The following is a 57671-nucleotide window of genomic DNA, read 5'->3' on the forward strand; positions in this document are numbered from 1 at the left end:
TAACCGCTTTCATCAGGCCTATATTACCTTCTTGAATAAGGTCAGCTTGTGGTAAGCCGTATCCCGAGTAGCCTTTAGCAATATGCGCTACAAAGCGTAAATGCGACATAATGAGTTGCTTGGCAGCACTAAGATCGCCTTCTTCCTGAAGTTTTTTAGCAAGTTCTTGCTCTTGTTCAACTTTAAGCATAGGAATAGTGCTTACCGCTTGAAGGTAACCGTCCATGCTTGCGCTTTGTTGTCCGACTGTAAGTGCCATTGCGTATAAATCTTTACTCATTTTTCACCTCGGTGATAAACATTTGAAACTATCTTAGCACTCTTTCTTTAAGAGTGCTAACCCCAATTTAAAACTTTTTTAAAGTATAAATCAAGCAGTTTTTAGTATGTGTTTAGTCTACTACAAGCGACTGAATAAGTGATGAATTGAGGGGCTGCAGCAGGTTAACCTCGCTGCATCACCTTATTTACAACTCATTACTTCATGGGAGGATAGTACATAAATATGACAGTTTTAATAACAGGAGGTACAACCCAGTTCGGTACGATACGCATATCAAGCTGGGTTGGTTCACTTATAGTTTGCAGGATTTTTTATACTTTATCGGGTTCTATTTCTTTAATATATCGATTTACAGAAAGGTACGAGCCTACAAATCCTAAGCTTGTTGCAAGTAACACTAAAAAGCCGAGCTCATTAAGCGATAATCCAATTAACGAAAAGCTTGTTTGATACACCCCCGCTACACTGCTCACAGCGCTTGAAAGCCACCACATCATTAGTCCTACACATATAAAGGCAAATAAACCACCTATTACACCATACCAAATACCGGTCCACAAAAATGGGGCATGTATAAAGGTGTTAGTTGCGCCGACTAGCTTCATTACTTGTATTTCTTCTTTTTTATCCATGATCGACAAACGGATGGTGTTACCAATAATAAGCGTCACTGAGGTAAGCAGTAATAATGCGATGGTTATTACACTTTCTTTCAGTAAATCTAGTAATGCATTTAAACGCTCTAGCCACGCTATATCGAGCTTACCAAAATCAACTTCACGTTCACTTTCTAATTTAGTTAGCAGTACTTTAGCGGCATTTGGGTGTCTGTGACGTTTTGTAGGAGTAACAAGTACCACATCAGGTAATGGGTTTTTATCTAAGTACTCTAAAGCTTGCCCAAAGCCAGATACGTCTTTAAATTCTGTTAGTGCTTTTTGCTTTGATATAAATTCAACGCTTTCCACTTCTGGATAAAGTGCTAAACGCTTTACTAATGTTTGCGTTTCTTGCTCGTTCATACTTTCTTTTACAAACAACGATATTTCACTCGCTTCTTCAAAACCACTACTTACTTGCTGTACGTTCTTAACAACGAGATAAAGTGTTGCAGGTAACGTTAGGCTCAAACCAAGTACAGCAATAGTCATCATAGATGCAAGCGGCGTACGCCACATTTCACCTAAGCTATGAACACCTTGGCGAAAAATATTAATAATGAAAAAGTAACCGCCAGCTAATACTGATTTTTTTTGCTTGTCGTTACTATTTTGACGACTTTTAAAAAGTAAACTCATAGTGCTCCCTCAGCGAGCGGATCTTGAAGCATGCGGCCATCTTTTAAGGTTAGACTGCGGTACTTCATACGTGCAACCAAACCTAAGTCATGCGTCGCTATAAGAACAGTGGTGCCGTGTTTATTAAAGTCCTCAAACAGCTTTAGGATTTCCATTGAAAGCTCAGGGTCTAGGTTACCTGTAGGCTCATCGGCTAACAGAATTGGCGGGGAGTTTACAATTGCTCTGGCAATACCAACACGTTGCTGCTCGCCTCCAGAGAGCATAGACGGATGACATTTTATTTTGTCTATCAGGCCTACTTTATCAAGCGCACCATGAACACGTTTAGCTATTTGCTTATGGTGAGTACCCTCAATAATAAGAGGCAGTGCCACGTTATCAAAAATGGTATAGCGCTCTAGTAAACGGTGGTTTTGAAAAATAATACCTATATCACGGCGAGCATAAGGAATTTGACGCGAGTTTACTTTATTTAAATCAACACCGTTGATAAATACACTGCCTGCCGATGGGCGTTCCATTAAGCTAATTAACTTAAGCAACGTACTTTTACCCGCACCACTGTGGCCGGTTAAAAAGGCAAGTTCACCCGGTTTAACATGAAAATTAACTTTTTCGAGGGCGCGGTGCCCTCCAGGATAAGTCTTACTTACTTGCTGAAAATTTATCATCTTTTTATTATGCCAATTCAATTAGTTTACTAATAAAATTGGTATTCCTCGCAATTAAAAAGGGAGCAAGCTCCCTCTTTTGGTAAATTAAACGTCGTCCTCATCTTGGCTAAATAACGCATCAATAAAGTCATCGCTTTTAAAAGCGCGTAAATCATCAATACCTTCACCAACACCAATGTAACGAATTGGAATATTAAACTTATCTGCAACCGCAAAAATAACACCACCCTTTGCAGTCCCATCAAGTTTTGAAAGCGTAATACCAGTTAAGCCAACGCATTGATTAAATAAGTTCACTTGGCTAATTGCATTTTGACCTGTGCCAGCATCAATGGTTAGCATCACTTCGTGCGGCGCATCAGGATCAATTTTTTTCATAACACGAGCTATTTTTTCAAGCTCTTGCATTAAGTTATCTTTATTTTGCAAGCGACCCGCTGTATCTGCAATTAACACATCTATATTACGTGCTTTTGCAGCTTGGAATGCATCAAAAACAACCGATGCACTATCTGCTCCCGTATGCTGTGCAATAACAGGAATGCTGTTACGTTCACCCCAAACCTGAAGTTGCTCAACAGCAGCCGCTCTAAACGTATCGCCAGCAGCCAGCATAACCGACTTACCTTCGCTTTGAAATTGCTTAGCCATCTTACCAATAGTCGTTGTTTTACCAACGCCATTTACGCCCACCATTAAAATAACAAATGGCTTTTTATCTTTGGTAATTACTAAAGGCTGTTCAGCCGTTTTTAGCATCGCCGCCATTTCTTGTTTCATTAACTCATAAAGCGCATCACCATCTTTTAACTGCTTACGGTTTGCAGCATCAGTTAAGCTATCAATCAACTTCATGGTGGTATCAACGCCTAAATCGGCGGTGAGCAGCTGTGTTTCAAGATCTTCAAATAATTCGTCATCTATTTTTTTACCACTAAAAATAGATGCAAACCCAGAACCTATATTAACGCGAGTTTTTAACAAGCCCTTTTTAAGACGAGAGAAAAACCCTTCTTTTTTCGGCTTTTCTGCTTTTTTAGCTTCTTCAATTGCAAGTTCTTCTGCAATGCGTTCTTGCTCTAAACGCTCATTTTCTGCTTTTTCAGCAGTAATGCGCTCTTGCTCTAAACGCTCGTTTTCTGCTTTTTCCGCTGCAATGCGCTCTTGCTCTAAACGTTCGCTTTCTGCTTTTTTAGCAGCAATGCGCTCTTGCTCTAAAAACTCGTTTTCTGCTTTTTCAGCCGCAATACGTTCTTGTTCTAAACGTTCATTTTCAACTTTCTCAGCCGCAATGCGCTCTTGCTCTAAACGTTCATTTTCTGCTTTTTCAGCCGCAATGCGTTCTTGATCTAAACGCTCGTTCTGAGCTTTTTCAGCAGTAATGCGTTCTTGCTCTAAGCGCTCGTTTTCTGCTTTTTCAGCTGCAATGCGTTCTTGCTCTAAACGCATTTGCATTTCTTGTTCTGCTAAACGTTTTGCTTGATCTTGTCTTTGTGCTTCAGCATCTGCTTGTTCTTTTGCTAATAACTCAGCATTCGCTTGCTCTATTGCAAGCTTTTCAGCCTTTACAGCTTCATCCTTTTTTTCAAGGCGTATTTGCTCTAGTCGCTCAGCCTCTACTTTTTCTGTAGCCAATCGCTCTTGCTCTAATTGCATCTGCGTTTCTTGATCGGCTAAACGTTGTGCATATTCGTGTCTTTGCGCTTCTGCATCAGCTTGTTGTTTTGCAAGTAATTCAGCATTAGCCTGCTCAATGGCAATCTTTTCTGCGTTTTCAGCACGCTCTTGCTCTAAACGTTTTGCTTCAATTTGTTCAGAAGCAATACGCTCCTGCTCTAAGCGCTCTGTTTCGGCCTCTGCTTTTAAACGTTCAGCTTCAGCTTGCTCCTGTGCTAGCGTTTCTTGCTCTAAACGTTTAGCTTCAATTTGTTCAGCAGCAATACGTTCCTGCTCTAAGCGCTCTGTTTCGGCTTCTGCTTTTAAACGTTCAGCTTGCTCCTGTGCTAGCTTTTCTTGCTCTAAACGTTTGGCTTCAATTTGTTCAGCAGCAATATGCTCCTGCTCTAAGCGCTCTGCTTCGGCTTCTGCTTGTAAGCGTTCAGTTTCAGCCTGCTGCGCAAGTTTTTCTTGCTCTAGCTTCTGCGCTTCTTCTTGCGCTAATGCTTGTTGTTTATCAGCGGCTGCTTTTTGCTCTGCTTCTTTTTTATCTGACTTGCCAAAACCGAGCCACGACATGAATTTACTTTTTTTTGTCATACTTGCTAATAACCACTTATAAAAATCTGATAAACTAAAATTTGAAATAGCTTGGCAATGCCCAGCAATAGTTGCTAATAAATACAACCATTCAAAACGTAAGTGTTCAATAGTAACACTTTTAATACGGTTGAAAAATGAAGCTACACGTAATCACCCATAATATTATCTGAGCTAGATACCATATACCATTTTTTAGTGAGCTAAATGAGAAAAAAAACAACGCAAAATAAAGCTACTAACAAGCCCAGTGATGGCTTTATTAGAGTGATTAGTGGCCAATTTCGAGGCCGAAAACTCCCTGTTAAAAATATAGAAGGCTTAAGACCTACTACCGATCGAATTAAAGAAACTGTATTTAATTGGCTAATGCAAGATACGCGTGACACAAATGTACTTGATTGTTTTGCAGGTTCTGGTGGGTTAGGATTTGAAGCGCTATCTCGATTTGCAAAAAACGCCACATTTATCGAGCTCGACTCGTCAGCTGCCAAGCAATTAGAACAAAACATTAGCACTTTAAAGCTCGACAACGCATACGTTAAACATACTAATTCACTCTCCTTTTTAGAGCAAAAAAACACAAACGAAGCGTTTAATCTTGTATTTGTTGACCCACCATTTCGTAAAGATTTAGCGCAAACAACCTGCGATTTATTAGAAAAAAACCAATGGTTAAGCGATGATGCATTAATTTATGTTGAAGTAGAAACAGAGTTAACCACCTTCAAGAACCCGAGCAACTGGTTGTTAATTAAAGAAAAAAAGGCAGGCCAAGTGTTTTGCAAACTCTACCAGCGCCAAGCAAATTAATACTGTTTTACATGATGCGTTTCTGTTAATATTGTCCTTTACATGTGGTGTTGCTTCGGATTACAATACCGCACCATTTTTGAACCACTTGATCAATGTTTGATCAACTTGAGCAACGCTCATAATTTAGGTAGGTGAATTTTTAATGCCAGTAATTAAAGTAAGAGAGAACGAACCGTTTGACGTAGCACTTCGTCGCTTCAAGCGTTCATGTGAAAAAGCAGGAATCCTTTCAGAAGTTCGTCGTCGCGAGCACTATGAAAAACCAACAGCTGAGCGTAAGCGTAAAAAAGCTGCTGCAGTAAAACGTCACATGAAAAAACTTTCTCGTGATAACGCACGTCGCGTTAAATTATACTAATATATTAGGTCTTGTATAAATGAGCCTTTTAATAACGCTAAAAGATGCGCAAAAAGATGCGATGAGAGCTAAAGACAAACAACGTCTTAACCCTATTCGTATGGTACTTGCTGCAATCAAGCAACGTGAAATTGACGAGCGCATAGAACTAGACGACGCAGGTATTACCTCCGTTATAGTGAAGCTTGTTAAACAACGTCGTGACTCTTACACTCAGTACAAAGATGCTGGGCGTGATGATTTAGCTGATATTGAAGCCAATGAAATAGTAGCACTTGAAACTTTCTTACCTCAAAAATTGAGTGAAGAAGAAATCATTGCTCTCATTGATGCGGCTATTGCTGATACTAACGCAGCAGGTATGCAAGACATGGGTAAAGTAATGGGTATAATCAAAAGCAAAGCCGAAGGTCGTGCCGATATGGGCAAAATCTCTGGTTTAATTAAGCAACGATTAACTGCCTAATACTCCCACATACATTTAAGTATGATTGAAGTGAACCGAGCCTTGCGCTCGGTTTCTTTGTTTTTAACTTTAATAAAAAGTACACCTACTAGGTTACTTTAAAATGAAATTTTTTATAGCTTCCCTATTTATTTTGTTATCATTTTGGTAAGTTAAAGCACGCTATACTTTGCATCAAGCTAGTATAAAAAAGTAAATTTCATATTCGTTATTCTTCTTATTATTTCAGGACTGTATTTTACTAATGGCTGGAAAGATCCCACGTAACTTTATAGACGATTTACTTGCCAGAACCGATATTGTCGACCTGATAGACTCAAAAGTAGGTCTAAAAAAAGCAGGTAAGGATTATCAAGCTTGTTGCCCATTCCATAACGAAAAATCGCCCTCATTTACCGTATCGCAAGACAAACAGTTCTATCATTGCTTTGGTTGTGGCGCTAATGGTAATGCTATTTCGTTTGTAATGGAGTATGAAAAGCTTGAGTTTGTAGATGCTATTGAAGAAATAGCAAGCATGCTTAACTTAGAAGTACCTCGAGAACAAGGCACAAACTCAGCACCAGAACGTACTGCTGCGCAAAAGCGCTCTGATTACGATTTAATGCTTCATACTGCGCGCTTTTATCAGCACCAATTAAAACACCACAGTAATTCTGCCGCCGTTATTGAATATGTAAAAGGCCGTGGTTTAAGTGGTGAGACAGTTAAAAAGTTTATGATTGGCTACGCTCCCAGCGAATGGGATGGATTATGTCTTCAGCTTGGCCGTAATAAAGAACAAAAAGAGCAATTAGTTGAATTAAAGCTAGCTTCAGAAAAAACACCAGGCAGACAATTTGATTTTTTCCGCGACCGATTAATGTTTCCTATTCGCGATAAACGCGGACGCGTTATTGCATTTGGTGGGCGTGTAATGCAAGCCGACCAAGGGCCAAAATATTTAAACTCGCCAGAGACCCGAATTTTTCATAAAGGCTTTGAGCTTTACGGGCTTTATGAAGCAAAGCAAGCCCATAAAAAACTTGAGCATGTAATGGTTGTGGAAGGTTACATGGATGTTGTTGCCTTAGCCGAGCAAGGGATTGAATATGCCGTTGCATCACTAGGTACCGCAACAACAAGCGAGCACATGCATACGCTGTTTAGAACAACAGATAAAGTAATCTGTTGTTACGATGGCGACAGAGCTGGCCGTGATGCAGCTTGGAGGGCGCTTGAAAACGCACTTCCTTATTTAAATGACGGTAAAGCACTGCAATTTACTTTTTTACCCGATGGCGAAGACCCTGACTCTCTTGTACAAAAAGAAGGTAAGGAGCAATTCGAATTGCGCCTAAGCCAAGCAGATGACTTTACCAAAGTATTGTTTAATAAATTAAGCCAAGAAGTTGATTTAACACTCGACTCAGGAAAAGCTAAATTACTCAGTGCAGCACTTCCACTCATTGAAAAAATCCCAAGTGAATTTTATCAAGAAAACATTCTTGAACAGTTAGGGCGTTTAATCGGAAGAACACGTGAGCAATTAAATAACCGTTTAAAAACGCCTAAGCAACAGCATTCGATTGAACGTAAGTTTAAAATAACACCAATGCGTCAAGCGATTGGTATTTTAATTCAACATCCTAACTTAGCTAAAAATGTGCCATATTTACCTGAACTCGCACAAATGAATATTGCTGGTATAGGGCTATTATTACGCTTACAAGAGCAAGCTTTAGAAAAAGAAAGCATTACCACAGCGCAACTACTCGAATTTTTTAGAGGAACTGAAGATTACGAGCCCTTAATCAAGCTTGCAACGTGGCAACACGACATAAATGAAGAGCGTTTAGAGACGGTTTTTAAAAATACTTTCAAGTTTATTGAAGATCAGTGTTTAAATTATCGACTCGAGACCCTATTAATAAAGGACAAGACACAAGGCCTTAGTAGCGACGAAAGACTTGAGTGTCATTTGTTAATGACAGCGTTAAAAGCCACTAACAGCTAGTCAAAATTGATTTAAACTGTTATACTGTGCTATTCACTGCGTCACATTATTCTAGTTGGCTTTAATGCAAACTACATGATGGCGCCTGTTGTATCAACTTATCAGAGTGGAAGAAACAATCTCTATGGATCCAACTCCTCAGTCACAATTAAAACTTCTGATTCAAAAAGGTAAAGAGCAAGGCTACTTAACTTTTGCAGAAGTAAATGATCACCTTCCACAAGACATTATAGACTCAGATCAAGTAGAAGATATCATAAGCATGATTAATGATATGGGTATCAAGGTTAGCGAAAACGCGCCTGATGCTGATGAATTAATGATGCAAGAAACAACGACAGACGAAGACGCAGCTGAAGCTGCCGCTGCAGCCCTTGCGACTGTAGAAAAAGAAATCGGCCGTACAACGGATCCGGTTCGCATGTACATGCGTGAAATGGGTACTGTTGAACTTCTTACACGTGAAGGCGAAATTGTAATCGCTAAACGTATCGAAGAAGGCATTAACCAAGTACAGATTTCTGTTGCAGAGTACCCTGAAGCAATCACTTACCTGCTAGAGCAGTGGGATAAGTTTGAAGCTGAAGAAATGCGTTTAAGCGATATCATCGTTGGATTTATCGATCCTAATGAAGATACAGCGCCAATTTCAGCAACTAATATCGGTTCAGAATTAAGTGCTAAGCAACTTGATGACGATAAAGATGACAAAGATGATGCTGATAGCGATGACGAAGATGAAGAAGAAGTAGACACAGGGCCAGATCCTGAAGAAGCGCGCATTCATTTTGAAAATTTACGTGATTTATACAATAAAGCACGTGATACGTTTGAAGCTAAAGGTCGTTCGCATCCTGAATCACAAGCCGCCATTTTTGAAATTGGTGAGCTTTTCAGAACCTTTAAATTAATACCTAAACAGTTTGACCGCATGGTAAATAACATGCGTGAAATGATGGATCGTGTTCGCGTTCAAGAACGTCTAATCATGAAACAAGCTGTACAAATTGCTAAATTACCGAAGAAAACATTCGTTAAGCATTTTGCTAATAACGAAACTGACGCTTCGTGGGTAGATTTAGAAATTTCAGGTAACGAAAAATACTCAGCTAAACTTGAAGAAGTTAAGCCAGAAATCATTCGTAGCATTAATAAACTATCTGTTATTGAACAAACAACAGGTTTAAGCATTGAGCGTATTAAAGACATTAACCGTCGAATGAGCATTGGTGAAGCGAAAGCACGCCGTGCGAAAAAAGAAATGGTTGAAGCTAACTTACGTCTTGTAATCTCAATTGCTAAAAAATATACAAACCGTGGCTTACAATTCTTGGATTTAATTCAAGAAGGTAACATTGGTCTGATGAAAGCAGTTGATAAGTTTGAATATCGCCGTGGTTATAAGTTCTCTACTTATGCTACGTGGTGGATACGTCAAGCAATCACTCGCTCTATTGCTGACCAAGCAAGAACAATCCGTATTCCAGTACATATGATTGAAACGATTAATAAACTTAACCGTATTTCTCGTCAAATGTTACAAGAAATGGGTCGTGAGCCAAATCCAGAAGAATTAGCAGAACGCATGATGATGCCTGAGGATAAAATCCGTAAGGTACTTAAGATTGCTAAAGAGCCAATTTCAATGGAAACACCAATCGGTGATGATGAAGATTCTCACTTAGGTGACTTTATCGAAGATACAACTATTGATTCGCCAATCGATTCGGCAACAATGGAGTCTCTTCGTGGCGCAACTAACGATGTACTTGCAGGCCTAACAGCCCGTGAAGCTAAAGTACTACGTATGCGTTTTGGTATTGATATGAATACCGACCACACCTTAGAAGAAGTAGGTAAACAGTTTGACGTAACACGTGAACGTATTCGTCAAATAGAAGCGAAAGCGCTGCGTAAATTACGCCACCCTTCTCGCTCAGATTTACTGAAAAGCTTTTTAGACGCTAAATAATTTAGCGCTACTATATAAACTAAAAAGGCCGCTATAGCGGCCTTTTTTCTATTTGAAGGAAATAATCATGGCTTGGATCCAAATTCGTATTAACGCCAATGCTGCAACAGCAGATGCAGTAAGTGACCTATTAATGGAAGCGGGTAGTGCTTCAGTAACCTTTATTGACGCAAAAGACACCCCTATTTACGAACCCAAAATTGGCACCGTTGTATTTTGGGCTGATACAACAGTAATTGGCTTGTTTGAAGCTAATCACGATATGAATGAAGTCGTTGCGTTATTGAAACGCCATGATGAACTAAAAGACAATTTAGTATACAAAATAGAGCAGCTTGAGGATAAAGACTGGGAACGTGAATGGATGGATAACTTCCACCCTATTCAATTTGGTGAAAGGCTATGGATTTGTCCAAGCTGGCGCGACATTCCAGATCCTGATGCAGTAAATGTACTGCTTGACCCTGGCCTTGCTTTTGGTACAGGCACACATGCAACAACGGCCTTATGTCTTAAGTGGTTAGAAAGCCAAGATCTAACAGGTAAAACGGTTGTTGATTTTGGTTGTGGCTCAGGCATTTTAGGTATTGCAGCTATAAAACTAGGCGCAGAGCGCATGATTGGGATTGATATTGATCCTCAAGCGCTTGAGGCAAGCCTCGATAATGCTAACCGCAATGGCGTTGCAGACAAACTTGAAGTATACCTTCCAGAAAACCAACCTGAGTTTACCGCCGACATAGTAGTGGCAAATATATTAGCCCAGCCACTTCGCGAATTGCACAGTGTAATTTTAGGTTTATTAAAGCCTGGTGGAAAAATTGCCATGTCGGGTATTTTAGAAGAACAAGCACAATCAGTTGCTGATATTTATGCACCGTTTATTGAACTAGATGACATCGCCGTTGAAGGTGATTGGACTCGAGTAAGTGGCACTAAAAAAGCGTAATAAACTGCATAACCAAATTTAGAGCATTAACTCAAAACCTGCATGTAAAGCCTGTATTTAACAGGCTTTACTATTTTTTTACATATTAAAAGTTTTCTGATTATTGTGTAAAAAATAAAACTTGTATAAATTTCAAACAAATCAACCTACTTGTCATGTGGTTATCAAATGTCAATACGAAAAGGGCAAAAAAAAGTTACTTTTGTTCAATTTATAGCCTTTGATTTTTGTGAAAAAAACCGTAAACTTAGCGCCCCTTGAAAAGAGGCCTATTGAATATAGTGCGTATCGGTAAATACCAACTTGAGAATAATGTAATTGTCGCGCCAATGGCTGGCATTACAGACAGACCATTTAGACAACTTTGCCGTCGTTTAGGCGCAGGGCTAGCTGTTTCTGAAATGCTATCGTCTAATCCTAAGGTTTGGAAAACGGAAAAGTCGATGAATCGTATGGATCACAGCGGTGAGTCGGGTATACGCGCTGTGCAAATTGCAGGAGCAGATCCTGAGCTTATGGCGCAGGCCGCACAATTCAATGTTGCTAACGGTGCACAGATCATAGATATCAATATGGGGTGCCCAGCAAAAAAAGTGAACAAGAAACTCGCAGGCTCTGCCTTATTACAGTTTCCTGAACTTGTGGAAGAGATTATTGATGCAGTCGTTAATGCTGTTGATATACCTGTGACACTTAAAATCCGTACAGGATGGGATCCGGATAACCGTAATGGTGTAGAGATTGCGAGAATAGCTGAACGTTATGGCATTGCATCACTTGCTGTACATGGGCGTACGCGCGCATGTATGTACAAAGGTGATGCTGAGTACGCCACGATTAGGGATATAAAACGTTCAGTGTCGATTCCTGTTGTTGCCAATGGTGATATTACATCACCAGAAAAAGCAAAACAGGTTTTAGACTATACGGGTGCAGATGCCATTATGATTGGCCGAGCCGCCCAAGGTCGCCCTTGGATATTTAGGGAGATAGACCACTATTTGCGAACTGGGGAACACTTACAGCCGCCTGCTATTGCAGAGGTGCGCAGTATTTTAATGGAGCATTTAACAAACCTCCATCTGTTTTACGGTGAGCCAATGGGAGCGCGAATTGCTCGCAAACATGTATCTTGGTATTTGCAAACCCATGACAGTGATGGTCAGTTTAGGCGAGTATTTAATGCGCTCGACAACCCACAAGCACAGGTCGTCGCATTAGAGCAATACTTTAAAACACTAGCAGCTAACTAAGAAAGAAAGAGACTTAATAATGTTCGAACAAAACGTGACTTCTCCATTTATCACTAACCCTCATGTTCAGTCACACGAGAAACCGCAGCCATTGCGTGATGCAGTAAAAAAAGCTGTTCACCACTATTTAAAGCAGCTTAACGGTCAAGATGTGCAAGACGTTTACGACCTTGTTCTTTCAGAGCTAGAAGCGCCATTACTTGAAGAAGTAATGACATATACACGTGGTAACCAAACTCGTGCAGCAATTTTACTAGGTATCAACCGTGGTACTTTACGTAAAAAGCTTAAAAAATACGGCATGAACTAATATGCTGGCTGTGATTTATCACAGCTAATTATTAAAAAAGCACCCTAGGGTGCTTTTTTTATGCCCGTAGTTTAATAGCCGAGTTGCAAAATGCTCACCCTCATCGGCGCTTTATAAGTCGTTTTTTGAGTTGTAATCAGTTAAAATGCCCGCTTCTAAGCTAGCTCATTAACTGAGGAAATCAAACTACAATGGATACTCATCGTCCCATTCGTCGCGCACTATTAAGTGTGTCTGATAAAACCGGTATTGTTGAATTTGCCCGCGCACTAGAAGCGCAAGGCGTTGATATATTATCAACTGGCGGTACATGTAAACTACTTGCTGATAACGGCATAAAAGTGACTGAAGTATCAGATCACACAGGCCACCCTGAAATCATGGATGGTCGCGTAAAAACTCTTCACCCAAAAATTCACGGCGGCATATTAGCCCGTCGCGGACAAGATGAAAGCGTAATGGCAGATAACAACATTTCTGCTATCGACATAGTTGTAGTTAACTTATACCCCTTTGCGAATACAGTCGCTCAAGAAAACTGCAGCCTTGAAGATGCTATTGAAAATATTGATATTGGCGGCCCTACAATGGTTCGTGCAGCCGCTAAAAACCACAAAGACGTAACAATCGTGGTAAACGCGAGCGACTACGACCGTGTTATTAGCGAAATGCAAAACAACAATGGCTCTACTACGTATAAAACACGTTTTGACTTAGCGATTGCAGCTTACGAGCACACTGCCGCATACGATGGCATGATTGCTAACTACTTCGGTAAAATGGTTCCTGATTACACCGAGGAAGCTGCTGTAGAGACTAAATTCCCACGTACTATCAATATGCAGTTCACTAAAAAGCAAGATATGCGTTACGGTGAAAACTCACATCAAGATGCTGCTTTTTATGTGGAAAGTGACATTGCTGAAGCATCAGTTGCAACAGCAACTCAATTGCAAGGTAAGGCCCTTTCGTTTAACAACATTGCAGATACCGATGCAGCACTTGAATGTGTTAAAGAATTTGACGTACCTGCGTGCGTAATTGTAAAACATGCTAACCCGTGTGGTGTTTCAATTGGGGACAATATTCTACAAGCATACGAGCGCGCTTTTAAAACAGACCCTACATCAGCATTTGGTGGCATTATTGCCTTTAACCGAGAGCTAGATGCAGCAACTGCACAAGCAATTGTTGATCGTCAGTTTGTTGAAGTAATTATCGCACCTAGTATTTCGAGCGACGCTGCAAAAATTGTTGAAGCTAAAAAGAACGTTCGTTTATTAGAATGTGGACAGTGGACAGGTAAAGAAGCTGGCCAAGATATTAAACGCGTTAACGGCGGTATTTTAGTTCAAGACCGCGATTTAGGCATGGTAACGCAAGGCGACTTAAAAGTTGTTTCTAAACGTCAACCTACAGAGCAAGAACTTAAAGATTTACTATTTTGTTGGAAAGTAGCTAAGTTTGTTAAATCAAACGCAATTGTTTATGCCCGTGACGGTATGACCATTGGTGTAGGCGCAGGCCAAATGAGCCGCGTATACTCAGCTAAAATTGCAGGCATAAAAGCTGCCGACGAAAACCTTGAAGTTAAAGGTTCAGTTATGGCGTCTGATGCGTTTTTCCCATTCCGTGATGGAATTGACGCAGCAGCAGCCGCTGGCATTACTGCGGTAATTCAGCCAGGTGGCTCAATGCGTGATGAAGAAGTGATTGCAGCTGCTGATGAAGCTGGCATGGCAATGGTACTTACTGGTATGCGCCATTTCCGCCACTAATCACACAAAGGGTTAAACGTTGGTTTAACCCTTTTTGTTTGCTATAAATTCACGTATTCTGATTATTCAATAACCTATTTAAAATTATAATGTGAAGGAACAAACAATGAAATTTGCGCTAAAATCGCTACTTGTAGCCACACTAACGATGACATCGACTATGGCGCTTAGCCATAACCACGAATCGAGCCTTGAGCATGCACTTCAATCAAGCGAACGTAGCGCTAAAAATAGCGTTCGTGACGAATATCGTCACCCGGCTCAAACACTTGCATTTTTTGGCTTTAAACCAACTATGACAGTTGTTGAAATTGCGCCAGGCGGTGGTTGGTATAGTGAAATTTTAGCGCCAGCACTAAAAGAGCAAGGTACTTATTATGCCGCGCACTTTCCTGCTGATTCATCAGTTGGCTACTACCAACGATCTCTTGCGGGCTTTAAACAAAAAGTAGCTGAAGATGAGCGCTTTAGTAGCGTTAAAATTACTGAGTTTGCACCTGTAACACATTTAGATATTGCGCCAGCTGGCAGTGCCGATATGGTTTTAACTTTTCGTAATGTGCATAACTGGTATATGGGCAAAGATAAAAGCGGTGCATTAAGTGCATTCCAAGCTTTTTATAAAGCCCTTAAACCAGGTGGTACATTAGGTTTAGTTGAACACCGTTTAGCTGAAGAACGTGCTGACGAAGATCAAAAAACATCAGGTTATATGAAGCAGAGCTACGTAGTAGACCTTGCTAAACAAGCTGGGTTTGAATTAGTAGCAAGCAGTGAAATAAATGCAAATCCAAAAGATACAGCCGATCACCCTAAAGGTGTATGGACGCTACCACCAAGCTTAAGACTCGGCGAACAAGATGCTGACAAATATAAAGCCATTGGTGAAAGCGACCGCATGACGCTGAAATTTAAGAAACCGCTTTAAATAGGAATTTTCGCCATGAATGTTTTAGTCATTGGCAGCGGCGGCCGCGAACACGCACTTGCGTTTAAAGCCGCTCAAAACACCAAAGTAAATACTGTATTTGTAGCCCCTGGTAATGCAGGTACTGCACTTGAACCAAAACTTGAAAACGTAGCAATAAACGTTGACGACTTAGAGGGTTTACTTAGTTTTGCACAGCAAAATAAGGTAGAGCTTACTATTGTAGGTCCAGAAATACCGTTAGTACTGGGTGTTGTTGATAAGTTTCGTGAACATAACATGGCTATTTTTGGCCCAACGGCAGGCGCAGCCCAGCTTGAAGGCTCTAAATCGTTTACTAAAGATTTTTTAGCACGCCACAATATTCCATCAGGCGATTATCAAACGTTTGAACAAATTGACCCAGCCCTAGCTTATTTAAAAGAAAAAGGCGCGCCAATTGTTGTAAAAGCAGATGGTTTAGCTGCAGGTAAAGGCGTAATTGTAGCAATGACGGAAGCCGATGCCGAAGATGCTATTCGCGATATGCTTGCGGGTAATGCTTTTGGCGATGCGGGAAGCCGTGTTGTTATTGAAGAATTTTTAGAGGGTGAAGAAGCGTCTTTCATTGTAATGGTTGATGGCAAAAACGTATTACCATTTGCTACCAGTCAAGACCATAAACGCGCTTACAATGGCGATGCCGGTCCTAACACGGGTGGCATGGGTGCATACTCACCTGCGCCAGTTGTTACGGATGAAATCCACCAGCGTATTATGAACGAAGTGATCTACCCTACGGTAGAAGGCATGGCAAGCGAAGGCCATCCGTACACCGGCTTTTTATACGCAGGTTTGATGATTGACGAAACAGGTACCCCTAAAGTAATTGAGTACAACTGTCGCTTTGGCGACCCTGAAACTCAACCAATGATGCTACGTTTACAATCAGACTTAGTTGAATTGATTGAAGCTGCTAACCGTGTAGAACTTGATAAAACAACGATTAAGTTTGACCCACGCGCAGCCGTTGGTGTTGTACTTGCAGCTAAAGGTTACCCTGGTGATTACCCTAAAGGTGATGCAATTTCGGGGCTAAAAGTTGATTACCCTGCGGGTGAAAAAGTGTTTCATGCGGGTACTAAGCAAAGTGGCAATGACGTTGTAACCGCAGGCGGTCGCGTATTATGCGCAACAGCACTTGGTAACACTGTTACAGAAGCGCAGCAGCGCGCCTATGAGCTTGTTAAACAAATTAGCTGGGATGGTATGGAATATCGTACTGATATAGCTTACCGTGCTATTGCACGCGAGCAATAGCCTGTAATACCTATTCATTGGTATAACCAGTTAATTTAACTACAAAAGCGCAGTTTATCTGCGCTTTTTTAGTGCTACACTAATTAAAAGGTTTTTTAAAAGTAAATTAACGTTGGAACTAAGAACTTTACGTTACCATGCAATTGCTGTTGCCATACTGATATTTATATTTTTTATAATCAGTACATTGGCATCAAACCTTGTCGTGCCTACACGATATACAATTGATAAAACGGCTCCAATGTACCTCGATTACGCCTACTATATTGACGAAACCAAAACTAAAACATTCGATACCATCATTAACCAACCTGAATTACTTACTCATCAACCATTTTCAGATGTTCCATGGAGTTTTAGCCAGCAAAACTATTGGTTGTTTCTTGATTTAGAAAATAAAAGCCTTAACAAGCAAAATGTTGTGGCACATTTTGACAACCCTATGGTCGATCACCTTACGGTTTATCGCCTCGATAAAAACAACAAACTAATTGAAACATACAAACTCGGCGATAAAGAAGAAGCCCTCTCTTTGTTTGAATACAGCGTACCGCATATTCGTTTTTTAGTAGAAAGAAAATCGTCACAGCGCCTAGTAATGAAAATAGACACAGTCGGCATAAGTAAAACACCAGTAAACTTATATCGTGATAAAGAGTTTATTGACTTAGTGCGCTCTCAAACTGGGATCTGGGGTATTTTTGTAGGCGTGCTATTGATGGCTGCGCTTTATAACTTGGTGCTTTATTTTGGCATAAAAGACCGTGTTTATTTAATTTATATTGGCTATATCATTAGTGCGTTAACCTTATTGGGTGCAGTGCTTGGTTTTGGATTTTATTTATGGCCAGTGCAATGGCAGTTATATATTCACGAAAAAGTCATATTTTTTAACTACGCAATATCATTTTTCACTCTCGCCTTTTGTACTATGTTTTTACGCTATCACAAGGACAATTGCTGGCGATACAAAATGAGCGTAAAACTGCTTTTGTTTATGTCAGTAATGGCTATAGCTAGTCTATTTATTCCTGAGTACATTGCAGCCCCGTTGTTTTTTTGTGTAATGGCACTTTTATACGTTGTTTGTATTATTTTAATTTATAACAAGCTACGTAGCGGCTTTAGGTGGGCTAAGTTTTATGTACTTTCGTGGATACCGCTGATATTTGGTGCGGTAATACAGCCTATGGAGCTCACTGGCTTTTTGGCTTATAGCTTTACCTCCCGCCATGCCTTTTTAATGGCTATTTTGTGCGAAGTTATTTTAATGGCAATGGCGTTAGCTGACCGAGTAAGGTATCAGCGCGAACGTGCGCTTTACCATGCCACGCACACACAACAAACAAAGTTACTTAATAGCTCCAAGCTAAAACAAGCATTTATGGCGCTACAAAGCCAAAACCGCTCAACAACTTTATGTTTAATAAAAATACGTCACTTTAATTCGCTCAATACAATTATTACCTCTTCTCAGGGCTACACACTTATAAAGCATGTAGCCAAAGAGCTTGAATTAGAACTCAGCCATGAACGCGAATTTACAAACCTCGAAACAGATTTAAACACCAGCCCACGCTTAGCCGATTTAAGCAGTGGCGTATTTGCCTGTATTTCTACTAAAACACAAAACCAAGAAATGCTAGAAGCACTACTGACTAAAATAATTAGCAGCCTACCAAAACAATATGAAATTAAAGGGCTAAACCTGCAGCTTAGTTACAGTATAGGTATTAGTAGTGCAGGTAAGAGTAACGACTTTGAATATTGGTTAAAGCGTGGTTATTTAGCGCTTAAAAAAGCAAAAGGTAGCGTTAATCAAGTTGGGTCATCGTCAAACGGTAATAATCTAATGATGGACGTTGCTCTAGCTGCTAAGTTGCAACAAGCCATCAAAACAAATCAACTGGCACTTTATTACCAACCTCAAATAAACTTATTAAGTAACCACGTAAGTGGTGCTGAAGCTTTATTACGTTGGCCCGACCCAACTTACAGCAACTTATCAATTGAAGAACTAATAATACTTGCTGAGCACACAGGCATTATTAACGAGCTAACACTGTGGGTAATAGAGCAAGCCTGTAAAGACATAGTCAAGCTTACAAAAAATGGCTATAACGAGCACACAATTAGCGTAAATTTAAGCGCTAAAAACTTAACTATAAATAACTTAGCCGAAAAAGTAGAAAATATTTTAATTAAATACCAAGTGCCGGCACAGTTACTTAAATTTGAACTAACCGAATCGGCCTTCGTAGATAGCCAGGATGCACTTATAAAGTTAGTTGATGAGCTAACCGCATTAGGTATTAAAGTAGTACTGGATGACTTTGGGACAGGCTATGCGTCACTTAGCTACTTAGTCAATTATCACTTTAGTGAACTTAAAATAGATAAGTCATTTGTTTTTGATTTACCTAATAACCCTACTCACCAGGTTATTGTACAAACAGCCATTGATATGGCGCATAACCTCAATTTATCAATAACAATTGAGGGGGTAGAAACCCAAGAAATCCATCACTTACTCAAAGATATGAACGCTGACTACGCCCAAGGTTATTTATACGCAAAAGCACTGCCTTACACCGACTATTTACACTTCTTAAAAAGCCAATATAGCTTAAAAATGTTAGACTCCTCTTTTTAACATCTTTAGGGGCCAAGTAAAGATGCAAGGCACACTGCGTAAATTAAAATCGAGCTTAACCGAACCAGTACAATATCACTTACCTGTAGGTGAACACCTAGTAGACTTAAATGCATTTATAGGTAAGGAGCTTACGCTTACCTTTAGTGGCACTATTTTATGTTCTAACTGCGGTAAAAAAACCAAAAAAAGCTATTCTCAAGGTCACTGTTTTGTATGCATGCGCAAGCTCGCTAGTTGCGATATGTGTATTATGAAACCAGAAACCTGCCACTACGACCAAGGCACGTGCCGAGAGCCACAGTGGGGTGAAGAAAACTGCATGATTCCGCACTATGTATATCTCGCTAACACCTCTGGGTTAAAAGTAGGTATTACCCGCCACACACAAATACCGACTCGTTGGGTTGATCAAGGCGCGACTCAGGCATTACCTATTTTTAAAGTGCAAACTCGCCTGCAATCAGGTTTAGTGGAAGTTGCATTGGCTGAATTTATTGCCGATAAAACGAATTGGCGCAATATGCTAAAAGGTCAAAACGAAGCAATTGACTTAAAAGCAGCTGCAGCCGAGCTGATCCCACAAATTAGTGAAAAGCTAAACGAGCTCAGTGAATTATTTGGCGCAACAGCAATAGAACAACTTGATGAAGATGTGGTTGATTTAAACTTTCCAGTAACCGAATACCCAACAAAAATCAGCTCATTTAACTTTGATAAAGACCCTGTTGTAAGTGGTGTTTTACAAGGTATTAAAGGCCAGTACTTAATTTTTGAAAAAGGCGTTATTAATATTCGTAAATTTACGTCTTATGAAGTAACCGTAGGCTAACGGGCTATGTTAAACAGCTATCCACAGTTATTGGTTATTTATAATGAGCTTGAGATAGCCCATAACCAACAAGAGCAACAAGAGTGCTTACACAGCGTTATGCAAAGTGAACTAAGCGATGTGCGAGTACTTAATAAGCAAGGTGACTACCTTAATTTACAAGGCACTGCTTGCCCTGAATTGAATGGCGAGCAACTAGCACAGCTTGTTACAGCTTACTTATTAAATGAAGGACAATGCTGCCTTGGTAAAATCAAAACCCTAAGCACAGCGCAGGCGTTTGATTTATTAGGGCTATAAACACTCTCTTTATTTAAACCTCAGTAAGCACTTTTATATGCGCTACAGCACTGCGACCTAAAGCTGATAGCGCATAGCCACCTTCTAAGTACGAAATAACACCTTTGCAGCCGCCCTCTTTAGCAACACCACATAGTTGCTCGGTAAGCCAAATGTAGTCATCCTCTACAAACTTTAAGCTCGCCATATCATCTTCTAGGTGTGCATCAAACCCTGCGCTTATAAAAAGTAATTCAGGCTTAAACGCTTTTAATTTTGGTAACCATTGCCCAGTAAACACCTCTTTTAGGTCGTCGCCATTACTAGCAATTGGCAGAGGTGAATTAACTATATGACTATTATTTTTAACCGCTGTATTTGGGTAAAACGGATACTGAAATAACGAACAAAGCAGTACGTTTTCGTCATCAATAAAAATGTCTTGTGTGCCATTCCCATGGTGTACATCAAAGTCAGCAATCGCAATCCGCTTAATCCCTTTGCTTTGTGCGTACTTAACGGCAATAGCTAAGTTATTAAACACACAAAACCCAGATGATGAATCTTTATTAGCATGATGCCCTGGCGGGCGTACTGAGCAAAAAGCAGCATCGAGTTTATCGGCAAGTATTTCATCAACAGCTAACAACCCGGCACCTACTGCCCGCTCAATCGCTTTAAACGAATCGGGGCACAACCACGTATCGCCATCTAAATTAGCGAGTCCTTCGGTTGGTAGTGTAGTTTCTACGTGTTTAACTAAAGCCTCATCGTGAGCAAGTAAATAATGCTCACGCTCGGCCTTAGGTGCCTGCAGGTGTGTTAAGCCAACATCTACACCGCTGGCTAATAATCTGTCGGTAATTGCATCTAAGCGCTCTGGGCATTCTGGATGGTCGTCTATCATTTTATGTTTACGGCAATGAGGGTGTGAAATAACTGCAGTACGCATAAAATGCTCCTAGCCAAAGTAAATTGAGTGTTTAATATAACAAAGCCACCTAATGGTGGCTTTGCGACTTTGGTGTATATCGACACTTTAAATATCGATACCTTGAATATCAATATTATTAGCTATTTTGCTTTTAAATGCAGGTTTCTAAAATCAAAGCTAAAGTCGGTAACTTGTGTTGATACTGCACGCATTTTAGCGCTGTTTACACGGTTTTGTGAGCTCATTTCAAAACGAATAAACGCATCCGCTTCAAGCAGCTTTTCATCCCACTTAACTATAAATGTATTACCAGTGTAATGCTCAAGAGTGCCTTTTAAGCGCTTGGTATGCGTAAAATCAATATGCAATTTACTATCAAGCTGCTCAATAATCACATCGCCATACCAATCATCATGTAATGTACCGGTGTAATTAATGTTTGGTAATTGTGGTTGGTAGTCAGCGGGGGCTTCTGGTTTTGCATTAGCGTACGCGTGTTGTTTACCCTCAAAATGACTTTTAGCTAAATCCTCTACCCAGTCTTTATCTTCAAGCTCAAGCGCATCTTCAAGTACTTCATGAGTTACTGCCGAAAGTGCACCAAAAGCTTGTTGATTAGATAAAATAACAATACCGAGCTTTTTCTCAGGCAATAAAGTAACTTGCGATACCATACCTAAAATACCACCACCGTGACCTAGCTTTTTAAAGCCGTGGTAGTCTTCAATACTCCAACCTAACCCATAACCCCTAAACTGCTGATGATACGACTCAAACGCGCTTTTAGACGCCATAGACGTAATATGTGGGTGCCACATTTGCGCTTGTTGCTTTTCGCTAAACAGCTGCTCGCCACTTGGCATTTTACCGCCTGCTAATTGCGTACGAAGCCATTGGCTCATATCGCTTACACTTGAAGCAATTGCACCTGCACCTCTAAAATCTTCTAGGTAGTTCACAAAAAATGGATGAAGCGTACCATCCATAGAAATATGACCTGTAGCCCAGTTTTTATTACTTTTTGGAATACGTGAAAAGCCTGCGCGTGAGTTGTCCATGTGTAGCGGTTGTAATATATTTTTTTCGATATAATCGTTCCAGCTCATACCCGACACACGTGCAACCACTTCACCAGCGGTAACAAACATCAGGTTGTTATAAGCGTATTTACTACGAAAACTGCTCGCTGGTTTTAAATACTGTAATCCCGCTAAAATTTCATCAACTGACTTGTCGGTACTTGGCCAAATCATTAAATCGCCTTGCCCAAGCCCTAGCCCACTGCGGTGGCTTAATAAGTCACGAATACGCATTTCGCGTGTTACGTATGAGTCGTATAATCTGAACTCTGGTAAATGATCAATTACGCGGTCATCCCAGCTTAATTTTCCTTCATCAACCAACTTGGCAAGTGCCGCTGTTGTAAACGCTTTCGTGTTTGAAGCAATACCAAACAAGGTGTCTTTGTTTACTTTTTTGTTGGTATCGAGATTAGTTACACCAAAGCCTTTAGCAAATATCACTTTATCGTTTTCAACAATGGCGACTGCCATACCAGGTACATCAAAACGTGCCATTGACGCTTTAATAACGTCGTCAATTTTGTTGGTATCAACTTGTGCCCAGCTGCTAAACGTAGTGCCTGCTAGTAGTGCAATTGCGGCAAGTTTGGTTAATTTCATATCAATCCTATTTTATTATTTTTGATGAACTGCAAATTCAATTGCTGCGCGCTCTTGATTGGTATCGCTTTTTTGTGCGCGATTTAATATCGCATCACTGTATTCTTTTGGTACGCCCGCTTCAAGTGATCCGCGATGAACGTGTTTTATGTACCAATCGTATGGGAGTACATCGCTGTCGTGGGTATTAGCTATATAACAATGTGCAGTTACAGTCTCACCCGTTAAAAGCGTTGGGGCTATATCTACGCAGTCGTAACCTATACCCTCAATACCATCTAAAATAACTTTTTCATCTTCATTAAGCTCATAAATAACGCCGTAAACCACCGCGCCTTCTTTATCGCTTGGGCAAATACTGCATTTGCCTGAGCCATCTTTAAATAGCATATCAAAAGTTAGCTCGTAACCTTTAAGTACCGCTGTTCCTACACGCTTTACATTAGGTAAGCGCGCTAACAAACGGTTAGATGACATATTAGAACCAAACGAAAAATTATATAACGGCATTTTATCTCCTGTACTTTTTAAATAAGTTAAATAACAACACGTACTGCAAGGGCAATTAAAATAACGCCAATTCCACGGTCAAACCAATAACCACGTCGCTGGAAGAAACCCCTTACGCTATTTCTAGAAAGCATTATTGACAGCATTGAAAACCACGCCCAAGTAGCCAGTGCCATGTATACGCCGTAACCTACCTGTACACTAGTGGGTGTTGTTGGGCTAATCACGAGTGTAAATAACGACATAAAAAATAACGTTGCCTTTGGGTTTAATGCATTTGTTAAAAAGCCACGCCTAAAAGCAAGCCAAACGGGTTCCTCTTGAACGGTTTTGTTTTTAATATCGTTTTCAATATTGCCTTCATTATTGTCTTTAATACTTGTAGGAGGTTTTGCTGCTCTAAGTGCTTGTACGCCTAAGTAAGCTAAATACGCACCTGCAAGATATTTAAGCGCCATAAATAAATTAGGTGATTGCGTTAAAATAAGCGCAACACCTAAAACACAATATGCAACGTGTAGTAAAATAGCAGCGCCAACACCTGCGCTTGTCCACAATGCGTTACGCCTACCTTGTTGCACACTTTGCTTAAGCACTACTGCAAAGTCAGGTCCAGGGCTTGCTACTGCAAAAAAATGAGCAATAACAATGAGTAAAAATTCATCTAAGTATTCCACGCATGTCCTTGCTAGTTTGGCGAATAAGCTAGTAACAGCGGGTTAGCCGAGTTACTTATCAGTGCTTTAATTTCTTTTTGTGCTTTTTTAAATTGGCTGCGTAAATGCGGTTTTAAATGCTTTTTAGACTCTTTATCGTTTTTAAAGTAACTAATAAGTGCATGCATAAACACGGTGTGTGTTTCACTTAGTTTAGCTTCACGGTTAGCGTATGGGTTGTAACAAGAACCACAACCGCCCTTAAACTGATACACCGTGTTGCTCATCATCACACCAAACCCTAAAAAACAGGCAAGCGCATCGGCAGCTTGTGGTAAATACTCTTTACCACCTGGCGGTAACACACCAACGTGATGAATAAGTATGGTCGCAAGCGTGCCTGCATAACTTGCCACTAAATCCTGTGGCTGATTAATCTGATTAGGATTAAAAGAAATATTAATAGTATGGCTAGGCGGCACAATTAAGTGGCTTCCTTCTCCACGTATTTCATTGCTAAATTCAAAGTGCGGAAAAACCTGAGGCTGTAATTGCTGAGGTGCAACTAGCTGAATAGGCCACGCGCTCATACCTGCATAATTAGTAACGCGGGTAAAAACGTTAGTCGCCATTTCTTCAATACTCGATACCGAATCAGGAAAAAACGCTGCTGTCGGCAATACTATTTTTGTTTGTTTAGTAAAGTACTCAGCATCAAAATTCTCTACCGCCCAAATAAACGTATCAATAAGCCATTGCTGTTCTTGATCTTCCAATAATGGTGCCGATTTAAATAAAGCTAACATAAGGTGCTCTTATAAGTTTTAGTGCTAGTTTAGTTTTTTTGTGTAAGCGCCCAATCCCACGCTTGAGTGTTATACAGCGGTACAGTAGATAACGCATGATGATGACTACCACTAGATTCTTTAGTTGAATACGATAAGTACAATAATGTACGGTTTTCGGCATCGTAAATACGACGCACTTTTAGTGATTTAAATAATATACTTTTAGATGATTTGAATATCACCTCGCCCGACTTGCTACGGTCTATTTTTTGTAGCTGCTGCGCTGTAATAGGACCCGTTTGACGACATGCTATAGACATATCAGAGGGATCAGAAAAGTCCAAATTAGCCTCTATATGACTAATATGACAAGTAACGCCTTCAAGGATTGGATCTTGCTGCGAATTAACCACAACATCTTTAGTTGTAAATAACCCCAAACTTACCGATGCAACATCGTCAGAGCAAGCACTTAATGTAACAACTGCACCTGTAAGTAAAGCTAAACGTTTAAATCTTTGTGGTAATTTCATACTTATCCTTAATTAATATATAAGTAACTTGGCACCTACGTTACTAAGCGAAGGTTCACCTGTTTGTTTTTATACTAACATCAAAAATAAATACGACTAAATTAGTTTAAAGTAAAGATTTTAGATAGTTCAGGGTTTAGCGAACCCTGTTGTATTTGATACAATTAACTCTCGCTCATGCAGTAACTCATAATAGGAAACGCCTAAATGCCGCACATTATTATTGAACACTCAGAAGACCTCCCTGTTTTACCACAAGTACTGGTAGAAAAAATTCACACTACCGCTTTCGAAAGTAACTTATTTGAATTAGAAACCATCAAAACACGCGCTATTGCTTATCAGCAATATCAACTTGGCGCAGGAAAGTCAGGGTTTATACATATCGCGGTACATATTTTAGCGGGACGCTCAATTGAGCAAAAACAAATGTTAAGCGAACTGCTACTTTCATGCTTAAAAACATACTGCAGAGCATCAGACAGTTTAAGCGTAAATATTTACGATATTGAGCATGAGATATACCGTAAAAATTAGTTAACTCTTGTAGTTTTGAGCAATAAAAGTAAACACTAGTAAGTAAAAAGCCCCAATAGGGGCTTTTTTTGTATTCTAAAATCAGGTGCAGCTCATTGTCATTTACAAAACAGAGCATGAATAGCGTCCGATTTAACGCTGGAATTTAATAGTGCATTCGCACTCTTTCAAATTTAAGAAAGCTTAGCTTAATCTATGGATTAACTTTATTTAAATTATATTTATTATTAGAGGTAAATAAAGAATAATAAATTACACGATATTAAGTTCATGTAGCTTTAAATAATTTGAGTAGGTATTTTTTGGAAAGTTTGCAAAAGTGGTGGCCCCTCCCAGACTCGAACTGGGGACCTAACGATTATGAGTCGTGTGCTCTAACCAACTGAGCTAAGGGGCCAACTTTTATATAACTGCTAGGCAGTTAATTTTTGAAGCGTTCAGTCACAGAGCGACTAAAGCGGGTTGCAGTATAAAAACTTTTTAGGTGCTTGTCACTACCAAACACCTTTATTTTAACAATCAGTAAGCTAACTGCTTAAATAGTAATCTTTTAGGTGGGTATAAGCATAAAATACAAGATATTCCCGATGATATTCTCTGCATTAAATTATAAAAACCTTCCTCCCACATGTAGTCTTTTGTATTTAACGCTCTACTTTTTAAGTAAAGCTAACATATATGTGTAGGCATACAAGGCTGTAAAAAATATGCTTGGGGCCACTGTAAGTGCCAAATTAGGTGTCTGATTAATTACATTCACCATAATCACTAAGCTCGATTGAACAGTAATCGGAATAATAGGCGCAAAAAGTACACCTGCTATTTTTTTGTTACCTAAATACGAGGCGCTAGAGTTAATTGCATTATTGAAGCTTTGTCGTATTGCTACGTTTTGTGGTGTTTTAGAATGAAACATACAAATAATTGGAGTTACAAACGCAAGCGTTACATAACTAAACTTATACTTGTTGACGACCTTTTCTAAAATAAAAGTAAAAAACAGCGTTACAAATCCACTATACAAACCTTGTACTAATGCAGCTTGAAGCGTGACCGATTTAGCAATATCTGCCGAACTGTTTGCCCAGTAGGCCCAGCTAAAATAGAAAACGAATGACACAACGCCTGACAGTATAAGTCGAATATTCAATTAGCTACCTCAATATGCGTAAAAGCTTGGTTTAATGATAACACTAGAAGTGATGGTAATATTGTCACTAAATAATAGAGTAATTAATCGCGTATTGTAGATATATAAACAAACTAATGTTAAAGATTTCCTAACTAGCATCAATACAGAATCAGAACACTGCAGTTAGTTAGAAAGTTTAATTGAAGTAAACAATGGTTTGGCTGAGGGTATTTTGGGAGTGAGTTACAAGAAATAAATCACTTAGTTTGAGTAAATTAAAAATTAGATTTTGATAAAAAATATTTACTTTAAAAGCTAATATTGTGAGCCGAACAGTACTGGGGCACTTGTATCATTAGCCCTCAGTAGTCGGCTTACACAATATATAATCTGTCATTATTTTTTCGCAATAATGTAGATTGCATGTATTAACCCTGGGAAATAACCTAGCAGTGTTAATAAAATATTTAACCAAAAATGCATACCTAAGCCAACTTGCAAAAACACACCTAATGGCGGTAATAAAACCGAAAGTATTATACGAATAATATCCATGACTAAACTCCATTTAAATTAAGCATTAAAAAGACGTAAAGCCCAGTGTTAGTGGGCCTTAACCATACTGTATTATTCAGCAACAATAGCTAGTTTATCAACTACGTCACGAACATCTTCAGCATTTTTAGCAATTTTAACTGCTAGTTGTTTTTCAGCTTCAGACTCTACTGAACCGTTCAGAGTTACAATACCATTGTCGGTATCAACATCAATGTCTGTACCACCAACTTCTGAGTCAAACAGGAAGCGAGTTGTGATTACAGTGGTGATTTTAGCGTCCGTTAGGTCGTTATCATCATCGTCCATCATGTCATTGCTTTTATCTTTGGTATCCATGCTTTTAACAACAGTAAGGCTGTTATCAACATCAGATACACCATCTAAGCTAAGTACAAGTTCTTCTGCTAGCTCTTTATCAAGCTCGCTATTAACTTTACCTGTAAGTACTACTTTGCCATTTTTTACATCAGTGTTAATGTCAAAGTTGTTTAGATTAGTGTTCATAAGTAGAACTGTTTCTGCCTTACCGTCAATCCAAGCATCTTTACTTTCGTTTTCCCAGCTGTTTGCTTGGGCACCCATAGCCGTAGTACCAAGAACTAGAGCTGCGATAATAGACTTGTTAAATGTTTTCATAATCTTTCTCCTTTTGATTAAAGACACTTTAACTAATGCGAGCTTTGGGCCAACTTTATTTATACTTAAATTTCAACAGGTTGAGTTAATTTTTGAGTGAGTCATTATCTATAGTTGTGTAACTATTTACAGGCTACTCGGTAAAACTTTCTCAAATAGTGAAAATAGCTAGATAATTGCATTTTTGGTTAATCTATCGTTAATATAACAAAATAAAAAACATCATTATAAATTAACCTACTGATAATTAAGGTGATTATATTTGGTGCGTGCTTTGCATATAAACATCAAGAGCAATATCAATAGTAAATATAATAAGGAATGCCCCATGTCTGTAAAAGTTGAAGACCGCCCGATAGAGCAAGTACGCGAACAAGTAATTGATCAATTAATTTATAATTACAGTCATGGGGTTATTTCTGTTGATGCATTTGAGAGACGACTCGATAGCGCGATGGATGCACCTAATAACGAAGCACTGCTAGCCTTAGTAGAAGACTTAACACTTAATACCGATCAGCAATATAAAGCAGAAAAACAATCGCAATTTAAACCACATTATAGCGCACAGCAGAACAGTGATGATGACTTTACATTACGCAGTATTTTAGGCTCTAACGAACGAAGCGGTCAGTGGGTTGTCCCAAAAAATATATATTTAAGTAACTTTATGGGATCGGTGGTACTTGATTTTACTGATGCCATTTTTGCGCATCAAAATGTAACTATTCACGTTAACTGTATTTTTGGTAGCGATGAGATTTACGTACCAGAGCATGTAAATGTAGTGTCTAAAATGTTTTGTATTTTAAGTAGTCTTGAAAATAAATCTGTGTCGCTTAACAAACGCCAAGGTCCTACTATTCATATTGAAGGAAAGGCAGTTATGGGATCGGTTGAAGTAAAAATAAAGCGCACAATTAAAGAAAAATTTATGAGCTTTGCAAATGAGCTAAAAACCCAGTTTGGCACGGGTAGTAATAGCCGCTAACTATAATTGAGTAGCAGCACTTTAGCGTGCTGCTTAGTATTTTATTATAAATCGTTATTTCGCTCGCTTGGTATATCACTTAAATACTCTACAAACTCAACTTCAAACCCTGCAGGATCAATAAAGTAGACATTCTTTCTGAAAGGATTCTCGCTACCTTGCTTGCTTACTGTAAAACCCACTTTATTTAAGCGCATTACTACTGCGCTTAAATTATTAGTTACATAAGCAAAGTGTGCAAAACCAATTTGATGGCCCGATAAGTTTCTGTTTTCACCCTCACCATGGCTGCTTATCGCAATGTAATGCGTGTCATCTCCAAAGTGTACCCAGCGTCTTGGTTTTCCATGCCAATCGCCTCTGCCCTCACTTCTAATCGACCAATGTGGAAATACAGCGCGATAAAATTTAAGCATACTATCTATATCACTCGCGACTAAGTTTACGTGCTCTAAATACATAATGTTGTCCTATCAATTAAGTTAGGGGCACGATAAAACCTCAAGCTAACTTTAGGTAAAGCGTTATTTAAAATTAATTCAATTTAATTAACACACAAAGGAACATAGTGACTTATTAATTGCTCATTATTATTTTTTAAAAATATAGACACTTTTCAATCTTGTATAAAAAACAAACATAAGTATTTGGGGTTTATTGTTTACTTTATGTCAAAAGTCGCTAAAATACGCCGGCTGAAATATATAAACGTTCTTTTACAACCCAAAGGTAATACCATGCATCCAATGTTAAACATTGCGGTTCGCGCTGCGCGCAACGCAGGCAAAATTTTACTTCGCGCAAGTGAAGATTTATCAAAAGTTGAAGTGCAACAAAAAGGCGCTAACGACTTAGTAACTAACATTGATAAAGAAGCCGAAGCCGTAATTCGTGACACTATTTTACAGTCTTACCCTACTCACTCTATTGTTGGTGAAGAATTAGGTGAGCATAAAGGCAAGGATGATGATTACCAATGGATTGTAGATCCTATCGATGGAACAACTAACTTCATCAAAGGTATCCCTCATTACGCGGTTTCTATCGCACTTAAAGTTAAAGGTCGTTTAGACCAAGCTGTTATTTATGATCCAATTCGTGGTGAGCTTTTCACTGCATCTCGCGGTCAAGGCACTCAGTTAAACAGTAAACGTCTACGTGTTAGCAAAACTACGGTTCTTGCAGGCACTGTACTTGCTACTGGTTTCCCTTTCAAAAACAAAAACCACATGGATGCATACACTGAAGCGTTTAAAGCATTGTTTGTACACACTGCAGACATTCGCCGTGCAGGTTGTTCTGCTTTAGATATGGCATACGTTGCAGCTGGTCGTGTTGATGGATTTTTTGAAATTGGTTTAAAACCTTGGAACTCTGCTGCAGGCGAACTTATGGTTAAAGAAGCGGGCGGTATGGTTGTAGATTTCGCTGGTGGTAATAACTATAACCACAGCGGCAATATTATCTGTGGTTCACCAAAATTGACTCAAGCAATTATTCGTGAAATTCGTCCAGTATTAACTGAGTCGTTACTTCGCTAATTTGATGCTATTAATAGCATGCTAAAAAGGAGCTCAGGCTCCTTTTTTTGTGCCTAAAAATAAGGGTTATCGAGCTTAATCTCTATCGTTTTGCCTTTTGTATAAGGTAGTGTATTTAAATCCTTTGCGAAGTATTCATTAAATAATGCGTCAAATTCACCGCTTTCCTGCATCACTATTAATCCCTCTTCAACAGCCTTTGCTAATTCAGGTTTACTCTTAGTCACAAAGTAATAAATACCGGTTGGATAACTTATGTATAAATTAGGCACGATTACTAAATTACTTTGTTTGTTTTCAATAAGCTCAGAGTTAACCTCAATAAACGAACGAGGAAAGTAATCTATTCGTCCACGGCTCGTTAAAGTGAACATGGCTTGGTAGTTAGTAAGCGGTCTTACATGTAATCCGTTATAGGACATTATTCTTGTATCTGACCAGTTGTGCCCTTGTACAGCCGAAAACGTAGCTAGCTGCTCAATATTTTTTACCTTTTTAAAGCGCGCCAAATTTTGCTTATTAGTTAATAAAGCTCGCTTACCTATATAGCCTTTAAATAGTGGTATTTTTATCGCCAAAGCAAGCGCCTCTCGCTCTGGACTACTCATACTCCAATACATATCTAATTCGTTATCATCTAGGTTTATTAACTTACGCTTTTGCAGTTCTGATATGGGGGTCATTCGGATAACACCGGAGTAGTTAACACTTTCAAGTGCACGTACTAATAACTCATTGAGGTATTCTTCTCGTGCGTTTTGGGTATCTTGCTTTTGAGCAACATTAATTATTTGCTCTTGCGCCATGAGTGCAAAACTTACGAACAAACTAAATACACTGATAGAAACTTTTATTGGTAACATAATAATTACCTGCTTTGTTTAAATTACCTATTATTGGCTGAAAGGCTAAACACTTCTAAAGCATTTCTTGAGCACATGAATAAATAGATAACTAGAGCGATAACACTTGGCTTATTTTAGCCTCAGTGGCCGGTGACTTAACCTATGGCGATTTATATATTATTGCAAAAAGGTCCTACCGATTCACACTACAAAGTTAGCACTGTTTTCGTAAGCTTGCACTGTTACATCCGCTAATGAAAACTTAGACGCCTGAGAAATTCGTAAATTGCAGGTATAAAAAAACCGCTCATAGGAGCGGTTTTTATTTAATGAGACTCTACTACGGCATTGCGTCTAGGTCTGCACCTTCTTTTTCAATTACTTCTGGTATTAAGTCTTCTTTGCTTACGCCCATTGCTATAGCAACAGAGCTCGCAACATAAATCGAAGAATAAGTACCAATAAACACACCAAACAGCAATGCAGTTGCAAAGCCATGAATGGTTTGTCCGCCCCATGCAAACAAAGCAATCAATACTAAAATAGTGGTGATTGAAGTTACAAGTGTACGGTTAAGTGTTTGCGTAAGTGAAATATCAATAATTTCTACAGTATCGTCAATGCGCACTTTACGGAAGTTTTCACGAATACGGTCAGATACAACAATCGTATCGTTAAGTGAATAACCTATTACCGCAAGAATTGCCGCTAGTATAGTTAAATCAAACTCTAAACCTAATATCGAAAATAAACCCACAGTAATAATAACATCGTGTAGTAGTGCACCTACCGCACCCACTGCAAAGCGCCATTCAAAACGAAATGCAACGTAGATTAAGATACAAATAAGTGCAGTTAACATGGCAAGGCCACCCTGCTCTTTTAAGTCTTCACCTACACTTGGGCCCACAAACTCAATACGGCGCATTACTACGCTGTCATCAGCTTTTTTAAGCGCATCGATTACTTGGTTACCAATTACTTCAGCTTTAACATCACTACCGCGCGGTGCTAAACGAACTAAAATCTCTTGGCTTGAACCAAATAGTTGTACTGATGCATCAGCAAAACCATTATCAGCTAGCGCAGCACGTACTTTTTTAAGGTCTGCTGGCTGTGAAAAACCAACTTCTACCGCAGTACCGCCGGTAAAATCTAAACCAAAATTTAGACCTTTAACAAAAACTGATGCAAACGACGCTAAAATTAATAACGTCGAAAAACCCATAGCCACTTTACGAAGAGACATGAAACGAAGGGTTCTACTACCCAAACTTAAAATTTGCATGTCAGCTCCTTAAATCGAAAGTTTATCAATGCGTTTACCACCAACAAATAAGTTGATTACCGCACGGGTACCAACAATGGCTGTAAACATTGAAGTTAAAATACCAATCGCAAGTGTCACTGCAAAGCCCGCAATCGGACCTGTGCCTACTGCAAACAGTATAATGGCAGCGATTAACGTGGTGATGTTAGCATCAAATATAGTGCTAAATGCGCTATCGTAACCGAAATGAATCGCTTGTTGAGGGCTGCGGCCATCGGCCAGCTCTTCACGAATACGTTCAAAAATAAGTACGTTAGCATCAACTGCCATACCTACGGTTAATACAATACCTGCAATACCAGGTAGCGTAAGTGTCGCGCCTGGAATTAAAGACATAACACCAACAATCAGTACTAAGTTAGCCGCAAGCGCAAGGTTTGCAACCATACCAAAGCCTTTGTAGTACACAAGCATAAACACAAGTACAAACGCAAAACCAAGTGCAACCGCAGTCATACCCGCTTCAATATTTTCTTGACCTAAACTTGGACCTACAGTGCGCTCTTCAACAATTTGAATTGGTGCTACAAGCGCACCTGCACGAAGTAGCAAACTTAAGTTATGTGCTTCAGCTGGGTTATCGATACCTGTAATACGGAACGAGCGATCAAGACGTGCTTGAATTGTTGCTACGTTAATAACTTCTTCAACCTTAATAGGCGGAAGCGCTTTACCGTCTGCATCTTTTTTACCTGATGGCTTGTACTCAATAAATACCGTAGCCATACGCTTACCAATAGCACGCTTGGTAAAGGCATTCATTTTTGCCCCACCTTTGCTATCTAGCGTAATACTCACTTGCGGGCGTTGGTATTCATCAGCGCCAGATTGCGCGCCAGTTATATGGCTGCCTTCTAGAATAATACGCTTTTTAAGTACAACAGGGTAACCGTCGCGGCTCATGATCATTTCAGTACCCGCAGGGATACGACCTTGAGCAGCAGCGCTAATATCAGCGTTTTCGTCTACTTCGCGAAATTCAAGTGTTGCTGTTGCGCCTAAAATTTCTTTAGCGCGTGCTGTGTCTTGAATACCTGGTAGTTGAACAATAATACGCTCAGCGCCTTGGCGTTGTACGTTAGGTTCTGCAACACCAATTTGGTTGATACGGTTACGAATAATCGTTTCATTTTGCTTGATAGCGTAGTCACGAATTTCTTTGAGTTTTTGCTCACTCATTGTCGCAAAAAATGCTTTATCGTTACTGCTGTCATCAATGTAGACATTTAGCGGGTAGCGAGTTTCTAAGAAGCTCTCTGCTGCATTTTTGTCTTCTTCAGTACGCATTTCTACACGCATACGATCGGAGCCTGCTACGCGGCGAACACTACGGTAACGTAGTTTTTCTTCGCGCAGGTCGCTACGAAAATCTTGTTCCATTTGCTCAAGCTGGTTATCAACCGCTGTTGCCATGTCGATTTCCATGGTGAAATGTACGCCACCACTTAAATCAAGACCTAGCTTCATAGGGTTACCACCAACCGCTTTTAACCAAGCTGGTTGAGCAGGTGCCATATTAATAGCAGAAATGTAATCGTCGCTCAGCGAATCACGCAGTAAGTCATGCGCTTTAAGCTGTTCTTCAACATTTTTTAAACGAACTAAAATTTGCCCATCTTCAAGTATTGTCGATTTAGCGGTTACATTATTTTTTTCAAGGATTGCGTTTACTTTGTCTACAACACTGAGATCGACATCAGCGCCTTTAGCACCTGAAACTTGTATAGCCGGATCGCGACCATACAAGTTTGGAGAGGCATATAAAAGGCCAATGGCTACCACAGCTAAAACAAGTAAATACTTCCAAACTGGAAACTTGTTTAACACGGGGTCGTCCTTATTATTTTTATAGCGACTTCATTGTGCCTTTTGGCAATACTGCAGATACTGCAGATTTTTGTACTGTTACTTCTGCCTGCTCGTTTAAAGAGATAACGATGAAATCTTTCTCTTCAGAAATCTTCACAATTTTACCCACTAAACCGCCTTGGGTAAGTACTTCATCGCCTTTAGCCATCATACTCATTAAGCTTTTGTGCTCTTTAACGCGCTTAGCTTGCGGGCGGTAGATTAAAAAGTAAAAAACCAAACCGAAAATAGCTAACATTATTAGCATTTCCCAACCACCGCTTGCCGCAGGTTGACCAGCTGCTGCGTGTGCATTTGAAATAAATAAACTCATGATACTTCCTCTTTAATTTTAAAGTTTAATTTTTTATATCTACTAGCTCTGGCACGTCTTGGCCTCGGCGAGCATAAAAATCTTGTACAAATTCTTCTAATTTACCTTCGCTAATTGCATTACGTAAACCTTCCATAACACGTTGATAGTAACGTAAGTTATGAATTGTGTTTAGTCGCGCACCTAAAATTTCGTTACATTTATCAAGGTGATGCAAATAAGCTCGTGAATAGTTTCCACACGTATGGCAATCACACTCAGGGTCAAGTGGCCCTGTGTCTGTTTTATGTACTGCGTTACGTATTTTAACGACACCCGTGGTAATGAATAAATGGCCGTTACGCGCATTACGTGTTGGCATAACACAGTCAAACATATCAATACCACGGCGAACAGACTCAACTAAATCCTCTGGCTTGCCTACACCCATAAGGTAGCGTGGTTTGTCTTCTGGCATTTTAAACGCACAATGATCAAGAATATTCATCATTTCGTTTTTAGGCTCGCCTACTGATAGACCACCTAATGCATAGCCATCAAAGCCAATTTCTTCTAAGCCTGCTTGCGATTGTGCACGTAATTCTGGGTACATACCACCTTGAATAATACCAAACAAAGCAGATGGATTGTCGCCATGCCCTTCTTTTGAACGCTTAGCCCAACGAAGAGATAACTCCATAGAATCTTTAGCTTCTTTTTCAGTTGCTGGGTATGGCGTACACTCGTCAAAAATCATAACGATGTCTGAGCCTAAGTCGCGCTGTACTTCCATCGACTTTTCAGGCGACATCATAATTTCATCACCATTTACTGGAGATTGAAACAACACGCCTTCTTCAGTGATTTTACGCATTGCGCCTAAGCTAAAGACTTGAAAGCCGCCTGAGTCAGTTAAAATTGGGAAATCCCAATTCATAAAGTCGTGTAAATCACCATGTTGCTTAATGATTTCAGTACCTGGACGAAGCATTAAATGAAAGGTATTACCTAAACATATTTGCGCACCAGTGGCTTTTACTTCATCTGGCGTCATACCTTTTACAGTACCGTAAGTACCAACAGGCATAAATGCAGGTGTTTCTATTACACCACGGTCAAAAATTAAGCGGCCGCGGCGCGCTTTTCCGTCAGTACAATCTAATTCAAATTTCATATCATCCTCAATGTCAGAAAAACAGTCCAACAAGCTATAATTTAACCGCTCGATTCTACCCTTTTTGCCTCATTAATACTATTAGCTGCGATAAATTCAGTTTTGCTTATTATGCTAAACAAAAACCCCAGCTTCGTTGCTGGGGTTTTTAGTGTTTTTTACTGAGTATTAAATAATAAATGGTTACTTACGTGTTAAAAACATCGCATCACCGTAACTAAAAAATCGGTATTTTTGTTCAATTGCCGTATTGTATGCACCCATAATATTGTCTTGTCCGCTAAAAGCACTGACTAGCATTATAAGCGTTGATTCTGGTAAGTGAAAATTAGTGACCATGGCGTCAACAACATTAAATTGGTAACCTGGAAAAATAAATATATCGGTATCACCAAAATACGTATCTAATTTGCCGCCGTGAACTTTAGCTGCCGACTCTAATGAGCGTACTGATGTTGTGCCAACCGCAATTACGCGCCCGCCACTTGCTTTGGTTTGTGCAACGGCAGCAACTACATCATCGGGTACTTCAATGTACTCGGAATGCATTACATGCTCATCAACACTATCCACTCGTACTGGCTGAAAAGTACCGGCGCCAACGTGCAAAGTAACAAAAGCCATGTTTACACCTTTATCTTTTAGTGCCGTCATTAACTTATCGTCAAAATGTAAGCCCGCTGTTGGCGCAGCAACTGCACCTGGCTTTTCTCCATAAACAGTTTGGTAACGCTCGCGATCAGCTTCGGTATCAGGTCGGTCAATATAAGGAGGCAGTGGCATATGACCAATATCATTAAGTATATCTAGCACGTTTTGGCTATGATCAAACTCAAGCTCAAATAATGTATCGTGGCGTGCAACCATTATTGCCTTGGCTTTGCCTTCAAGAATAACTTCGTTACCAACCTTAAGCGACTTGCTCGCGCGTACGTGCGCAAGTACGCGATGTTCATCTAGCACTCGCTCTACAAGCACTTCAACTTTGCCGCCAGAGGCTTTTTGACCAAACATACGTGCTGGAATAACGCGTGTATTGTTAAAGACTAACAAATCGCCTTCGTTTACTAAATCAAGTATGTCGCTAAACACTTTATGTTCTAGAGTTCCGCTTGGGCCATCTAAAGTAAGTAAACGGCTGCTAGTTCTGTCCGCTTTAGGAAAACGAGCTATTAATTCATCAGGTAAGTCAAAGCTAAAGTCAGCCACGCGCATAATTAGTAATCCACATCATTTAAAATCGCGCCAAGTGTATATGTATCGGATATTAAGCTCAAGAAATCAGCCAAACTTATAATATCTTGTTTGCGTGTTTATCATTAAATTTTCTTGTTCTTATGGTTAAATGTCACTATTCTTGTTCGGCTGAATTATTATAAGTTACATTAGGGGTGTTCAACACGTGCCAAACCAGCTTAAATTGCTAATATTAAACGCAAGTAGTGCTGAACGTCGCGCGATTAAGGGCACTTTAGATAGCTTAAATGTATTTACCTTTATTGATGCGCAAGATAGCCAACAAGCTTTAAAGCTTTTAAAACAACACCCTGTTGATATTATAATAACGGGCATTAATGTTGGGAAAATTGACGGCTGGCGCTTTTCGAGGATGATCCGCTCAGGATTATTAAAAACACCAAAAAACACCCCAATTTTACTTATTCCGCCAATTTACTGTGAGCGTATTGCCGAAACAACAGCCCGAAGCTACGGAATAGATGCTGTACTGCCATTTGAGCACAAAGATATGCTCCCTCAAGTGCTTGCGAATGTTTTATCTACTCACCTTGAAAAAAGTAGCCGGCTAAATTTATTGCTATTAGAGCCACTTCAAAATACGGCCGACAAAATAAGTGAACAGTTAAAGTTAAACTTTGCTATTACTCACGTTACCTCAGCTAAAGCAGCACTAAACGCTTACAACCAACAGCAGTTTTCAATTGTGCTACTCGATGCCACTACATCAAGTGTAGAGAGCTCAAGTGTACTCGTTGAAGAAATCCTACAGCACAATTCTAAACAAGCTATTGTTACGATTATAGAAAGTGATGATGCTGATTACGCTGAGCAGCTTTTGCTGTCTGGTGTTACCGATTTTATTAGAGCCCCATACGACCCTTCATTTTTAAATAAAGTGTGTGACCACGCCGCACGACGTGAAGATTTTATGGTGAGTTATGCTGAGTTTGCTTACAAAGTAGAGCAGCTAAGCGTGAGCGAAGTGCGTTACAAAGAGTTATTTTCGGCTCATCAGCGTATTTTATTGCATTTAAATACGGTTGTTTTAGAGCTTGATCAGCAAGGGCATATTCGTTTTATTAACCCTGCATGGGAGACATTAAGCGGTTTTGGTGTTAAATCATCACTACAAACCCCACTAAGCGCTTATTGTAATAACGAAGATAAAGGAAGACTAAATTATACTATTAATGACATTTTACATGGTGGCGAGCAACAGCAACAAATAGAAGTAAAGCTCACCCATAAAAATGGCAATTTAATTTGGGTCGAATGCAGATTACAGCTAATCAAAAATAGTCGTAATAACGCGACCATAACCGCCACTATCGACAACATACACGAACGTAAACAAGCAGAGATCCAACTACGTCATTTAGCACACCATGACCCATTAACTGGTTTACATAACCGTTATTACTTTGATCAACAGCTTAATAAAATATGCCAAGATAAATACACGTATGATGGCATAGAGCATGCTGTTATTTATATTGACCTCGATCACTTTAAAATAATAAACGACAGCAAAGGTCACCACCAAGGTGACATAGTATTAAAAGAAGTGGCGCAATTATTTAAAGCAAATATTGGCGAAGACCATTTGGTGTGCCGAATAGGCGGCGATGAGTTTGCAGTCATACTTACCGATATGAATTTACTGGATGCACACCTTATTGCTGAAGGTGTGTGCAGCGCAATAGAAAAACATGCTTTTAAATCAGAAAATCAGATATACACAATTAGCTGCTCTATCGGTTTAACTCAAATTACGACACAAAACAATGATCCTAATGAATGTTTAAAACAAGCCGATATTGCTTTGTATATTGCCAAAAATTTAGGGCGTAACTTAGTACATTGCTACTCAAAAGAGGACGCTCAAAACAATACGCTTCAAACTGGGCTTGAATGGGGTCACGAAATTCGACAAGCACTGCAGCAAGATAATATTGAACTGCATTACCAACCTATTTGGGATTTTAAAGAGTGTAAAGTTGCTTATTTTGAAGCGCTCTTACGCTTAAAACTCAAAGGTGAACTTGTATACCCAAATCAATTTATTCCCTCTTTAGAGATGCTTAACGACACATTTTTGATGGATCAATGCGTTATACGTAATGCCATTGCTTGTGTGTCTAAGCACCCAGAGTTAAACCAAGTTGCTATCAATTTGTCAGCACAATCATTTTTAGATGAACGCTTACTGCCATTAATTGAATCAAATCTTGAAAAGTATAACGTGCCCCCTTCGCGGATAATTTTTGAAATAACTGAATCAGCAAGTATTAACAATTTAAAAGCGACTCGTAAAATGATCGAGAAGCTTAATAGCTTAGGCTGTCATTTTTCTATTGACGATTTTGGAACTGGCTTTAGTACATTTAACTATTTAAAGCAGCTTCCAGCACAGCATGTAAAAATTGATGGCTCATTTGTAAGCGACATGCTTAATGACCCTATAGACTTAGCGTTAGTAAAAGCAATAAATGATATTAGTCGGTCTCTCGATAAGCGTTCTGTAGCTGAGTACGTCGAAAACGAAGAGATATTTTTTGCACTAAAAGAGATAGGTGTTGATTATGGACAAGGCTACTTTATTGCACGCCCAGTACCTGTTGAAAAAGTAAAAGATGAACTTGAAAAAATTTCAAAAAATAAAACGTTTTACCAACAACAAGCTAGCCCAAAATAAACAAAATTAAACAATTTGTTACTACCAATATTACCTTTCTTGCCTATACTTTCAGTATCAAATAAGAAATGTCGTGCATTTTAATGCATTTCACTTTAAAAACATGACATTACCTTTTGGCGGCATAGTACTGATATTTATAGTGGGTTTCAAAGCTATTTAAGCTTTTAAGGAGAAAGGTATGACACAGCTAGTTATGTTATTACTGATTATACATTTTGCAATCGCGTATCAGTGTTATCGTTACGCAAATATTAAAGGCTACCCAGTTAAGGTTTTTACTGTATTAGGCTGCGTGCCTTACTTTAACTTAGTGGTATGGATTTATTTACTATTTTTACCCGAACTTGAGCCTTTTGAAAGCCATCTTAAAAATCAAAAGCAGCCTTTATAAGCTGCTTTCATTCATTTCCTATTCTTATTTAGAAAAATCTAAACTACATTGGCGCTTTAAAAATATCTCAAGCTGTTGACTAAATAACTTAAAGTCGCGGATCCGCCCCGTAGTTTTCCGCCACAATATGCCAATATCTCTATATGCATCGCTTTGTGATGGTGTTGCCACCATATTTTTATTATCTAAAATTCCGGCGTTAATCGCCATTTGTGGTAAAAAAGTCACCCCGAGCTGATGCTCAACCATACTCAATAATGTATGCAAGCTTGCTGCTTCAAATGGGTTAATACAACTAGCACGGTTTAAATGACATGCACTAAGCGCATGGCCTGTCATACAGTGCTCACGCTCGAGTAAGAATACGCTAGCCTCTGGTAATAGATTAAAGTCGACTACGCCCTTTGCAGCGCTGTAGTCCTTATGGTGCACTAAACTAAACTGATCTTTTGCCAATACTTGTGTATGAAATTTATCGGTTTCGTATGGCAGTGCAAGTAGCGCTAAATCAATATGCCCATGCTCAAGTTTATCCAGTAGCTTATCACTCGTATCTTCTATTAATACCAACTCTAAATCACAAAAGGTTTCTTTACAAAAGTGATACAGAGGAGCCGCTATAAAGCTAGCAATTGTAGGTATAACACCCACTGTTAATTTACCACTCAGCGGTGTTAAAAAGCTTTTAGTGAGCTCTTTTAAACTAATTGTATCGTTAATTATTTTACGAGAGCGCTCAACAACTTCTTCACCAATACTGGTAAACATAAGGCTGCGATTTTCGCGTTCAATAAGCTGGCAACCCAACGTTTCTTCAAGATTTTGAATAGCACTGCTTAAAGTAGATTGCCCTATAAAACAGGCACTGGCAGCTCTGCCAAAGTGCTGATGTTGATGAACAGCTAATAAATACTGTAGCTGTTTGATACTTGGAAGATTGGTCATTTTTTCTTTCCACAAATAAAAAGACCCCAACACCTAGGGCATTGAGATCTTTTCAAGCTAAAAGTCTTTGAGTACTTTTTTGTTAAACCCCAAATGCGGTTCTTAGTACGTAGAAAATAACAATAGCAAGGGCAGCGCCAACTGGCAATGTAATTACCCAAGAAACTACAATGTTTCTGATAACACCCATGTTAAGTGCACCAATTCCACGTGCCATACCTACACCTAATACCGCACCCACTAAGGTTTGAGTAGTAGAGATTGGCATACCAGTACCTGATGCAATAACAACGGTAGAAGCAGCGGCTAGTTCAGCAGCAAAACCACGGCTAGGCGTTAAATGTGTAATGCCTTCACCAATCGTTTTAATTACTTTTTTGCCCAAAATAGCAAGACCCGCAACAATACCAAAACCACCTAGAGGTAGAATCCACCAAGCAATAGCCGCTTTTTTAGCAATTTCACCATTGTTTTCAACAATGTTTACAACAGCAGCTAGTGGACCGATTGCATTAGCAACATCGTTAGAACCATGTGCAAAGGCCATACAACATGCTGTTAATACCATAAGAACAGCAAACACTTTTTCAACATTGTTGAATTGCATTTGTTTATCTGCTTTTGGATCGATATTTAAACGAGAAATAGCAATTTTACCAATTATAGCAACGACAACTGCTACAGCTATTGCTAAGGCGTACCCTTCGGCTGCACCTAAATCAACACCAACATGCTTTAAGCCTTTTTTAATTGTAACCAAGGCCATTATAAAACCTGCTAAACCCATATAAAGTGGTACATAGCGTTTAGCATTTTTTAGTGGTGCATCTGTATTAAAAATAAGTTTTTGTGCACTCATAAATATTAAGTATGCAATAAAGCCTGATATGGCGGGCGTTATAATCCAACTACCAACAATACCACCTACTTTATCCCATTGAATCGCCTCAGTACCAACAGCAACTAACGCAAAACCAATGATTGCACCAATGATTGAGTGAGTCGTTGATACTGGCCAACCCAAGAACGAGGCCATTAATAACCAAGCACCCGCTGCAAATAAAGACGAAATCATACCCAGAACCATAAGTTCAGGAATGTCTGCAAATGGTGCGGCATCGATAATTCCTTTACGAATTGTTGATGTAACCTCACCACCTGCTAAGTAAGCGCCTGCAAATTCAAAAATCATCGCTATAAAAATAGCTTGTTTGATTGTTAGCGCTTTTGAACCTACAGATGTGCCCATGGCGTTCGCTACGTCGTTCGCGCCAATACCATAAGCCATAAAAAAGCCGACTGCTGCGGCAATTAAAATTAATACCGTGCCGTAAGATGCAATGATATCCATTGTAAAACCTTAATCTTTCGTGTTTGAACTGATTTTAAATTAACGAGCTAACATCAGCTCAAGACGTGATCCTACGCGCTCTGCAATATCTGCAAGCTCGCCAACCCATTCAATGATTTTGTACAAAAACATAACATCAATTGGATTTAACTCACCCTCTACATCACGTAGCTGGCGGCGTACTTTTATCTGCATTTCGTCCGTGTCTTGTTCTATGGCATCCAATTCAACTAACATTTTTTCTACTAAGGTGACTTCTCGACCTTTAAAACCCGTTTCTAGCAATTCTTCTAATTCGTTAATTGCTTTAGATGCTTGTTTAGTCGCATCTACACAACGGGTTAAGTAAGCTAAGAAATCAGCTTGCATAACTTTTGGAATGGTCATTTCACGACCAATCACTCGCCCTGCAATATCTTTTGCTTTATTGGCAATTTTATCTTGTTGAGTTACTAGTTCGAGAAGATCTGTACGCTCTACCGGCATGAATAAACCACGCGGTAATTGTAAACGTATATCTCTTTTCATATCATCAGCTTCACGTTCTAAATTGCGAATAGTGATGCGAAGCTCTTCTGCTTGTACCCACTCTTCTTTAAATACGTGATTAAAAAAAGGTATCAAAGCTTTACTTGCTTGATGAACCTTCTTGATGTGTTCTTCCATTGGTTTGATAGGAGATTTTGCAAATACTCCTAAAAACGCGTTTGTAGGCATAACTGACCCTTTAATCAAATTGATATGCTTTGCAGCATGAATTTTACAGTATTAACCAAGATTGTGAACGCTTTTTATTACTTCACTAAAGCTTGCAATACACAAAGCGACACTAAGCCGCTTTAATAGAAAAGCATGATGGGTAAAAAATCATAGTGATTTTTCTATATCTTCTTGAGATGTATGGCGAATATCTTTGCCATTAACAAAATAAATAATGTATTCAGCAATGTTCTGACAGCGATCACCAATACGCTCTAATGAGCGAACAGACCAGACTAAGTCCATGATTTTAGGTATTGAGCGTGGATCTTCCATCATGTAAGTCATTATTTGACGTGTGATGGCTTCATATTCGCGGTCAACCTTTGCATCTTCTTTATGTACTTGAAATGCACGTTGCACATCCATACGGGCAAATGCATCTAGTACGTCGTGTAGCATTTTTAAAACCTGGCGGCCCATATTTTCAATATTTACTAATAAATCTTGCTGATCTTTGGTAAATGAGTCTAGTGCAACTTTAGCAATTCGCTCAGCTTCATCGCCAATACGTTCTAAATCGGCGATTGTTTTAGCAATTGCAATCACTAAACGCAGGTCACTTGCTGCAGGCTGACGACGAGCAATAATACGCGTACACTCTTCATCAATGCTTACTTCCATTGCATTCACTTTATAATCGTTCTGACGTACCTTTTGAGCAAGCTCTGCATCGTTACGACTCACCGCATCAAGCGCACTATTTAACTGCTGCTCAACTAAGCCACCCATACTTAATACATGATTACGTACATTTTCTAGTTCTTGGTTAAAACGCCCAGAAATATGTTTATTAATATTATGTTCCATAGTTACCTTCTCTCTTAATCTTGCACAACACGCTACAACGAGCTAATTAACCGTAACGACCGGTAATATAATCTTCGGTCTTTTTCTTCGTTGGTGTAGTAAATAAGGTATTTGTGTCTGAGTACTCAATCAATTCGCCCATATACATAAAGGCTGTTTGATCAGATACACGTGCTGCTTGTTGCATGTTATGTGTAACAATAACAACGGTAAATTGGTTTTTTAAATCGTTTATTAGCTCTTCAATTACCAAAGTAGAAATAGGGTCAAGTGCTGATGTAGGTTCATCTAATAAAAGAACTTCTGGCTCAATTGCAATTGAGCGAGCAATAACTAAACGCTGTTGCTGACCACCCGATAAGCCAAACGCGCTATCGTGTAATCTATCTTTTACTTCATCCCATAAAGCAGCACCACGAAGTGATTGCTCTACCACTTCGTCTAACTTACGCTTCTCTTTAATGCCTTGTAAGCGTAGGCCATAAACCACATTTTCATAAATTGATTTAGGAAATGGGTTAGGACGCTGAAACACCATACCTACATTACGACGAAGTGCTGCTACATCTACGCTCTTATCGTAAATATTTTGACCGTGAAGTAATATTTCACCTTCAATACGACAAATATCAACCAAATCGTTCATGCGGTTAATACAACGTAATAGAGTTGATTTACCACAGCCCGATGGTCCAATAAACGCAGTTACTTGGCCTTTTGGAATGTTCATATTTACTTTATTAAGCGCTTGCTTATCACCGTAGTAAAGATCGAGATCTTTAATCTCTAGCGCTTTTTGGTCATCCGTTAAATTTTCTAGGTCTAACTTCTGGCCTATATTAGCTTGGTTTACTTTTGGAGCGACTGTAATCATTTTTGTTACCTATAAAATCTTTACTAATTAGTGTTCAAGCGATCTGTACTTTTCACGTAAATGGTTACGTATACCAATGGCCGTTATGTTTAGGGTAATAATCACCGACACCAATAAAAAGGCCGTTGCGTATACCAGCGGGCGTGCCGCTTCAACATTAGGGCTTTGGAAGCCAACATCGTATATATGAAAGCCTAAGTGCATGAACTTTCTATCTAAGTGAAAATACGGGAAGTTGCCATCAAGTGGTAATGTAGGGGCCATTTTTACAACGCCTACTAGCATTAACGGTGCAACTTCACCTGCAGCACGTGCAACTGCCAGTATTAAACCTGTCATAATTGCAGGGCTTGCCATTGGAATAATTATGCGCCATAACGTTTCAACTTTTGTTGCGCCAAGCGCTAGTGAACCATCACGTACGGTACTTGGAATACGAGATAAACCTTCTTCAGTCGATACAATAACAACTGGCAGCGTTAGTATGGCGAGCGTTAATGCAGACCACATTACACCTGGCGTACCAAATACTGGCGTTGGCGACGATTCTGGGTAAAATAATTGGTCTAAGCTACCACCTAACATGTATACAAAAAAGCCGAGGCCAAATACACCGTATACAATTGAAGGAACACCGGCCAAGTTAATCACTGCGATACGAATCATTTTAGTGATTGCATTTTTTGCGGCGTACTCGTGTAAGTAAATTGCAGCAACAACGCCAAACGGCGTCACAATTACAGCCATCAGCATAACCATAAATACAGTACCAAATATAGCAGGGAAAACACCGCCTTCTGTATTTGCTTCACGTGGATCATCGGATACAAACTTACCTAGTTGCACAAAGTAGTGGCCTAGCTTTGCAAAAAAGCCCATATCGTTTGGAAACCAAACATCAAGTACTTGATACATAGGAATTGTAACAACTTCACCGCGCATATCTTTTACAGTTACGTGGTCACGTTTAGCTTGTTTGCGTAGTGCAAATAAATCTTTTTCAAGTACACCATACTCTGCACGTAATTCAGCACGTGCTTGAGCAAGCTCAGCAACACGCTCATCAGTGAGAGCGTTATCAAGTAAGTAGCCTTTTTCTTTTAAACGTAAGCGTTCAAGTGCGTAGTTAATATGCCCAATGTCGCCATTTTGCAAATCAAGTGCTTCGTCATTTAAATCAACTGCACGCTCAACAAGCTCATGTAGTGCTTCTATTTTATCGCCATTAACCGGTTGACCGTCTTTAATAACGTTTTGCACATAACCATAAAAGTTACCGTTTTTACTACGCTCAAATACTGCAAGCGCCGCTGGTGCTGTTTTATTTGTTATGTCGGTTTCTAATATCCAACGAAAATCTAAATCTACATATTCGCGGTTACCTGTTTTAATAAGTAAGCGCTCTATTTCTTCTTTTTCAAACCCGCTAACATCAATACCTGTCGCGGCTAAACGCGTTTTTGGTACTAATTCACGGTCATAAACTTCGCCAATAACGGTTTGCTTTGCAATCGACCCTTCAAGTTCAAACTGTACAACTTCTGAAGGCCAGAAAAAGCTTAACCCTTTCCAGGCTATCATTGCTAATAAGCCTAAAACTGAAATCAAACTGATGCTCACTGCACCACCGGTCATCCAAATCCAAGGAGAACCAGACTTAAACCACTGCTTTACCATGTCATGTCTCTCCGCTTACATTGAGCTGTATTTTTCACGCAGTTGCTGGCGAACAAACTCAGCGACTGTGTTAAAAATGAATGTGAATATGAATAATACAAAGGCTGCTAAGAATAATATTCTATAGTGCGAACTACCTACTTCTGACTCTGGCATTTCAACTGCAATATTTGCTGCAAGCGTACGCATACCTTGGAAAATGCTCCAATCCATAATCGGTGTATTACCGGTTGCCATAAGTACAATCATGGTTTCACCAACTGCTCGGCCAAGTCCCATCATTACCGCAGAGAAAATACCTGGGCTTGCTGTTAGTAATACAACACGTATTAGTGTTTGCCACTGCGTTGCACCTAATGCTAATGAGCCATTTGATAAATGCTTTGGAACACTAAATACCGCGTCTTCTGCAATTGAGAATATAGTAGGAATAACCGCAAAACCCATCGCAATACCTACAACAAGCGAGTTACGTTGATCGAATGTCATACCTAGCTCATTTGTTAAGTACTGACGTACATTGCCGTCAAACATCCAAAGTTCAACAAATTCGCTCATAGCAAACGAAAACCAACCAATAAGTAAAACGACCGGAATAAGGATGATTGAATGCGAACCATCAGGAATTCTATGGCGTATTTTTGTTGGTAATTTAGTCCAGGCTAAACCTGTCGCTAACATACCTAAAGGTAATAATATGAGTAACCCAACAATGGCAGGTAAGTGCTCTTCTATTAATGGGGCTAACCAAAGACCCGCTAAAAAACCTAAAATAACGGTTGGTAATGCTTCCATTATTTCAACGGTAGGCTTAACCACTTTACGTAATTTGCTCGACATAAAGTATGCCGTGTAAATAGCCGCCGAAAGCGCGATTGGTACAGCAAACAACATCGCATAAAGTGCTGCTTTTAATGTACCGAACGAAATTGGCACAAGTGAAAACTTAGATTCAAAGTCGTCACTGGCTGATGTTGACTGCCAAATATAACCTGGCTCTGGGTAACCTTCGTACCACACTTCTTGCCAAAGTGCTGACCAAGTAACTTCTGGGTGCTCGTTATGAATGTCTAATACTGTTAGCTTATTATCCGCTAAAATTAACGCAGCATTTGAACGTGGTGCAATTGCAAAGTTTTCTATTGCGCCTTCACTTACTTTCCCCTGCCAAAGTTTTGCTTCGCTGGTTGTGTAGTACACGCCTAGCTCACCATTATTGCCGGTAGTAAAAAAAGTACGACGGTAAAACTCAGTAAATACATTTAATTTACTTTGCTTAGTTGTTTCAAATGAGCGAATTTTTTGATATTCACGGCCTGTGTCAGTGTTTACTTCAAACCACTGCGAAACCTCACCGTTATCATTAGCAAGCATGAGTGAATTTGCGCCCGCTAGCAGTTGTGCAGATACAATATTTGCATTTTCTTCGTTAGCCGAAAGCAACTGAATTTGCTCTACATCACTTGGGTCACGCGTATCGTATACATAGACTTGATTAGCAGAACGTACAAAAGTACGTGTTGTATCTGGCGACATTAATAACTCGTCTACACGCCCATTAACATCAAGTTCTGTACGCTCAACAACCCACTCTACTTCACCGGTAAACATATTCTCTTCAGCAATAAAGCTGCTAAATAATACACGCTTGTCTTCTGTAAGAGCTACAACCGCTGTTTTGTCTTCATAGTGACTAAATGCAAAGCGTTTAATAGCTGCACCTTGTTCATCTACTTCTAAAGCCATTTCCCCTAGAGGAAAACCTAAGCGAGGTGTTAATTTACGCTCGTTGTTTGGAAAGGTAACTAAAAATTTAGGTGCAACAACCATTACGGTGCCATCTTCTAAACCAAACGCATAATGCCCTTGAAAAGGCGCGCTTGTTGCAAAGCTTGTTGCATCACTTGGTAAATCTGCATTAAGTGTTTTGAGTTTTTTACCAAAACTACCTGACTCAACACTGTAAAAATCAACCTGACCTTGCTGACTGAGTAAATAAGCAACTTCAGTTTGCTCTTCTACACCTAAGCCTGCTATTTGCTGTGAATTAGCAACATGAAAGCTATCGCGTTTTTCTACTTTTGCTGATTCAAAAATTGGCTGTACTACATAAAGAAGGTAAAAGAATATTAATAGCAGTGCTACCAATACCATTATCCCACCTGCGGTTATGCCAAACTTGGCAAACCGATCTTTAAATAGACGGCTTCGATCCGTATTAAAAGTCGGCTTATTCGGATTTGAAGTCATCAAAACACCCTTAAATCTTAACGTTGCATAAATTATATTTCATCAAGATGACAGTAATGTTACAGCAGTAATAATAAGCACTCTAAAACAGCTTTAAATAAAACTAACGAGGGAAAAGTCTAAATTAGCTTCAAATAGGTGATTTATAAGTGAACTAAATTATAAAATAATTGGACAAAGTATTTATCGAGGTCAATACTAAAAGAGTACTTAGTAAATAATAATGACTATTAATACTGCGTATAGTCAACACAACTATATTCATTTTTTTTAATTTATAATCAAAGATTTATAAAAAGTGCAACAACACACAATTTAAATTAGACAACATACTTAATGCCTATGCATTTACTTTCTTTGGGCTTAAAAAGAGAATTATTTATGAAGCAGTTGGTTATAACTATTTTAGGGAAAGATCGCCCTGGTTTAGTAGAGAGCATCTCATCAGTCGTATTACAAAATCATGGCAACTGGCTTAGTAGTAACTTAAGCCATTTATTAGGTCATTTTGCAGGTATTATTCAACTTGAAGTTGCTGAGGAGCATTTTCAATCATTACAAAGTGCTTTAAATAAGTTACCTAAGTTAGACGTTCGTATTGAAACCGGAAACACAGAGATTGAACCATCAACACTAGAGCAAATTAATCTAGTTATAACAGGTAACGACCGTCCTGGTATTGTTCAAGAACTGGCAAGTGTAATACGTCATAAAGGCGCGAATATTACTCACTTAAATTCAAGACAACAAAGTGCACCTAATTGGGGAGTGCCTATTTTTAGCGCTGTTGCTACCGTTACTTTGCCAAATGGTATGGATAAAGACGAAGTTATTGAAGCATTGGAATCAATTACAAGTGATTTAATTGTAGATACGGAAGAAGTTTAACCTCCATTTATGCGTGCCATACAACTGACACGCATACCATTTTAGTCCATCAAAATGCTCTGCAGATTATTTAACGCAGACATAAAATAAGCCGATGCAAGCATCAGCTATTTTAAATAATCACCTTAAAGCTAATAAGAGCGAGATAAACTCAGTAATCCCGCTCTTTTATAAAGCTACATATCCATATGACGATTAGTACTTTGCATCATTTGCTTTATACCTTGCTTTTCAAGCTCTAGTATTTGCTGAAGCTTTTCTTGCCCACTTTCGGTTTCGGCGCGTTCAAGTAAGTATTCATATAACTCAATCACTTTTTGATGTTGCTGTGCTAAATAGCCTTGAATGACTTCTTCATCGAATTGCTGATCTTTACTAATGTCTTCAAAAGTAATTAGCTCAGGATTTTTAGCAAAGTATTCATAACTGTACGTATCGAGCGTATTTATTTCAGTTATCGCTTTAAACCCGACTAAATCTTCGGCGAGTTTTTTTTCGTAATTTAGGTAGTAGTCCACCAGCATTGCATTATGTTCATCGAGTAAATCCTTTACGCTATAAAAATTAGCCGCCATTTGCGTATGAAACAAAACGGTCCAATCGTATACCTCTTTAATTGTTTTAACTTGCATGTGCATTCCTTACTTAGTTGACTGTATAGGTAATACACTGCGTAAAGCGTGCCAATTAAAAAGCTATTTAAAAACAGTTAGTTAATTTAAATATGAGTAATAACTAGCTATTTAATAGAACAACTTACAAATTATAGGTAATTTTTATAGAGCAATGCATGGGTAGTAACAGCATTGCTCTATAGTCTTGTTGTTTTATATTATTTAAGTCCTTGTTTGCGCCATAGTAGGTAAACCGCAGGAATAACAAGTAAGGTGAGTACAATTGCACTGCCCATACCGCCAACCATAGGCGCTGCTATTCGGCTCATTACTTCGCTTCCGGTGCCTGTACCATAAAGTACAGGTAATAAACCGATAATAATTGTCGCGACAGTCATCATAACCGGGCGTACTCGAAGCCCTGCTCCTTCAATAATAGCTTGCTGTAATTGCACTAAGCTAAGCGGTTTTCCGGCTTGCTCTGCTTCGAGGCATTTTTCTTGATAGGCTTGGTTTAAATACACCAACATAATGACCCCTATTTCTACCGCAACACCGGCTAAGGCAATAAAGCCCACACCTACTGCAACTGAAAAGTTAAAGCCCTCTAAATACATTAGCCATACGCCACCAATCATTGCCAGTGGCAACGTAGCCATAATAATAGTGACCTCAGCAAAGCTTCTAAAATTAAGGTAAAGCAATACAATAATAATCGCTAATGTAAGAGGTAATACATAAGTCAGTTTGTCTTTAGCGCGCTGCATGTATTCATACTGCCCAGCCCACGTAATTGAGTAGCCAGCAGGTAGTATTAGGTCTTTATCGAGCACCTGCTGAGCGTGCTCAACGTAAGTACCAATATCAACGCCATCTATATCAATAAAACTCCAACCGTTTAAACGTGCATTTTCGCTTTTTATACCAGGCGGTCCATCTTCAATAAATACATCGGCTACATCACCAAGTGCTATACGCTGCCCTGTAGGCGTTACAATAGGTAACAACATTAACTCTTCTGGCGAGTCTCTGTATGCTTGCGGATAACGTAAATTAACAGGGTAACGCTCTTGCCCTTCTACCGTTTGTGTTACGTTTGTACCACCTATTGCAGTAGATACAACTTGCTGTACGTCGCTAATGTTTAAGCTATAACGCGCGGCTTTTTCACGATTTATATCTACTTTTATATAACGTCCACCGGCTACTCGCTCTGAGTAAACCGATGCAGTGCCTTGCACATCTTTTAAAAGCACTTCTATTTGTTGACCAATTTTTTGAATTTCACTCAACTTTGGTCCCGCAACTTTAATGCCCACGGGAGTTTTAATACCGGTTGCGAGCATATCAATACGTGTTTTAATTGGCATCACCCACGCATTAGTTAGCCCCGGAAACTTAACCAAACCGTCGAGTTCTTTTTTAAGTTTTTCAAGCGTCATACCCTCGCGCCACTCGTCTTTTGGTTTTAACTGAATAAACGTCTCTATCATTGTAAGCGGCGCAGGATCTGTTGCAGTTTCTGCTCGCCCAACTTTACCAAATACTGTTTTAACCTCGGGTACTGTGGCAATTAACTTGTCGGTTTGCTGTAGTATTTCGCGCGCTTTACCTACCGATAAACCAGGATACGTTGTGGGCATATACATTAAATCGCCCTCATCGAGTGGCGGAATAAATTCACTGCCTATTTTATTTACCGGGTAAAAGCCAATAACAGAAACAACCACCGCGAGTACCAATGTCATTTTTGGAAATTTAAGCACCCAGTTAAGTAGTGGACGATACGCTGCGACGAGTAATCGGTTAACTGGATTTTTTTGCTCCGAAATGACCTTACCTCTAATAAAGTAACCCATTAATACCGGCACTAAGGTAATCGCAAGCCCAGCAGACGCTGCCATAGCATAGGTTTTAGTGTAAGCCAGTGGCGCAAACATACGTCCTTCTTGCGCTTCTAAAATAAATACCGGCATAAAGCTGACGGTAATAATTAATAAACTAAAAAATAATGCAGGACCCACTTCACTCGCCGATTTAGCCACAACTTCCCAGCGGTTTTCATTGGTAAGGGGGGTTTTTTCCATATGCTTATGCATATTTTCAATCATGACGATAGCACCGTCAGTCATTGCGCCTATCGCTATTGCAATTCCTCCTAAAGACATAATGTTGGCGTTAATCCCCTGCCAATACATAATTATAAATGCCGTTAAAATTCCAAGCGGTAACGTAATAATCGCCACCAGCGATGAGCGCACATGAAACAAAAACACCACACACACTAAGGCAACTACAATAAGCTCTTCAATTAGCTTACTTGTTAAATTATCTACCGCGTTATTTATTAAGTTGGAGCGATCGTACACAGGGACTATTTCAACGCCCTCTGGCAATCCCTTTTTAAGCGATTCTAATTTTGCTTTTACAAGCTCAATGGTTTTTTGTGCATTTTCGCCATAGCGCATAATAACAATGCCGCCGGTTACCTCGCCTTCACCATTTAGCTCTGCAATACCACGGCGCATTTGCGGTCCGACTCTAATATCGGCTACATCACGTAATTGCAGCGCAGTACCGTTGGCGTTTACACCAAGCGGAATAGCTTCCAAGTCGGCAACACTCTTAATGTAGCCTGTGCTTGTTACCATGTATTCTGCTTCAGCCATTTCAACTACTGAGGCGCCCATCTCTTGGTTGCCTTGTTGAATAGCGGTTTGAATGAGGCTAAGCGGAATACCATATGCGCGTAATTTATCGGGCTCTACATTGACTTGGTATTGCTTAACCATGCCACCAACAGCAGCCACTTCAGATACACCGGGCACAGTTTGTAGCTCAAACTTTAAAAACCAATCTTGTAAGCTTCGTAGCTGACTAATATCGTGTTTATTTGTTTTATCAATTAGTGTGTATAAGTAAATCCAACCTACGCCTGTTGCATCAGGGCCAAGCTCTGGCGTAGCGCTATCGGGTAATCTACTCGCTACTTGGCTTAGGTATTCTTGTACTCGGCTACGCGCCCAATACAAATCGGTTTTTTCGTCAAAAATAACGTAAACGTACGAGTCTCCAAAAAACGAAAAACCCCTTACAGTTTGTGCACCCGGCACAGAAAGCATTGCTGTGGTGAGCGGAAATGTAACTTGGTCTTGCACTACTTGCGGCGCTTGCCCCGGGTAAGTGGTTTTTATAATGACCTGAACATCAGATAAGTCAGGCAAGGCATCCACTGGAGTATTTTTTACAGCAAACAACCCTCCACCCAGTAAAATTAATGTAAGCAACAACACAAAAAAGCGATTGCTAACAGACCAGCGAATAATGGCAGTTATCATAATGGCTCCTAGTGAGAACTATGTTGCATAGTAGAATGATCAATCGGCTCTGCGTTTTGCGCTTTAGTAATTACAAATTCATCGTTAATAATGCTAAAAGTAAAATTAATATACTGGGCATTTTCAAACTGACTAATATCAATATCTGGCGCTAATACAAAGTCCATTGTTGCGGGTTCTCGATTCCATTTTTCAATGGCTTCTCGGCTAATATTAATAATGCGATTTTGTGTATCTATGGTATTAATAGTGCCGTTAACCGTGGCGTTTTGTGGCTGCATATCCATGTTCATATTCGAGCCTGAAACAGAACTCATACCTGAGTTAATACTAGAACTAGGCATTTCCATTCGTTTAAAGTCGGAGCTTTTACTCGATTCAGAGTCTATTAAAAATTGCGCTGAAGTCACTACCGTGTCACCTGTCATTACACCTGACAAAATGACCGCTTCATTACTATTAATTTGCCCAACTTCAACTTCTACCGATTTAAAACGACCCTCACCTAATGCAATAACCACGCGGTTTTGATGCTGCGTGCGGATTACCGCTTCTTTAGGGACTGTAAATTGCGCCTTACTCGCTTTAGCGTGAATGCTCACTTGTGCAAACATATTTGGTTTTAACCGATGATCTGCATTTTCAAACCTAAGCCTTACACGCAGAGTCCGGTTTTTAGCATCAAGCGCGGGGTAAATGTAATCAACCTTACCTTCCCACTTTTGACCTTTTAAGTAATCAAGCGTCATTGTAACGGGCAACCCAACACTCACTTGTTCTGATTGGCGCTCGAACACTTCCGCCTCTACCCAAATTTCATCAAGCTGGGCAATACTCATCATTGATGTGCCTGGTTTAACGTAAAAGCCTTCTCGTACTGTTAGCTCATCTACCACACCACTTTGCTTTGCGTAAAAAGTAATATTTTGCATTATCTTTTTATTTTTTTGTAAGCGCTCGATAAATCCATCAGACACATTTAACGACTCTAAACGCGCCTTTGCAGCGCGAATTAACACTGTATTATTACGATTAACCGCCAATAAAAGCTCTTCCTGTGCGTTCACCAATTGTGGTGAATACAATGTATATAAAGGCTCACCGGCTTTAACTTCTGCGCCTTGTGCTTTAACGTATAAACTTTCAATCCAGCCTTCTACTCGCGGATGAATGTGAATAAGTTGGTCTTGGTTATATTGCACATAACCCACAGTATTTATATCGCTGTGAAGTGTTTTAAGCTGCACTTTGGCAGTTCTTACACCAAAGTTATTAACGACTGCAGGCGAAATAGTTACAGCACCTGGTCCATCCTGAGCCTTGCTAGCGTTTTCATACACAGGTACTAAATCCATTCCCATTGGCGAAAGCCCTGGCGCGTCACGCCTGTAATTACTATCCATAGGGGCTACCCAATATAAGGGCTGTTTGTCAGCGCTTTGTTGTTCATTCATTGCCGAGTTGCTAGGTAAAAACTGCATTACTAAGCCGCCTATTAACCCAAAGGCGCCTGCGCCAACTAAGGCGGCAACAAGTAACTTTAAATTAGTATTCATTGTGTAATTCTCCAGTTTGCTCGCTCATTACTTGGGGGTCTAAGCTACTTGCATAATAATTAAGGCGGGCGGTAATAATATGTTGATCTACTTGAATATTCAGTGCATCAATTTTGGCGTTAAGTTCACTAATGCGCGCGCGCATCACGTCAGAAAAATCCCCGTCGTCGCGTGTATAAGCATTTAGTGTTGCCTGAGATTGCTCTGACATTTGCGGTAATAACGTATTTTGATAAAGCGCATCGCGTTTTTGCAAACGAGCGAGTTGGCTAAACTCCTTAAAGTACATGCCTTTGAGTTTTTGAAGCGCCACCAGCTTTTGTGTTTTAGTAGCTTCTGCACTAGCAATAGCCGATTTAACCTGTTGATCTTGTCTGTTATCAGTAAACAATGGCAAATCAATACTAAACCCTACAGAGAGTAAATCAGCTCGCGACTCACCCATCGGGGTATCATCTCGGTAACCATAACCCACATTAACGCCCATTTGAGGTTTGTAGCTTTGCTTAGCGAGTGCAACTTCGGTTTGCTTTGCCGTTACGGTTTTTTCTATCGCAATAATTGCGGGATGCGCCATAAGCAACTGTATTAGCTCATTAAATTCAAGGCTCGCAAAATCAACCAGCCCTGCGGTTTTAGTAAACTCAGTATTTAAAGGCTGCATAAGCATATTCATAGGTAACCACTGTGCTAAACGGTTTTTAGCACTTTCAAATTGCTGCTCAAGCATAACCAGCTTATCTTCAAGACGGGTGAGTTCTAATTGCGCACGAATAATATCTTGCTGACGTGTTTTACCTAAGGTACTTGCGTAGCTCGCTTCGGTAATGTCAATAAGTTGAGTAAATAGCCCTTTATCTTGCTCAATTAAAGCAATACTTCGCTGAGCACGATACGCGTTTAACCACGACTCAATCACAATTGCTTTTACTTGTGCTAAGCGATCGGCGCGCTGCCAAGGGTATTGTTGAGCAGACTGTGCTAATGCTTTTTGTCTAAGCACTAAACTATTCCCTCGGCTAAACTTTTGGCTCAAATCAACTTTAAGCTGCGTCATCCCTTCTTGGTCAAACGCATAACCGTTAGTAGGTAAGTTGAGTAAGCCAACCGTTAAAACAGGATCGGGTAAGGTGCCTGCGGCAATGCTTTGCGCTATTGCTGCATCTTCTTGGTAGCCACTCGCTTTTAGCCATGGCTCATGCGTTAGCGCATAATTAAGCGCTTGCGTTAAGCTAAGCGTTTGCTCATTATTAGTTTGCTTTAGTATTTCGGTATTTTGATTGTTTTGCGCATTAACAGCTGTGCTAAATAACACAACACTACATAATACGACTTTAATACTTACAGCGTGGTTCATCACCTGCTCCATCTAAAAATAAAAGAAAATCTTAAATTAGGAAGCAAAAAAGGTGTTTAGGAGTTACCAATAAACGGGGTTACCGCAATTTTTACATACACCTATCCTGCTATTAAGCAGACATAGGAGGGCGATAGAGTGAACGAGGTATATTAATTTGTGTAGTAAATACACGTACATTTACTTTTTCAGATTCAAGTAAAGTAACGCTAAATAAAGTATTAACATTAAGCATTGAGTTAGCAGCGCAGCCACTCATAGGGCATTTACAGTCATTTTGTGGCGTACTTTCGTCGTCGCAACAATCCATCTGCATCATATTTTCAGACATGCTAACGACAGCTGTTGCATCACTACTTTGTGTCATTGGCATTTGGGCATGCGTTGCTGTTTTAGTTGGCATATGTGGCATTTCGCATACCATAGCTACAGACGCAACTGCCTGACCCACAAAAGTGAGCAGTAAAGTTATCATGAGTAAACTAGAGTAAAAACGTTGCAACATTATGCCTT

The 57671-nt window shown here is 39.6% G+C and carries 52 protein-coding genes and 1 tRNA gene (1 of these 53 cut by a window edge); 20 read left to right on the top strand and 33 right to left on the bottom strand.

Annotated features, from left to right (window positions below; genetic code table 11):
• The 4 genes from rpoH to ftsY all read right to left on the bottom strand — a co-directional run.
• Positions 1-280: the beginning of an RNA polymerase sigma factor RpoH gene (rpoH, locus tag AAEY68_RS02095; RefSeq protein WP_007582838.1), read on the bottom strand. It extends 584 nt beyond the left edge of the window; 280 of the gene's 864 nt are visible here — the first part of the coding sequence; it begins with the start codon at positions 278-280; its stop codon lies beyond the left edge, outside the window.
• 314 nt (positions 281-594) lie between these two features.
• Positions 595-1581, bottom strand: a complete 987-nt coding sequence (gene ftsX / locus AAEY68_RS02100) for a permease-like cell division protein FtsX (RefSeq protein WP_007582840.1) — start codon at positions 1579-1581, stop codon at positions 595-597.
• Positions 1578-2255 (bottom strand): cell division ATP-binding protein FtsE, encoded by a 678-nt coding sequence (ftsE, locus tag AAEY68_RS02105; RefSeq protein ID WP_007582842.1) that lies wholly within the window; start codon positions 2253-2255, stop codon positions 1578-1580. Before ftsE ends, ftsX begins: the two co-directional genes overlap by 4 nt.
• 87 nt (positions 2256-2342) lie before the next feature.
• Positions 2343-4514, bottom strand: a complete 2172-nt coding sequence (gene ftsY, locus AAEY68_RS02110) for a signal recognition particle-docking protein FtsY (protein WP_350585415.1) — start codon at positions 4512-4514, stop codon at positions 2343-2345.
• Between the two features lie 207 nt (positions 4515-4721).
• Here ftsY and rsmD point away from each other — a divergent pair, with 207 nt between their 5' ends.
• From rsmD to AAEY68_RS02180, 14 genes are all read left to right on the top strand, one after another.
• Positions 4722-5327: a 16S rRNA (guanine(966)-N(2))-methyltransferase RsmD gene (gene rsmD / locus AAEY68_RS02115; RefSeq protein ID WP_350585416.1), complete on the top strand. Its 606-nt coding sequence runs from the start codon at positions 4722-4724 to the stop codon at positions 5325-5327.
• Between the two features lie 145 nt (positions 5328-5472).
• Positions 5473-5688 (top strand): 30S ribosomal protein S21, encoded by a 216-nt coding sequence (gene rpsU, locus AAEY68_RS02120; RefSeq protein WP_002957797.1) that lies wholly within the window; start codon positions 5473-5475, stop codon positions 5686-5688.
• A 19-nt stretch (positions 5689-5707) separates the two neighbouring features.
• Positions 5708-6154, top strand: coding sequence for a GatB/YqeY domain-containing protein (locus tag AAEY68_RS02125; RefSeq protein WP_007586535.1), 447 nt, complete (start codon positions 5708-5710; stop codon positions 6152-6154).
• A gap of 244 nt (positions 6155-6398) precedes the next feature.
• Positions 6399-8150 (top strand): DNA primase, encoded by a 1752-nt coding sequence (dnaG, locus tag AAEY68_RS02130; RefSeq protein WP_007586534.1) that lies wholly within the window; start codon positions 6399-6401, stop codon positions 8148-8150.
• Between the two features lie 124 nt (positions 8151-8274).
• On the top strand, positions 8275-10122 hold the full coding sequence (gene rpoD, locus AAEY68_RS02135) for an RNA polymerase sigma factor RpoD (RefSeq protein ID WP_007586533.1): 1848 nt from the start codon (positions 8275-8277) through the stop codon (positions 10120-10122).
• A gap of 67 nt (positions 10123-10189) precedes the next feature.
• Positions 10190-11071 (top strand): 50S ribosomal protein L11 methyltransferase, encoded by an 882-nt coding sequence (gene prmA / locus AAEY68_RS02140; protein ID WP_010553367.1) that lies wholly within the window; start codon positions 10190-10192, stop codon positions 11069-11071.
• 281 nt (positions 11072-11352) lie between these two features.
• On the top strand, positions 11353-12324 hold the full coding sequence (gene dusB, locus AAEY68_RS02145) for a tRNA dihydrouridine synthase DusB (RefSeq protein WP_010553368.1): 972 nt from the start codon (positions 11353-11355) through the stop codon (positions 12322-12324).
• Positions 12325-12343: 19 nt separating this feature from the next.
• On the top strand, positions 12344-12634 hold the full coding sequence (gene fis / locus AAEY68_RS02150) for a DNA-binding transcriptional regulator Fis (protein WP_002957804.1): 291 nt from the start codon (positions 12344-12346) through the stop codon (positions 12632-12634).
• A gap of 191 nt (positions 12635-12825) precedes the next feature.
• On the top strand, positions 12826-14412 hold the full coding sequence (gene purH / locus AAEY68_RS02155) for a bifunctional phosphoribosylaminoimidazolecarboxamide formyltransferase/IMP cyclohydrolase (protein WP_350585417.1): 1587 nt from the start codon (positions 12826-12828) through the stop codon (positions 14410-14412).
• Between the two features lie 106 nt (positions 14413-14518).
• A complete protein-coding gene (locus AAEY68_RS02160; RefSeq protein ID WP_007586523.1) occupies positions 14519-15340 on the top strand; it encodes a class I SAM-dependent methyltransferase in 822 nt (273 codons plus the stop codon).
• 15 nt (positions 15341-15355) lie between these two features.
• Positions 15356-16639 (top strand): phosphoribosylamine--glycine ligase, encoded by a 1284-nt coding sequence (gene purD / locus AAEY68_RS02165; protein WP_165725127.1) that lies wholly within the window; start codon positions 15356-15358, stop codon positions 16637-16639.
• Positions 16640-16751: 112 nt separating this feature from the next.
• Positions 16752-19292, top strand: coding sequence for an EAL domain-containing protein (locus AAEY68_RS02170; protein WP_010553371.1), 2541 nt, complete (start codon positions 16752-16754; stop codon positions 19290-19292).
• Between the two features lie 22 nt (positions 19293-19314).
• Positions 19315-20124 (top strand): DUF2797 domain-containing protein, encoded by an 810-nt coding sequence (locus AAEY68_RS02175; RefSeq protein ID WP_010553372.1) that lies wholly within the window; start codon positions 19315-19317, stop codon positions 20122-20124.
• A 6-nt stretch (positions 20125-20130) separates the two neighbouring features.
• Positions 20131-20424 carry a DUF4144 family protein gene (locus AAEY68_RS02180; protein ID WP_010553373.1) on the top strand — a complete coding sequence of 98 codons (294 nt, stop codon included), beginning with the start codon at positions 20131-20133 and terminating at the stop codon, positions 20422-20424.
• A 13-nt stretch (positions 20425-20437) separates the two neighbouring features.
• Here AAEY68_RS02180 and AAEY68_RS02185 read toward each other — a convergent pair whose 3' ends face one another.
• The 6 genes from AAEY68_RS02185 to AAEY68_RS02210 form a co-directional block, all read right to left on the bottom strand.
• The gene (locus AAEY68_RS02185; RefSeq protein ID WP_024590604.1) at positions 20438-21355 is read right to left on the bottom strand and encodes a histone deacetylase family protein; all 918 of its coding nucleotides are present in this window, start codon (positions 21353-21355) and stop codon (positions 20438-20440) included.
• 122 nt (positions 21356-21477) lie between these two features.
• Positions 21478-23019 carry a serine hydrolase gene (locus tag AAEY68_RS02190; protein WP_024592505.1) on the bottom strand — a complete coding sequence of 514 codons (1542 nt, stop codon included), beginning with the start codon at positions 23017-23019 and terminating at the stop codon, positions 21478-21480.
• A 15-nt stretch (positions 23020-23034) separates the two neighbouring features.
• The gene (locus tag AAEY68_RS02195; RefSeq protein ID WP_024592504.1) at positions 23035-23529 is read right to left on the bottom strand and encodes a gamma-glutamylcyclotransferase family protein; all 495 of its coding nucleotides are present in this window, start codon (positions 23527-23529) and stop codon (positions 23035-23037) included.
• A 26-nt stretch (positions 23530-23555) separates the two neighbouring features.
• On the bottom strand, positions 23556-24206 hold the full coding sequence (locus tag AAEY68_RS02200) for a LysE family translocator (RefSeq protein WP_024592503.1): 651 nt from the start codon (positions 24204-24206) through the stop codon (positions 23556-23558).
• 11 nt (positions 24207-24217) lie between these two features.
• A complete protein-coding gene (locus tag AAEY68_RS02205; RefSeq protein ID WP_024592502.1) occupies positions 24218-24991 on the bottom strand; it encodes a hypothetical protein in 774 nt (257 codons plus the stop codon).
• 29 nt (positions 24992-25020) lie between these two features.
• Complete coding sequence (locus AAEY68_RS02210) at positions 25021-25506, bottom strand: CreA family protein (protein ID WP_024592501.1); 486 nt, start codon at positions 25504-25506, stop codon at positions 25021-25023.
• Positions 25507-25713: 207 nt separating this feature from the next.
• Here AAEY68_RS02210 and AAEY68_RS02215 point away from each other — a divergent pair, with 207 nt between their 5' ends.
• Complete coding sequence (locus AAEY68_RS02215; RefSeq protein WP_002957818.1) at positions 25714-26043, top strand: 5-carboxymethyl-2-hydroxymuconate Delta-isomerase; 330 nt, start codon at positions 25714-25716, stop codon at positions 26041-26043.
• Positions 26044-26363: 320 nt separating this feature from the next.
• On the opposite strand, the gene AAEY68_RS02220 is transcribed toward AAEY68_RS02215, so the two are convergent.
• The 4 genes from AAEY68_RS02220 to AAEY68_RS02235 all read right to left on the bottom strand — a co-directional run bounded on the left by AAEY68_RS02220 (position 26364) and on the right by AAEY68_RS02235 (position 28369).
• Positions 26364-26440: transfer RNA gene (locus AAEY68_RS02220), tRNA-Ile, on the bottom strand.
• A gap of 255 nt (positions 26441-26695) precedes the next feature.
• Positions 26696-27193: a hypothetical protein gene (locus AAEY68_RS02225; protein WP_024590598.1), complete on the bottom strand. Its 498-nt coding sequence runs from the start codon at positions 27191-27193 to the stop codon at positions 26696-26698.
• 378 nt (positions 27194-27571) lie between these two features.
• A complete protein-coding gene (locus AAEY68_RS02230; RefSeq protein WP_002957822.1) occupies positions 27572-27730 on the bottom strand; it encodes a YqaE/Pmp3 family membrane protein in 159 nt (52 codons plus the stop codon).
• A 72-nt stretch (positions 27731-27802) separates the two neighbouring features.
• Positions 27803-28369 carry a BON domain-containing protein gene (locus AAEY68_RS02235; protein ID WP_007586486.1) on the bottom strand — a complete coding sequence of 189 codons (567 nt, stop codon included), beginning with the start codon at positions 28367-28369 and terminating at the stop codon, positions 27803-27805.
• A gap of 328 nt (positions 28370-28697) precedes the next feature.
• Between AAEY68_RS02235 and AAEY68_RS02240 the strand changes: the two genes are divergently transcribed.
• Positions 28698-29360 carry a LiaF domain-containing protein gene (locus AAEY68_RS02240; RefSeq protein WP_029751117.1) on the top strand — a complete coding sequence of 221 codons (663 nt, stop codon included), beginning with the start codon at positions 28698-28700 and terminating at the stop codon, positions 29358-29360.
• A gap of 44 nt (positions 29361-29404) precedes the next feature.
• Here AAEY68_RS02240 and AAEY68_RS02245 read toward each other — a convergent pair whose 3' ends face one another.
• Positions 29405-29821 carry a VOC family protein gene (locus AAEY68_RS02245; protein ID WP_024590597.1) on the bottom strand — a complete coding sequence of 139 codons (417 nt, stop codon included), beginning with the start codon at positions 29819-29821 and terminating at the stop codon, positions 29405-29407.
• 276 nt (positions 29822-30097) lie between these two features.
• On the opposite strand from AAEY68_RS02245, the gene suhB reads away from it, so the two are divergent.
• The gene (gene suhB / locus AAEY68_RS02250; protein WP_002957826.1) at positions 30098-30901 is read left to right on the top strand and encodes an inositol-1-monophosphatase; all 804 of its coding nucleotides are present in this window, start codon (positions 30098-30100) and stop codon (positions 30899-30901) included.
• 53 nt (positions 30902-30954) lie between these two features.
• On the opposite strand, the gene AAEY68_RS02255 is transcribed toward suhB, so the two are convergent.
• The 6 genes from AAEY68_RS02255 to queA all read right to left on the bottom strand — a co-directional run bounded on the left by AAEY68_RS02255 (position 30955) and on the right by queA (position 37626).
• Complete coding sequence (locus AAEY68_RS02255; protein ID WP_024592499.1) at positions 30955-31764, bottom strand: substrate-binding periplasmic protein; 810 nt, start codon at positions 31762-31764, stop codon at positions 30955-30957.
• Positions 31765-32086: 322 nt separating this feature from the next.
• The gene (secF, locus tag AAEY68_RS02260) at positions 32087-33034 is read right to left on the bottom strand and encodes a protein translocase subunit SecF (protein ID WP_007586474.1); all 948 of its coding nucleotides are present in this window, start codon (positions 33032-33034) and stop codon (positions 32087-32089) included.
• 9 nt (positions 33035-33043) lie between these two features.
• Entirely contained in the window at positions 33044-34903 is a 1860-nt protein-coding gene (gene secD / locus AAEY68_RS02265) for a protein translocase subunit SecD (RefSeq protein ID WP_007586473.1), read from the bottom strand.
• A 19-nt stretch (positions 34904-34922) separates the two neighbouring features.
• Positions 34923-35258 carry a preprotein translocase subunit YajC gene (gene yajC, locus AAEY68_RS02270; RefSeq protein WP_007586472.1) on the bottom strand — a complete coding sequence of 112 codons (336 nt, stop codon included), beginning with the start codon at positions 35256-35258 and terminating at the stop codon, positions 34923-34925.
• Positions 35259-35283: 25 nt separating this feature from the next.
• Positions 35284-36411 (bottom strand): tRNA guanosine(34) transglycosylase Tgt, encoded by a 1128-nt coding sequence (tgt, locus tag AAEY68_RS02275; protein WP_007586471.1) that lies wholly within the window; start codon positions 36409-36411, stop codon positions 35284-35286.
• Positions 36412-36594: 183 nt separating this feature from the next.
• Positions 36595-37626 carry a tRNA preQ1(34) S-adenosylmethionine ribosyltransferase-isomerase QueA gene (gene queA, locus AAEY68_RS02280; protein ID WP_010554380.1) on the bottom strand — a complete coding sequence of 344 codons (1032 nt, stop codon included), beginning with the start codon at positions 37624-37626 and terminating at the stop codon, positions 36595-36597.
• A 187-nt stretch (positions 37627-37813) separates the two neighbouring features.
• Here queA and AAEY68_RS02285 point away from each other — a divergent pair, with 187 nt between their 5' ends.
• Positions 37814-40345, top strand: a complete 2532-nt coding sequence (locus AAEY68_RS02285; protein WP_024592497.1) for a two-component system response regulator — start codon at positions 37814-37816, stop codon at positions 40343-40345.
• Between the two features lie 181 nt (positions 40346-40526).
• Entirely contained in the window at positions 40527-40739 is a 213-nt protein-coding gene (locus AAEY68_RS02290; protein WP_024592496.1) for a hypothetical protein, read from the top strand.
• A 24-nt stretch (positions 40740-40763) separates the two neighbouring features.
• Here the strand turns inward: AAEY68_RS02290 and AAEY68_RS02295 are convergent, their stop codons facing one another.
• From AAEY68_RS02295 to AAEY68_RS02325, 7 genes are all read right to left on the bottom strand, one after another.
• Positions 40764-41684 carry a hydrogen peroxide-inducible genes activator gene (locus AAEY68_RS02295; protein WP_007586467.1) on the bottom strand — a complete coding sequence of 307 codons (921 nt, stop codon included), beginning with the start codon at positions 41682-41684 and terminating at the stop codon, positions 40764-40766.
• 82 nt (positions 41685-41766) lie between these two features.
• A complete protein-coding gene (locus tag AAEY68_RS02300) occupies positions 41767-43035 on the bottom strand; it encodes an inorganic phosphate transporter (protein WP_007586466.1) in 1269 nt (422 codons plus the stop codon).
• Between the two features lie 39 nt (positions 43036-43074).
• Entirely contained in the window at positions 43075-43752 is a 678-nt protein-coding gene (locus AAEY68_RS02305) for a TIGR00153 family protein (RefSeq protein WP_002957838.1), read from the bottom strand.
• A gap of 150 nt (positions 43753-43902) precedes the next feature.
• Entirely contained in the window at positions 43903-44604 is a 702-nt protein-coding gene (phoU, locus tag AAEY68_RS02310; protein WP_007586465.1) for a phosphate signaling complex protein PhoU, read from the bottom strand.
• A gap of 46 nt (positions 44605-44650) precedes the next feature.
• Positions 44651-45478 carry a phosphate ABC transporter ATP-binding protein PstB gene (gene pstB / locus AAEY68_RS02315; RefSeq protein WP_007586464.1) on the bottom strand — a complete coding sequence of 276 codons (828 nt, stop codon included), beginning with the start codon at positions 45476-45478 and terminating at the stop codon, positions 44651-44653.
• Positions 45479-45505: 27 nt separating this feature from the next.
• Positions 45506-47155 (bottom strand): phosphate ABC transporter permease PstA, encoded by a 1650-nt coding sequence (gene pstA, locus AAEY68_RS02320; protein ID WP_007586463.1) that lies wholly within the window; start codon positions 47153-47155, stop codon positions 45506-45508.
• A 15-nt stretch (positions 47156-47170) separates the two neighbouring features.
• Positions 47171-49405 (bottom strand): ABC transporter permease subunit, encoded by a 2235-nt coding sequence (locus AAEY68_RS02325; protein ID WP_024592495.1) that lies wholly within the window; start codon positions 49403-49405, stop codon positions 47171-47173.
• Between the two features lie 381 nt (positions 49406-49786).
• On the opposite strand from AAEY68_RS02325, the gene AAEY68_RS02330 reads away from it, so the two are divergent.
• A complete protein-coding gene (locus tag AAEY68_RS02330) occupies positions 49787-50293 on the top strand; it encodes a glycine cleavage system transcriptional repressor (RefSeq protein ID WP_007586460.1) in 507 nt (168 codons plus the stop codon).
• 176 nt (positions 50294-50469) lie between these two features.
• On the opposite strand, the gene AAEY68_RS02335 is transcribed toward AAEY68_RS02330, so the two are convergent.
• The 5 genes from AAEY68_RS02335 to AAEY68_RS02355 form a co-directional block, all read right to left on the bottom strand.
• Positions 50470-50925 (bottom strand): hypothetical protein, encoded by a 456-nt coding sequence (locus AAEY68_RS02335; RefSeq protein WP_007586459.1) that lies wholly within the window; start codon positions 50923-50925, stop codon positions 50470-50472.
• Positions 50926-51125: 200 nt separating this feature from the next.
• Positions 51126-54245: an efflux RND transporter permease subunit gene (locus tag AAEY68_RS02340; RefSeq protein WP_350585419.1), complete on the bottom strand. Its 3120-nt coding sequence runs from the start codon at positions 54243-54245 to the stop codon at positions 51126-51128.
• 8 nt (positions 54246-54253) lie between these two features.
• Positions 54254-55801 (bottom strand): efflux RND transporter periplasmic adaptor subunit, encoded by a 1548-nt coding sequence (locus AAEY68_RS02345; protein WP_024592494.1) that lies wholly within the window; start codon positions 55799-55801, stop codon positions 54254-54256.
• Positions 55791-57158 (bottom strand): TolC family protein, encoded by a 1368-nt coding sequence (locus AAEY68_RS02350; RefSeq protein ID WP_350585420.1) that lies wholly within the window; start codon positions 57156-57158, stop codon positions 55791-55793. Before AAEY68_RS02350 ends, AAEY68_RS02345 begins: the two co-directional genes overlap by 11 nt.
• Before the next feature lie 112 nt (positions 57159-57270).
• The gene (locus tag AAEY68_RS02355) at positions 57271-57633 is read right to left on the bottom strand and encodes a hypothetical protein (protein ID WP_350585421.1); all 363 of its coding nucleotides are present in this window, start codon (positions 57631-57633) and stop codon (positions 57271-57273) included.
• Positions 57634-57671: the final 38 nt, after the last annotated feature.

The sequence above is a fragment of the Pseudoalteromonas sp. RB2-MNA-CIBAN-0110 genome, from assembly GCF_040309305.1.
GTDB classification, from domain to species: Bacteria; Pseudomonadota; Gammaproteobacteria; order Enterobacterales; family Alteromonadaceae; genus Pseudoalteromonas; species Pseudoalteromonas arctica.

What these genes read in the sequence shown, in the direction of transcription:
- ftsX (WP_007582840.1), bottom strand. Translation starts at nt 1,581, where the DNA reads ATGAGTTTACTTTTTAAAAGTCGTCAAAATAGTAACGACAAGCAAAAA.
- ftsE (WP_007582842.1), bottom strand. Translation starts at nt 2,255, where the DNA reads ATGATAAATTTTCAGCAAGTAAGTAAGACTTATCCTGGAGGGCACCGC.
- ftsY (WP_350585415.1), bottom strand. Translation starts at nt 4,514, where the DNA reads ATGACAAAAAAAAGTAAATTCATGTCGTGGCTCGGTTTTGGCAAGTCA.
- rsmD (WP_350585416.1), top strand. Translation starts at nt 4,722, where the DNA reads ATGAGAAAAAAAACAACGCAAAATAAAGCTACTAACAAGCCCAGTGAT.
- rpsU (WP_002957797.1), top strand. Translation starts at nt 5,473, where the DNA reads ATGCCAGTAATTAAAGTAAGAGAGAACGAACCGTTTGACGTAGCACTT.
- AAEY68_RS02125 (WP_007586535.1), top strand. Translation starts at nt 5,708, where the DNA reads ATGAGCCTTTTAATAACGCTAAAAGATGCGCAAAAAGATGCGATGAGA.
- dnaG (WP_007586534.1), top strand. Translation starts at nt 6,399, where the DNA reads ATGGCTGGAAAGATCCCACGTAACTTTATAGACGATTTACTTGCCAGA.
- rpoD (WP_007586533.1), top strand. Translation starts at nt 8,275, where the DNA reads ATGGATCCAACTCCTCAGTCACAATTAAAACTTCTGATTCAAAAAGGT.
- prmA (WP_010553367.1), top strand. Translation starts at nt 10,190, where the DNA reads ATGGCTTGGATCCAAATTCGTATTAACGCCAATGCTGCAACAGCAGAT.
- fis (WP_002957804.1), top strand. Translation starts at nt 12,344, where the DNA reads ATGTTCGAACAAAACGTGACTTCTCCATTTATCACTAACCCTCATGTT.
- purH (WP_350585417.1), top strand. Translation starts at nt 12,826, where the DNA reads ATGGATACTCATCGTCCCATTCGTCGCGCACTATTAAGTGTGTCTGAT.
- AAEY68_RS02160 (WP_007586523.1), top strand. Translation starts at nt 14,519, where the DNA reads ATGAAATTTGCGCTAAAATCGCTACTTGTAGCCACACTAACGATGACA.
- purD (WP_165725127.1), top strand. Translation starts at nt 15,356, where the DNA reads ATGAATGTTTTAGTCATTGGCAGCGGCGGCCGCGAACACGCACTTGCG.
- AAEY68_RS02175 (WP_010553372.1), top strand. Translation starts at nt 19,315, where the DNA reads ATGCAAGGCACACTGCGTAAATTAAAATCGAGCTTAACCGAACCAGTA.
- AAEY68_RS02180 (WP_010553373.1), top strand. Translation starts at nt 20,131, where the DNA reads ATGTTAAACAGCTATCCACAGTTATTGGTTATTTATAATGAGCTTGAG.
- AAEY68_RS02185 (WP_024590604.1), bottom strand. Translation starts at nt 21,355, where the DNA reads ATGCGTACTGCAGTTATTTCACACCCTCATTGCCGTAAACATAAAATG.
- AAEY68_RS02190 (WP_024592505.1), bottom strand. Translation starts at nt 23,019, where the DNA reads ATGAAATTAACCAAACTTGCCGCAATTGCACTACTAGCAGGCACTACG.
- AAEY68_RS02195 (WP_024592504.1), bottom strand. Translation starts at nt 23,529, where the DNA reads ATGCCGTTATATAATTTTTCGTTTGGTTCTAATATGTCATCTAACCGT.
- AAEY68_RS02205 (WP_024592502.1), bottom strand. Translation starts at nt 24,991, where the DNA reads ATGTTAGCTTTATTTAAATCGGCACCATTATTGGAAGATCAAGAACAG.
- AAEY68_RS02210 (WP_024592501.1), bottom strand. Translation starts at nt 25,506, where the DNA reads ATGAAATTACCACAAAGATTTAAACGTTTAGCTTTACTTACAGGTGCA.
- AAEY68_RS02215 (WP_002957818.1), top strand. Translation starts at nt 25,714, where the DNA reads ATGCCGCACATTATTATTGAACACTCAGAAGACCTCCCTGTTTTACCA.
- AAEY68_RS02230 (WP_002957822.1), bottom strand. Translation starts at nt 27,730, where the DNA reads ATGGATATTATTCGTATAATACTTTCGGTTTTATTACCGCCATTAGGT.
- AAEY68_RS02235 (WP_007586486.1), bottom strand. Translation starts at nt 28,369, where the DNA reads ATGAAAACATTTAACAAGTCTATTATCGCAGCTCTAGTTCTTGGTACT.
- AAEY68_RS02240 (WP_029751117.1), top strand. Translation starts at nt 28,698, where the DNA reads ATGTCTGTAAAAGTTGAAGACCGCCCGATAGAGCAAGTACGCGAACAA.
- AAEY68_RS02245 (WP_024590597.1), bottom strand. Translation starts at nt 29,821, where the DNA reads ATGTATTTAGAGCACGTAAACTTAGTCGCGAGTGATATAGATAGTATG.
- suhB (WP_002957826.1), top strand. Translation starts at nt 30,098, where the DNA reads ATGCATCCAATGTTAAACATTGCGGTTCGCGCTGCGCGCAACGCAGGC.
- AAEY68_RS02255 (WP_024592499.1), bottom strand. Translation starts at nt 31,764, where the DNA reads ATGTTACCAATAAAAGTTTCTATCAGTGTATTTAGTTTGTTCGTAAGT.
- secF (WP_007586474.1), bottom strand. Translation starts at nt 33,034, where the DNA reads ATGCAAATTTTAAGTTTGGGTAGTAGAACCCTTCGTTTCATGTCTCTT.
- yajC (WP_007586472.1), bottom strand. Translation starts at nt 35,258, where the DNA reads ATGAGTTTATTTATTTCAAATGCACACGCAGCAGCTGGTCAACCTGCG.
- tgt (WP_007586471.1), bottom strand. Translation starts at nt 36,411, where the DNA reads ATGAAATTTGAATTAGATTGTACTGACGGAAAAGCGCGCCGCGGCCGC.
- queA (WP_010554380.1), bottom strand. Translation starts at nt 37,626, where the DNA reads ATGCGCGTGGCTGACTTTAGCTTTGACTTACCTGATGAATTAATAGCT.
- AAEY68_RS02290 (WP_024592496.1), top strand. Translation starts at nt 40,527, where the DNA reads ATGACACAGCTAGTTATGTTATTACTGATTATACATTTTGCAATCGCG.
- AAEY68_RS02295 (WP_007586467.1), bottom strand. Translation starts at nt 41,684, where the DNA reads ATGACCAATCTTCCAAGTATCAAACAGCTACAGTATTTATTAGCTGTT.
- AAEY68_RS02300 (WP_007586466.1), bottom strand. Translation starts at nt 43,035, where the DNA reads ATGGATATCATTGCATCTTACGGCACGGTATTAATTTTAATTGCCGCA.
- AAEY68_RS02305 (WP_002957838.1), bottom strand. Translation starts at nt 43,752, where the DNA reads ATGCCTACAAACGCGTTTTTAGGAGTATTTGCAAAATCTCCTATCAAA.
- phoU (WP_007586465.1), bottom strand. Translation starts at nt 44,604, where the DNA reads ATGGAACATAATATTAATAAACATATTTCTGGGCGTTTTAACCAAGAA.
- pstB (WP_007586464.1), bottom strand. Translation starts at nt 45,478, where the DNA reads ATGATTACAGTCGCTCCAAAAGTAAACCAAGCTAATATAGGCCAGAAG.
- pstA (WP_007586463.1), bottom strand. Translation starts at nt 47,155, where the DNA reads ATGGTAAAGCAGTGGTTTAAGTCTGGTTCTCCTTGGATTTGGATGACC.
- AAEY68_RS02325 (WP_024592495.1), bottom strand. Translation starts at nt 49,405, where the DNA reads ATGACTTCAAATCCGAATAAGCCGACTTTTAATACGGATCGAAGCCGT.
- AAEY68_RS02330 (WP_007586460.1), top strand. Translation starts at nt 49,787, where the DNA reads ATGAAGCAGTTGGTTATAACTATTTTAGGGAAAGATCGCCCTGGTTTA.
- AAEY68_RS02335 (WP_007586459.1), bottom strand. Translation starts at nt 50,925, where the DNA reads ATGCAAGTTAAAACAATTAAAGAGGTATACGATTGGACCGTTTTGTTT.
- AAEY68_RS02340 (WP_350585419.1), bottom strand. Translation starts at nt 54,245, where the DNA reads ATGATAACTGCCATTATTCGCTGGTCTGTTAGCAATCGCTTTTTTGTG.
- AAEY68_RS02345 (WP_024592494.1), bottom strand. Translation starts at nt 55,801, where the DNA reads ATGAATACTAATTTAAAGTTACTTGTTGCCGCCTTAGTTGGCGCAGGC.
- AAEY68_RS02350 (WP_350585420.1), bottom strand. Translation starts at nt 57,158, where the DNA reads ATGAACCACGCTGTAAGTATTAAAGTCGTATTATGTAGTGTTGTGTTA.
- AAEY68_RS02355 (WP_350585421.1), bottom strand. Translation starts at nt 57,633, where the DNA reads ATGATAACTTTACTGCTCACTTTTGTGGGTCAGGCAGTTGCGTCTGTA.